Source organism: Stenotrophomonas sp. STM01, assembly GCF_014852135.1.
Classification (GTDB): Bacteria; Pseudomonadota; Gammaproteobacteria; order Xanthomonadales; family Xanthomonadaceae; genus Stenotrophomonas; species Stenotrophomonas capsici.
Window position 1 is genome coordinate 2104447 of record NZ_JACVBA010000001.1, and the last position, 57671, is coordinate 2162117.

The 57671-nt window shown below is 68.5% G+C and carries 43 protein-coding genes (2 of these 43 only partly in view); 22 read left to right on the forward strand and 21 right to left on the reverse strand.

What is annotated here, in order from left to right; genetic code table 11:
* Together IB227_RS09605 and IB227_RS09610 are read left to right on the forward strand one after the other, a co-directional pair.
* Positions 1–728 carry the 3' portion of an alpha/beta hydrolase gene (locus tag IB227_RS09605; protein WP_192287151.1) on the forward strand. The gene continues 136 nt to the left of window position 1, outside the view, so only the last 728 of its 864 coding nucleotides appear in the window; its start codon lies beyond the left edge, outside the window; it ends in the stop codon at positions 726–728.
* A 290-nt stretch (positions 729–1018) separates the two neighbouring features.
* A complete protein-coding gene (locus IB227_RS09610) occupies positions 1019–2827 on the forward strand; it encodes a methyl-accepting chemotaxis protein (RefSeq protein ID WP_192287152.1) in 1809 nt (602 codons plus the stop codon).
* Positions 2828–3043: 216 nt separating this feature from the next.
* Here the strand turns inward: IB227_RS09610 and IB227_RS09615 are convergent, their stop codons facing one another.
* The 3 genes from IB227_RS09615 to ttcA all read right to left on the reverse strand — a co-directional run bounded on the left by IB227_RS09615 (position 3044) and on the right by ttcA (position 5799).
* The gene (locus IB227_RS09615; protein WP_192287153.1) at positions 3044–3838 is read right to left on the reverse strand and encodes a SprT family zinc-dependent metalloprotease; all 795 of its coding nucleotides are present in this window, start codon (positions 3836–3838) and stop codon (positions 3044–3046) included.
* Positions 3839–3892: 54 nt separating this feature from the next.
* The gene (locus IB227_RS09620; RefSeq protein WP_192287154.1) at positions 3893–4801 is read right to left on the reverse strand and encodes a recombination-associated protein RdgC; all 909 of its coding nucleotides are present in this window, start codon (positions 4799–4801) and stop codon (positions 3893–3895) included.
* Between the two features lie 92 nt (positions 4802–4893).
* Positions 4894–5799, reverse strand: a complete 906-nt coding sequence (gene ttcA / locus IB227_RS09625) for a tRNA 2-thiocytidine(32) synthetase TtcA (protein WP_192287155.1) — start codon at positions 5797–5799, stop codon at positions 4894–4896.
* A 69-nt stretch (positions 5800–5868) separates the two neighbouring features.
* Here ttcA and IB227_RS09630 point away from each other — a divergent pair, with 69 nt between their 5' ends.
* Entirely contained in the window at positions 5869–6072 is a 204-nt protein-coding gene (locus IB227_RS09630; RefSeq protein ID WP_192287156.1) for a YdcH family protein, read from the forward strand.
* Positions 6073–6149: 77 nt separating this feature from the next.
* Here IB227_RS09630 and IB227_RS09635 read toward each other — a convergent pair whose 3' ends face one another.
* The 5 genes from IB227_RS09635 to IB227_RS09655 form a co-directional block, all read right to left on the reverse strand.
* Positions 6150–6530: a hypothetical protein gene (locus IB227_RS09635; RefSeq protein WP_192287157.1), complete on the reverse strand. Its 381-nt coding sequence runs from the start codon at positions 6528–6530 to the stop codon at positions 6150–6152.
* Positions 6527–9151 carry a glycerol-3-phosphate 1-O-acyltransferase PlsB gene (gene plsB / locus IB227_RS09640; RefSeq protein WP_192287158.1) on the reverse strand — a complete coding sequence of 875 codons (2625 nt, stop codon included), beginning with the start codon at positions 9149–9151 and terminating at the stop codon, positions 6527–6529. The genes IB227_RS09635 and plsB overlap by 4 nt, the downstream gene beginning before the upstream one ends.
* Before the next feature lie 8 nt (positions 9152–9159).
* The gene (locus tag IB227_RS09645) at positions 9160–10146 is read right to left on the reverse strand and encodes a hypothetical protein (protein ID WP_132864009.1); all 987 of its coding nucleotides are present in this window, start codon (positions 10144–10146) and stop codon (positions 9160–9162) included.
* 378 nt (positions 10147–10524) lie between these two features.
* Positions 10525–11244 carry an orotidine-5'-phosphate decarboxylase gene (gene pyrF / locus IB227_RS09650; protein WP_132864010.1) on the reverse strand — a complete coding sequence of 240 codons (720 nt, stop codon included), beginning with the start codon at positions 11242–11244 and terminating at the stop codon, positions 10525–10527.
* Positions 11241–12143 carry an HAD family acid phosphatase gene (locus IB227_RS09655; RefSeq protein ID WP_192287159.1) on the reverse strand — a complete coding sequence of 301 codons (903 nt, stop codon included), beginning with the start codon at positions 12141–12143 and terminating at the stop codon, positions 11241–11243. Before IB227_RS09655 ends, pyrF begins: the two co-directional genes overlap by 4 nt.
* A 145-nt stretch (positions 12144–12288) precedes the next feature.
* On the opposite strand from IB227_RS09655, the gene IB227_RS09660 reads away from it, so the two are divergent.
* Entirely contained in the window at positions 12289–12948 is a 660-nt protein-coding gene (locus tag IB227_RS09660) for a DUF480 domain-containing protein (protein WP_192287160.1), read from the forward strand.
* Between the two features lie 197 nt (positions 12949–13145).
* Here the strand turns inward: IB227_RS09660 and IB227_RS09665 are convergent, their stop codons facing one another.
* Positions 13146–13853, reverse strand: a complete 708-nt coding sequence (locus tag IB227_RS09665) for a PIN domain-containing protein (protein ID WP_192287161.1) — start codon at positions 13851–13853, stop codon at positions 13146–13148.
* 240 nt (positions 13854–14093) lie between these two features.
* On the reverse strand, positions 14094–14378 hold the full coding sequence (locus tag IB227_RS09670; protein WP_192287162.1) for a hypothetical protein: 285 nt from the start codon (positions 14376–14378) through the stop codon (positions 14094–14096).
* A gap of 122 nt (positions 14379–14500) precedes the next feature.
* Between IB227_RS09670 and IB227_RS09675 the strand changes: the two genes are divergently transcribed.
* On the forward strand, positions 14501–14944 hold the full coding sequence (locus IB227_RS09675) for a nuclear transport factor 2 family protein (protein WP_225591641.1): 444 nt from the start codon (positions 14501–14503) through the stop codon (positions 14942–14944).
* Between the two features lie 106 nt (positions 14945–15050).
* Positions 15051–16223: a DUF3667 domain-containing protein gene (locus tag IB227_RS09680; protein WP_192287163.1), complete on the forward strand. Its 1173-nt coding sequence runs from the start codon at positions 15051–15053 to the stop codon at positions 16221–16223.
* Here IB227_RS09680 and rlmF read toward each other — a convergent pair whose 3' ends face one another.
* Both rlmF and IB227_RS09690 read right to left on the reverse strand, forming a co-directional pair.
* Complete coding sequence (rlmF, locus tag IB227_RS09685; RefSeq protein WP_192287164.1) at positions 16224–17213, reverse strand: 23S rRNA (adenine(1618)-N(6))-methyltransferase RlmF; 990 nt, start codon at positions 17211–17213, stop codon at positions 16224–16226.
* Positions 17214–17277: 64 nt separating this feature from the next.
* A complete protein-coding gene (locus tag IB227_RS09690) occupies positions 17278–17748 on the reverse strand; it encodes a hypothetical protein (protein ID WP_192287333.1) in 471 nt (156 codons plus the stop codon).
* Between the two features lie 478 nt (positions 17749–18226).
* Between IB227_RS09690 and IB227_RS09695 the strand changes: the two genes are divergently transcribed.
* From IB227_RS09695 to IB227_RS09705, 3 genes are all read left to right on the forward strand, one after another.
* On the forward strand, positions 18227–20437 hold the full coding sequence (locus IB227_RS09695; protein ID WP_192287165.1) for an IgaA/UmoB family intracellular growth attenuator: 2211 nt from the start codon (positions 18227–18229) through the stop codon (positions 20435–20437).
* Positions 20438–20560: 123 nt separating this feature from the next.
* Entirely contained in the window at positions 20561–23053 is a 2493-nt protein-coding gene (locus IB227_RS09700; protein WP_192287166.1) for a DEAD/DEAH box helicase, read from the forward strand.
* Positions 23050–24117, forward strand: a complete 1068-nt coding sequence (locus tag IB227_RS09705) for a ribonuclease H-like domain-containing protein (protein WP_192287167.1) — start codon at positions 23050–23052, stop codon at positions 24115–24117. Before IB227_RS09700 ends, IB227_RS09705 begins: the two co-directional genes overlap by 4 nt.
* A gap of 128 nt (positions 24118–24245) precedes the next feature.
* On the opposite strand, the gene IB227_RS09710 is transcribed toward IB227_RS09705, so the two are convergent.
* From IB227_RS09710 to IB227_RS09720, 3 genes are all read right to left on the reverse strand, one after another.
* Positions 24246–26087, reverse strand: coding sequence for a M56 family metallopeptidase (locus IB227_RS09710; protein WP_192287168.1), 1842 nt, complete (start codon positions 26085–26087; stop codon positions 24246–24248).
* A 2-nt stretch (positions 26088–26089) separates the two neighbouring features.
* Entirely contained in the window at positions 26090–26476 is a 387-nt protein-coding gene (locus IB227_RS09715; RefSeq protein ID WP_132864026.1) for a BlaI/MecI/CopY family transcriptional regulator, read from the reverse strand.
* 133 nt (positions 26477–26609) lie between these two features.
* Entirely contained in the window at positions 26610–27722 is a 1113-nt protein-coding gene (locus IB227_RS09720; protein ID WP_192287169.1) for a saccharopine dehydrogenase NADP-binding domain-containing protein, read from the reverse strand.
* Between the two features lie 273 nt (positions 27723–27995).
* On the opposite strand from IB227_RS09720, the gene IB227_RS09725 reads away from it, so the two are divergent.
* The 5 genes from IB227_RS09725 (at position 27996) to IB227_RS09745 (ending at position 36167) form a co-directional block, all read left to right on the forward strand.
* A complete protein-coding gene (locus tag IB227_RS09725) occupies positions 27996–28319 on the forward strand; it encodes a hypothetical protein (RefSeq protein ID WP_192287170.1) in 324 nt (107 codons plus the stop codon).
* A gap of 76 nt (positions 28320–28395) precedes the next feature.
* Positions 28396–28785, forward strand: a complete 390-nt coding sequence (locus tag IB227_RS09730; protein WP_132864030.1) for an I78 family peptidase inhibitor — start codon at positions 28396–28398, stop codon at positions 28783–28785.
* A gap of 320 nt (positions 28786–29105) precedes the next feature.
* Complete coding sequence (gltB, locus tag IB227_RS09735) at positions 29106–33560, forward strand: glutamate synthase large subunit (protein ID WP_192287171.1); 4455 nt, start codon at positions 29106–29108, stop codon at positions 33558–33560.
* A gap of 221 nt (positions 33561–33781) precedes the next feature.
* On the forward strand, positions 33782–35227 hold the full coding sequence (locus tag IB227_RS09740) for an FAD-dependent oxidoreductase (RefSeq protein WP_192287172.1): 1446 nt from the start codon (positions 33782–33784) through the stop codon (positions 35225–35227).
* A gap of 64 nt (positions 35228–35291) precedes the next feature.
* Positions 35292–36167: a methylglyoxal synthase gene (locus tag IB227_RS09745; RefSeq protein ID WP_132864034.1), complete on the forward strand. Its 876-nt coding sequence runs from the start codon at positions 35292–35294 to the stop codon at positions 36165–36167.
* A gap of 189 nt (positions 36168–36356) precedes the next feature.
* On the opposite strand, the gene IB227_RS09750 is transcribed toward IB227_RS09745, so the two are convergent.
* On the reverse strand, positions 36357–40163 hold the full coding sequence (locus IB227_RS09750; protein WP_192287173.1) for a LamG-like jellyroll fold domain-containing protein: 3807 nt from the start codon (positions 40161–40163) through the stop codon (positions 36357–36359).
* A 139-nt stretch (positions 40164–40302) separates the two neighbouring features.
* A complete protein-coding gene (locus IB227_RS09755) occupies positions 40303–43050 on the reverse strand; it encodes a TonB-dependent receptor (RefSeq protein ID WP_192287174.1) in 2748 nt (915 codons plus the stop codon).
* Positions 43051–43324: 274 nt separating this feature from the next.
* Here IB227_RS09755 and IB227_RS09760 point away from each other — a divergent pair, with 274 nt between their 5' ends.
* Both IB227_RS09760 and eda read left to right on the forward strand, forming a co-directional pair.
* The gene (locus tag IB227_RS09760) at positions 43325–44347 is read left to right on the forward strand and encodes a sugar kinase (RefSeq protein ID WP_192287175.1); all 1023 of its coding nucleotides are present in this window, start codon (positions 43325–43327) and stop codon (positions 44345–44347) included.
* A complete protein-coding gene (eda, locus tag IB227_RS09765) occupies positions 44334–44972 on the forward strand; it encodes a bifunctional 4-hydroxy-2-oxoglutarate aldolase/2-dehydro-3-deoxy-phosphogluconate aldolase (protein WP_192287176.1) in 639 nt (212 codons plus the stop codon). Before IB227_RS09760 ends, eda begins: the two co-directional genes overlap by 14 nt.
* 159 nt (positions 44973–45131) lie before the next feature.
* Here the strand turns inward: eda and IB227_RS09770 are convergent, their stop codons facing one another.
* A complete protein-coding gene (locus IB227_RS09770) occupies positions 45132–46988 on the reverse strand; it encodes a sigma-54-dependent Fis family transcriptional regulator (protein ID WP_192287177.1) in 1857 nt (618 codons plus the stop codon).
* Positions 46989–47231: 243 nt separating this feature from the next.
* On the opposite strand from IB227_RS09770, the gene adh reads away from it, so the two are divergent.
* Positions 47232–48761: an aldehyde dehydrogenase gene (gene adh, locus IB227_RS09775; protein ID WP_192287178.1), complete on the forward strand. Its 1530-nt coding sequence runs from the start codon at positions 47232–47234 to the stop codon at positions 48759–48761.
* Between the two features lie 103 nt (positions 48762–48864).
* Positions 48865–49893 carry an alcohol dehydrogenase AdhP gene (gene adhP / locus IB227_RS09780; RefSeq protein WP_192287179.1) on the forward strand — a complete coding sequence of 343 codons (1029 nt, stop codon included), beginning with the start codon at positions 48865–48867 and terminating at the stop codon, positions 49891–49893.
* Between the two features lie 115 nt (positions 49894–50008).
* Here adhP and IB227_RS09785 read toward each other — a convergent pair whose 3' ends face one another.
* Both IB227_RS09785 and IB227_RS09790 read right to left on the reverse strand, forming a co-directional pair.
* Entirely contained in the window at positions 50009–50404 is a 396-nt protein-coding gene (locus IB227_RS09785; RefSeq protein WP_225591642.1) for a hypothetical protein, read from the reverse strand.
* Positions 50405–50547: 143 nt separating this feature from the next.
* Positions 50548–52674 (reverse strand): TonB-dependent receptor, encoded by a 2127-nt coding sequence (locus tag IB227_RS09790; protein ID WP_192287180.1) that lies wholly within the window; start codon positions 52672–52674, stop codon positions 50548–50550.
* Between the two features lie 174 nt (positions 52675–52848).
* On the opposite strand from IB227_RS09790, the gene IB227_RS09795 reads away from it, so the two are divergent.
* The gene (locus tag IB227_RS09795) at positions 52849–54051 is read left to right on the forward strand and encodes an amino acid aminotransferase (protein ID WP_132864043.1); all 1203 of its coding nucleotides are present in this window, start codon (positions 52849–52851) and stop codon (positions 54049–54051) included.
* A gap of 171 nt (positions 54052–54222) precedes the next feature.
* On the opposite strand, the gene IB227_RS09800 is transcribed toward IB227_RS09795, so the two are convergent.
* On the reverse strand, positions 54223–55455 hold the full coding sequence (locus IB227_RS09800) for a DUF4010 domain-containing protein (RefSeq protein WP_192287181.1): 1233 nt from the start codon (positions 55453–55455) through the stop codon (positions 54223–54225).
* Between the two features lie 166 nt (positions 55456–55621).
* Here IB227_RS09800 and IB227_RS09805 point away from each other — a divergent pair, with 166 nt between their 5' ends.
* From IB227_RS09805 to IB227_RS09815, 3 genes are all read left to right on the forward strand, one after another.
* The gene (locus IB227_RS09805; protein ID WP_192287182.1) at positions 55622–56632 is read left to right on the forward strand and encodes a class 1 fructose-bisphosphatase; all 1011 of its coding nucleotides are present in this window, start codon (positions 55622–55624) and stop codon (positions 56630–56632) included.
* A 129-nt stretch (positions 56633–56761) separates the two neighbouring features.
* Positions 56762–57463 carry a 2OG-Fe(II) oxygenase gene (locus IB227_RS09810; RefSeq protein WP_192287183.1) on the forward strand — a complete coding sequence of 234 codons (702 nt, stop codon included), beginning with the start codon at positions 56762–56764 and terminating at the stop codon, positions 57461–57463.
* Positions 57464–57542: 79 nt separating this feature from the next.
* Positions 57543–57671, forward strand: partial view of a hypothetical protein gene (locus IB227_RS09815; RefSeq protein WP_192287184.1) — the beginning only. The gene runs 195 nt beyond the window's last position; only the first 129 of its 324 coding nucleotides appear in the window; its start codon is at positions 57543–57545; the stop codon falls past the right edge of the window.

A 57671-nucleotide genomic window follows, 5' to 3' on the forward strand; every position in this document is an offset into this window, starting at 1 on the left:
CCCACCTGCCGACGCTGGACCTGGTGATGGTCGACCTGCCCGGCCACGGCTTCAGCGAGCACCTGCCGCTGACCACGCCGTACACCACGCCGCAGGCCATCGTGCACACCCTGGCCATCGCCGATGCGTTGGGCTGGGACCGTTGCGTGCTGCTCGGCCACTCGATGGGCGCGGCCATCGCCAGCCTGGTCGCGGCGGTGGCCGGTGAGCGCGTGCAGGCGCTGGTATCGATCGAGGCACTGGGCGGGTTGGCCGCGCCGGCCACCGAGACCGTGCAGCGCCTGCGCACCTTCGTCACCGCCGCGTCCAGGCTCGATGACAAGCAGCTGCGCGTGTTCCCCGACCTGGCCACGCCGGTGCGGGCGCGGATGATGGTCAACCAGCTCAGCGAGATCTCGGCGCGGCTGCTGGTCGAGCGCGGGGTCAAGCCGGTCGATGGCGGCTGGAGCTGGCGCAGCGACCCGCGCCTGATGCTGCCCACCGCCGTGCGCATGACCGAGGACCAGGTGCGGGACGTGGTCAGCACCATCGGCTGCCCGGTGCAGGTGATCTATGCCACGCCGGCGCAGGACTACTTCCCCGAACCGCAGCGCAGCCAGCGCGCCGCGCTGTTGCCCGACGGTCGCCTGCACACCCTGCCCGGCCACCACCACGTGCACATGGACCAGCCGGCCGCGGTGGCGGCGATCATCGAGCGCTTCATCGCCGGTTTGCCCGACGCCAGCTGAATCCCGGCACCGCAATACGGCCTTGGTCTGGTTCAGAGGCCCGTGGCGCCGCCGCTAACGGGGTTACGACCGTTACAGGGAATGAAGTAACGCAGGCCCGCGATGGGCCCTGCGCGTCCGATCGCAGCATGCTTTCCCGCCTTTCCCGCCGCGGCCCCCTGTTCCCGGGCCGGATCCTCCCGCACCGCTGCCGGCCACGCCGGCCGCGCGCCTGCGCGTGCGGGCCGGCAACGGCCGCTGTGATCGTCCTTCCCGTCGTCCTTCCCCCGATTGCCTGACCCGGAGTTGCCATGCATCCACGTCCCCACCCCGTCGCCCAGCCCCCCGATCCGTCCGCACTGCAGCTGGCCTGGGCAGGCCAGCGCGGCACGCTGTTGGCGGCGCTGGTCCTGTGCGTGGCCACCGTCGCGATCGCGGCGTGGTCGCGGCAATGGCTGCTGCTGGTGCTCTGCCTGTGCGGGTTGCCGTTGCTGACGGTCACGTTGCTGCGCCCGCTGCGGGCCCTGGGCGATACACCAGCCAGCCTGCGCGCGCAGCTGGATGCGGTTGCCGGCGACGGCACTGGCGTTGGCACCACACGCACGCTGGCCGCCAGCGTGGCGGCGCTGCAGGCACGCGTGCAGCAGCGCTGGCAGCAGGAGCAGGCCATGCACCAGGAGAACGCGCAGATCCGCGCGTCGCTGGACACCTCGCGCACCGGCATGATGATCGCCGACAACGACCACATCATCCGCTACGTGAACCGCTCGGTCGTGGCGCTGCTGCGCAACCAGCAGGACACCCTGCGCAAGGCCTTCCCGGATTTCGACGTGGACACGCTGATAGGCAGCAGCATCCACCGCTTCCACGCCAACCCGGCGCGCATCCGCGGCATCCTCGACCAGCTGCGCCAGCCCCACAACGGCCGCATCCAGATCGGCGGCGTGCACTTCAGCCAGGTGGTGACGCCGGTGTTCAACGCCGACGGCAGCCGCAGCGGCTTCGCGGTGGAGTGGCACGACCGCACCCAGGAGCTGCAGCTGGAGAACAGCGTGGCCGGCATCGTCGCCGCGGCCAATGCCGGCGACCTGGGCAAGCGCCTGCAGCCGGTGGCCGAGGCCGGCTTCATCCAGACCCTGACGCTGGGCATCAACCAGCTGCTGGACACGCTGGCCGGCACCACCGGCCAGGTCCGCGCGATGCTGGCCGCCCTGGCCGACGGCGACCTGGACCACCGCATCACCGGCGAGCATGCCGGTGACTTCGAGGCGATGAAGAACGATGCCAACCTGACCGCCGAGCGGCTGGCGGTGATCATCGACCAGATCAAGCACTGCTCGCAGGCCATCACCGTCGCCGCCGGCGAGATCGCCAGCGGCAACGACGACCTGTCCCGGCGCACCGAGCAACAGGCGGCCAGCCTGGAGGAAACCGCTGCCTCGATGGAGGAGCTGACCTCGACCGTGCGCGAGAACGCCGAATCCGCCCGCGATGCCAACCGGCTGGCGATCGGCGCGGCCGGCGTGGCCGAGCGCGGCGGCCAGGTGGTCGGCCAGGTGGTCAGCACCATGCAGGCCATCGAGCAGGCTTCGCACCGGATCGCCGAGATCATCTCGGTGATCGATGGCATCGCCTTCCAGACCAACATCCTGGCGCTGAACGCCGCGGTGGAAGCGGCGCGCGCCGGCGACCAGGGCCGTGGTTTCGCCGTGGTCGCTTCGGAGGTGCGCTCGCTGGCACAGCGCTCGGCCACCGCCGCGCGCGAGATCAAGGGTTTGATCGAGGATTCGATGGGCAAGGTGGACGACGGCGCCCGCCTGGTCACCCAGGCCGGCAGCACGATGGACGAGATCGTCACCGCGGTGAAGGAGGTCACCGACCTGATGGCGCGCATCGCCGCCGCATCGCAGGAGCAGAGCGTGGGCATCGAGCAGGTCAACCACACCGTGACCCAGATGGACGAGACCACCCAGCAGAACGCGGCGCTGGTGGAGGAAGCCAGCGCGGCGGCGCGTTCGATGGAGCAGCAGGCCGAGGCATTGGCCGGCGCGGTGTCGGTGTTCCGCTATGCGGGTACCGGCGAGGTGCGCGGGCGGTCATCGCGGCGGCGTATTGCCTGACCCACGCGCCGGTACGAAGCGTGGGAGCCGGGAGGGCGTACGGGCTCCCGGGGTTTATCGGGAAAGCCCCCAAAGCACCCCTCCCCAACCCTCCCCTGCTGCGCAAGGGAGGGGATAGAAGCAGCATGACTGCCATCTGTCACATCGCGTGGACCGCCCCCTCCCTTGCACAGCAGGGGAGGGTTGGGGAGGGGTAAGCCCTTCGCCCCTTCGCCCCTACGCCCGTACCTGCAACAACTGGTGCAGCGTGCCCTTCAAGCGCCGCCCTTCCAGCCGCAGGTAATCGCGCTCCTGCTCCCAGTGCGGGAAACGCGCCTGGACCTCGGCCCAGAACGCCGGCGAGTGGTTGGCCTGCAGCAGGTGGCAGAGCTCGTGCACCAGCACGTACTCGAAGGCCGAGGGCCGGCCCAGCACCAGCGCCAGGTCCAGCGCCATCGAACCGTCCGGCGCCAGCGAGCCCCATTGCGAGGACATCACCTTCAGCCGCAGCCGTGCCGGCGCGCGCGCCAGCCCCGGCAGGTACTTCGGCAGCCACTGGCCGACGTCGGCGCGGGTCTGGGCTTCGTAGAACTCGCGCAATGCACGACGCAAGGCCGCTTCCCCGGCACGCGCGGACAGCTGGATATGCGCCCCGGCCTCGTCCACTTCGATGCGGGTGAAGCGCCCGTCTTCCCAATGCACCTGCAGCAATGCACCACGCAGCGGCAGCACGCCGGGCTCGCGCAGCAACAGCGGCGGCGCCAGCAGGCCATCGTCGCTGAAACGCGCCAACTGCTGCTGCAGCCATTGCCGGTTGGCCTGCAGGAAACGCTCGCCGGAGACTAGGCTCGCGCGCGTGGGCAAGGTCAAGCGCGCGCCACGTTCATCCACGCTGAGCTTGAGCCGGCGCGCACGCGGGTCGCGCACGCGCAGCACCTCGATCTCGGCCGCGTCATCCAGGCGCAGGCGCACCGTGTCGCGCTGGATACCCGGCGCGGTGGGGGCGATCAGACGGCGAAGCAGGCGGGCCATGGCCACAGCATAGACCCGGCCGGGTTACCGCGCCGGGACGACGCTGGTTCCGGTTCAGCTGTCGGCCTTGCTCAGCTTGAACGCCTTTTCCAGCAGCAGGAACAGGCGGCGGATTTCACCGCTCTGCAGCGCGAAGCGCGCATCCAGCTCGGCACGGCGGCCGTCCTCGTCGATGTGCTCGAGCTGGTCCAGCGCACCGTCCAGGAACTTGAGCTTGCGCACGATCAGGTCGTCGCCGAGCACGAAGGACAGGTTGTCCTCGAACACCAGCGCCAGCTTGGTGACCTGCTTGCCGGCGTCCAGGTGCTTGTCGATCTCGTCGCAGCGCAGTTCCTGGTGCTGGCACTTGACCACCGCGCCCCCCTCCACCGGGTCCTTCATCTCGCACTCTTCGCCCAGGCTCAGGCCCTCGGGCAGCGGCTCGCCGGCGATCCACGCGGTCAGGATCGAACGCGGCGCCACTTCGGCGTTCAGCGGCATCGCCGGAAAGCTGCCGAGCATGCCGCGGATGTCGCTCATCACGTTCTCGCCGGTCTTGCGGCTGGAACTGTCCACCGCGACGTAGCCGTGCTCCAGGTCCAGGAAGGCATCGGTGCGCGAGCTCTTGACGAAGGCACGCGGCAGCAGCTCGTGCAGCAGGTCGTCCTTCATGCGCTTGCGCTCGCGGCCACCGGGCTTGCGGCCTTCCTTCTCCTCGATTTCCTCCAGCTTGCGGGCCAGCAGGTCGTTGACCACCACGCTCGGCAGGATCTTCTCCTCGCCGCCGACGGTCAGCCACAGCGCGTCGCCGATGCGGTGCGAGAACACGTTCTTCTCGTCGCGGCCGAACGGCGAGATGAAGCCGCGCGAGGTCATTTCCAGCGCGCCGACCGGCTTGAGCACCACGTGCGGCAACAGCGTGTCGACTTCGGAGAAATCAATGGAAGTGGGGAAGCGGAACAGCGTCAGGTTCTTGAAAAACATGAATTGGAAGCCGGAAAAGGAAAGAGGGAAAACGGGAATGCAACAGACGGCGGCGGGGCCGGACCAGGCCCGACCTGCGGGGCATCAGGGGATCAGGGGTCCGCGGGCTCCGTACCCTGCTCGCCGCCGGCAAGCCACGCATGCGCGTCCGGCAGCGGGGCTTCGTCGCGGCGCCCCAGCGCCATGAAGTCGAACAGCCGCGGGTCGGCCAGCTGCGAGGGCCGGACATCGCCCAGCGCGCGCGCGATCTGCTCGATGCGGCCGGGGTGGTCCTTCTCCCATTGTTTCATCATCAGCCCGACCTGCTTGCGCTGCAGGTTCTCCTGGCTGCCGCACAGGTTGCACGGGATGATCGGGAACTGCCGTGCCACGGCGTAGTCGATGATGTCGCTTTCGCGCACGTAAGCCAGCGGCCGGATCACCACGTGCTTGCCGTCATCGCTGAGCAGCTTGGGCGGCATGCCGGCGGCCTTGGCATGGTGGAACAGGTTCATGAAGAACGTGGCCACGATGTCGTCGCGGTGGTGGCCCAGCGCGATCTTGGTGAAGCCGTTCGCCTCGGCGTAGTTGTACAGCGCGCCACGACGCATGCGCGAGCACAGCGAACACATGGTCTTGCCTTCCGGGATCACCCGGCTGACCACCGAATAGGTGTCCTGCTCGATGATGTGGTACGCCACGCCGAGGCCGGCCAGGTACTTCGGCAGTATGTGCTCGGGAAAGCCCGGCTGCTTCTGGTCCAGGTTCACCGCGACCAGCTCGAACGGCACCGGCGCCTTCTTCTGCAGCTGCAGCAGGATGTCCAGCAGGGTGTAGCTGTCCTTGCCGCCGGACAGGCAGACCATCACCTTGTCGCCGGCCTCGATCATGCCGAAATCGGCGATGGCCTGGCCCACCTGGCGGCGCAGGCGCTTGGCCAGCTTGTGGTGTTCACGTTCGGCCAGGCGCGGATCGCGGGCACGCGGGGCGGGATCGGGCAGGGGGATGACGGCACTCATTGCCGGCATTCTACCGGCTCGGCGGCGCCCCTCCTCACCGGACACGGCAACCGGTTATGCTCAGCCCCCGTGGAGACCATGACGCCCGCCGAGATCAGCCAGCGCATCGCCGTACTGCGGAGTGAACACCGCGGCCTGGACGATCGCATCACCCGCCTTGCCGCCAACCCGGACGACGAGCTGGAGGCCAAACGGCTGAAGCGGCGCAAGCTGCAGCTCAAGGACTGCATCACCAAGCTGGAAAGCATGCTGATCCCGGACGAGCCGGCGTAGGCCTGCCCCCCGTCACTCCGCGCCACCCAAGCATATGCATCACCGGCGATGATGTCGGCGCTCCCGCACGGCCCGCGTCAATCGGCGACCGGCACTCCGGGGTGCTCCGGCAGCTGTCCTTTCCAGGCATCGCGCTCGTCCACGCGGATCTCGCAGGTCAGGCCGTCTTCGCTGCACTGCAGGCCCAGCGCGTGCCCGGCCCAGTCGGCGACCGCGCCGCTGCGCACGCTGGCGATGTCCGCCTGCAGGCGCTCGACGCCGGCGATGGACAACACGTAATGGCGCTGTTCGCCCTCGCCGGCCACGCACAACCGCAGCGGCGCACCGGTGAAGCGGCCGGGCAGCTCGTCCTCAGCGCAGCGCCCCGCCTGCGTTGCCGCCTGCAGCGCAGGCGACAACGGCAACAGCGCCGCGAAAAGCGGCACACCCACGAACGCGTGGATGCACCGGCGGCTCATTTGCCGACCGGGGCTTCCGGCTTCACCGCTTCCGGGCTGACCCGTTCGATGGTGTGGCGCAGCTCGCGGCCGAGGATGAACTTGGCGTCCTTGGCCCAGGCGTCCAGGCGCTCGTCGAACAACAACTTGCTGTTTTCGTCCGGCCACACCAGGCGCAGTTCGCGCATCTTCTGGATGAAGCCACGGAACAGCGACTTGTCGAAGAACTCCGGTGCGGCCGGTGCGTACAACAGGCTCAGGCGCTGCGCGGCCTGCTGGCACAGGCTCTCCAGCTCGGCGGCGCCGAGCGTGCCGGGGCCGTTCTTCACCAGCACCGCGATGGCGATGTAGTAACGCTCGAACGCCTGTTGCAGCGAATGGCCGATCGCACGCAGGCGGAACACCTCGTCGGTCTGGCCGGTGCTGCGCGCCAGCATGCCGCCGTCGTCCTCGCCCACGTGCTGCAGCAGGCCCTCGCGCACGAACACGCTGATGGTCTGGTCGATGCGCGCGGCGAACTCGTCCTCGCTCCACGGCAGGAACAGCTCGGCCTGCAGGAACGGATACAGCCCGCGGCCCAACCGCAGCAGGCCGCCACGGCTCATGCGGCGGTTGTTCTGGAAGCAGCAGGCCACCCACGAGGAGGCGGTGAACAGGTGCAGCACGTTGTTGCGGAAGTAGCTCAGCAGCACCGCGGTGTCGCCGCTCACGCTCAGCACGTCGCCCAGCGGGTGCTTGATGCGGGTGAGGACGTTGATGTCCTCGGCGTGGGCGATGATGCGCTCGGGCGAGTGCGGGGTGACCGTGACGCGGTCGGAGTACGGCATCTCGACCAGCAGCTTCTTGCTCAGCTCGATCTGCGCGATCAGGTCGGCCTCGCCCATCGCGTGCTTGGGCGTGGACAGCAGCGCCAGCGCCAGCAGGTTGATCGGGTTGACGTCGGCGGCGCCGTTGATGCGCACCTGGATCTGCTCGGCCAAGGTATCGACCGCGCTGGACAGCCAGCTCGGCTTCTCGTCCTCGCCGACCGGCTGGCCGTTCCAGTCCGGTGCCTTCTGCGCCAGCACGTCGTTCAGCGCGATCGGCTCGCCGAAGTTCACCACCACCTGGCCGAAGTTCTGCTTGAGCACCTTGGGGATGCCCCACAGCAGCGCCCAGATCGATTCCTTCTCCTTCGGCCGGCCGGACAGCTCGTCCAGGTAGCTGCCGCCCTCCATCAGCTTTTCATAGCCGATGTAGATGGGCTGGAACAGCACCGGCTTGCGCGGCTGGCGCAGGAAGGCACGCAGCGTCATCGAGATCATGCCGCCCTTGGGCTGCAGCAGGCGGCCGGTACGCGAGCGCCCGCCCTCGACGAAGTACTCGATCGAATAGCCGCCGGCCACCAGCTGGGCGACGTATTCGCTGAGCACGGCCGAGTACAGCGCGTTGCCCTTGATCGAGCGGCGGATGAAGAACGCGCCGCCCTTGCGCAGCAGCGTGCCGACCACCGGCAGGTTGAGGTTGATGCCGGCCACGATGTGCGGCGGCACGATGCCGCGGTCGTACAGCAGGTAGCTCAGCAGCAGGTAGTCCATGTGGCTGCGGTGGCTGGGCACGTAGACGATCTCGTGCCCGGGCGCGGCTTCCTTGAACTTGTCCAGGTGGTGCACCAGCACGCCGGCGTAGATGCGGTTCCACACGTGGCTGAGCATGAAGCTGGCCGAACGCACCACCGGGGTGGAGTAGTCGGCGGCGATCTCCCAGGCGTAGCCCTGCGCCTTCTTCCAGGCGTCGGTGGTCTTGGAGTTGTCGCGCTTGGCCTGGGCGGCGATGGCCTCGCGCACCGGGTCGGCGGCCAGCACCTTGTCCACCAGCAGCCGGCGGGTGGACAGGTCCGGGCCGATGATCGATTCACGGATGCGGCGGAAGTGCGTGCGCAGCACGCGCTGCAGCTTGCGCACGGTGCGCTCGGGCTCCAGCCCTTCGTCCACGGTTTCGCGCAGCGATACCGGCGGGGCGAAGCGGACGATGGTGTCGCGGCCGTTCAGCAGCACCGCCAGCAGGCGGCGGAAGCGGCCGACCAGCGCCCAGTTTTCCGAGAACAGCACCGCGAACCAGCCGCTCTGCTTGTCCGGCGCGCGGCCGACGAAGATCGACACCGGCACCAGGTGCACGTCCAGCGCCGGGTTGGCGCGGTGCGCCTGCAGCAGCTTGGCCAGCGAATCGGAGTGGGTCTTGGCACCGCGCTGCTCGGGGATCAGCGCGTTGTTGCTGGAACGCCGCGACAGCGCCACATAGGCACGCTTGCGGCCGAGCAGGTCACCGGCCAGCGGCACCAGCGGCGAAGGCAGGCCGGCGTCGCGGCAGGCCTTGTCCAGGATCAGCGCGTTGGACAGGCCGTAGTCCTCCAGCACGTAGACCACCGGGCGGCCGTCGTCGTACTCGCCGGCCTGTTCGGGCTCGATCTTCAGGCCCAGCCAGGGCTCGACCAGCTTGCCCAGCAGGCGCGCCCAGAGCGGACGACGGCCGGCGGGCCGGGCGGGCACGGCACGGCTGGGGGTGCCCGGCACGATGGCGGCAGGCGGGGCGGGCGGCGCCGCGTGGGCATCGTCCGGCGGAAGCAGGTCGCCCTGTTCGGGTTGGGATTTCTGTTTCGACATCTGGACCATTATGGCTTAGCCGCCGTTTTGGCGGTGTCTGGCCGATCGCTGCCCGGCGCCGTGGCCGGGTCCGTTGCGGTCGCGGCGGCCTGTGCGGCTTCCACCCGGGCCTGTTCGGCGGCCTGGGCCGCGGCGATCACCTGGTCGGCTTCGGCCACGGTACGGGCCAGGTACCAATGCCCGTCGCGGCGCACCAGCGCGACCTGCAGGTCCACGTCCTTGCCGGCCAGCGGGTACTGCACGCGGACCAGCGCGTTGTCGCCGTCCTGCGAGACCAGGCCGGTGCGCATCTGCGCCACGCTTTCGTCCAGGGCCAGGCCGTAGCTGGCCAGCACCTGCTTGAGCGCCGCCGCGAACGGCACCAGCCGCTGCAGGCTGCCGCTCATGCCGGCGTCCTGGAAGGCCTGTGCGCTGCCCAGCCCGGTGGCGCGCGCGGCGGTGGTCAGCGTGCCGATGTTGGTCCGCGCCAGTTTGGCATCGGACAGCGGTGCCGATTGCGCCCAGCCGCTGAGCACGTTGACCAGCTGCACGTAGTGATCCCGCTCGGCCGGGGTGTAGTCGCCCTGGTGGGTGATGTACTGCACCCCGAACAGGCCCAGTGAATGCGCGGCCTGGCGGACGCTGGCGGCCTGGCCCTCGAACTGCGCGCGGAAGGCGCGCTGCAGCTTCTGCTCGGCACCAGGTTCGGACAGCGCCCCCAGCAGGTCGGGCAGCTTCTCGTCCAGCGGCAGGTCGGTCAGTGGCCAACGGCTGTGCCCCTGCGCCCAGGCGGTTTCCAGCGCGGCGTACTGGGCCGGGGTGACCGAGGCCCTGGCATAGCCGGGCAGGTCGTTGTCATGCAGGTACTGGGCGAGCTGGCGCACGGTGGCCGCCGGCTCGGTGGCCGCACCGGGCAGCGGCGCGCTGTCGCGCTTGCAGGCAGCCCCCAGCAGCGCCACCGCGCAGACGGACAGGAACGCGAGCTGCTGGCAGGTACGTAAAGAACGGCGTTGCATGGCGTCGTTGGTCCTCTCCCCCGTGAGCGGGCTGATCTTGAAGCCTGCCCGGTGACAGCGGCAAGCACGGCCGTCACGGCTGGGCGGATGGGGCTGGAGCGGAGGCAGGGTGCCGCTGATGGCAGAAGCCTCCCCTCCCCGGCTCTCCCCGTGCCTTCGGCAAAGGCGGGGGCGAAGCGGCGCCCTTGCACGGTGCATCGCCGCTGGAAAACGTACATAAAAAAAGAGGCCGCCCCGTTGCCGGTGGCGAACCTCCTCAAGCCGGCGTGAGCCGGTAGACATGTTTGACACATCGACCGGCAGGGCCGGACGACGCGTAGCCTACGCGCCCACTTCAGTTAAAGCAATACTTTATTAATCATCAAATAAGTTATTGATTTATTTGAATACATCTGCGATTTCGCGCTGCATCGCCAAGGCCGCGGCACGCGGATCGGCGGCCAGCCGGATGGGGCGGCCGACCACGATGGCATCGGCGCCGTCGGCAAAGGCCTGGGCCACGCCCACGGTGCGCTGCTGGTCATCGCCCACCGGGCCACCGGGACGGATGCCCGGGCAGACGATGGAGAAACCGGCGCCGGTGGCCGCGCGGATCGGCGCAGCTTCCTGGCCGGAGGCGATCACCCCGTCGATGCCGGCGCGCTGGGCGGCCAGCGCGCGCTCGACCACCACGTCCACCGGCTCGCGGTCGATGCCCATCTGGGCCAGGTCCGGGCGCCCCATCGAGGTCAGCACGGTCACCGCCAGCAGGCGCATGTCCGAACGGTTGGCGGCTGCGGCGGCGGCCATCATCTCCGGGTGCCAGCCATGGATGGTGCAGTAGCTGACCGGCCACTGTGACAGGCGGCCAATGACACCGGCGATGGTGGCCGGGATGTCGAAGAACTTCAGGTCGACGAACACGCGCTTGTCGCGCGCGGCCAGTGCATCAAGCACGTCGAAGTACTCGCCCGAGGCCAGCAGTTCCATGCCGATCTTGTAGAAGGACACCGCATCACCCAGCCGCTCCACCCACTCCAGCGCCTGCACCTTGCCCGGTACGTCCAGCGCGAAGATCAGCCGTTCATCGGTGCGCAGCGGCAGCGGGGCACGGCTCATCGGGCCACCTCCAGCGCGGCGCGCTTGGCGGCGTTGCGCTGCTCGGCCGGCAGCGACCAGGCGTTGTTGAACGAGGCGCTTTCCCAGCCGCCGTAGGTCGGGTTGGGCAGGATCCACCAGCGCGAGCCGATCCAGCCCTGGTACTTGTCCAGCAGCGCGTCGCGCGCGGCCAGGGTGTTGTCCTGGACCTGCAGGAAATCGGTGAACTGGTCGCCGACCTGCATCAGCACCCGGTACTGCTGCGCCACCAGCAGGCGCCGGCAGCCCTTCTCGCTGCCCACCTGGCGGCAGCCCGGCACCTCGGTGCCCAGGCCCAGGTAGACGCTGTCGTCGGCCACCGGGAAGCCCACCTTGCGCAGGTTGGCCAGGGTGGCGTCCTTCATCGCCGAGGTGCGGTTGCTGATGTAGATCATGGTCACGCCCTTGGACGCGGCCAGCTGTGCGAACCGCACCGCGCCCGGCACCGGCTCGGCCTTCTGCTCGTCGACCCAGGCCGCCCAGCCAGCGTCGCTGTAGCTGCCTTCGTCGTGCACCAGGCGCGCCTGGAACGGCGAGTTGTCCAGCACGGTCTCGTCCACGTCCACCACCACGGCCGGCTTCAGCCGGGCCGACTGGTGGGTGCCCCCTTCCTCCGGCAGCAGCGCGGTCCAGGTCGGGTCGGCCAGGGCGCGGTCCAGCTGTTCACCAGCCAGCTTCCAGGTCTGCAGGGCGCTGGCGCGGTACTCCTGCGAGCGCTGCACCCACAACACGGCGTTGAGGTTGTCATTGGCCACCGGGGCCGGGACCACCGCGGCCGGGGCGACCGGCGCCGACGGGCGCTGCAGGCGATCAGGGGCGGTGCAGGCGGCCAGCGACAACGCGGTGCCGGCCAGCAGGACGAGGGCGGGGAATCGGGACATGGAAACTACCGGGATCAGCGAAAACCGGCCAAGTTTACCGACTCCCCGGTTTGCCCGCCCCGGCGGCAGCCGCGCCGGACCGGGCCTGACCCCGGTTTTCCCGCCTCGGCTATCCTTGCGCCCCCGCGTGACCGGAACACCCACCATGACCGACGACAGCCCGCAGACCCCCAGCTTCCCGATCCTCGACCCCGTGCAGGCCCGCACCCTGGGCTGCCTGATCGAAAAGGAAGCCACCACCCCGGACGCCTACCCGCTGACCGTCAACGCCACCCAGGTGGCGGCCAACCAGAAGACCGCGCGCGAGCCGGTGATGAACCTGGACGCGGGCAAGGTGCAGCACGCGCTGCGCCAGCTCGAGGGGCTGGGCCTGGCCCGCCAGCATTTCTCCTCGCGTGCCGAGCGCTACGAGCACCTGGCCGGCACCAAGCTGGACCTGCCGCGCCAGCAGGTTGCCCTGCTCGGCCTGTTGCTGCTGCGTGGCCCGCAGACCGTTGGTGAACTGAGCACCCGCAGCGAGCGCATGGCCCGGTTCGCCGACGCCACCGACCTGCGCCACCAGCTCGACCGCCTGCAGCAGCGCGGCCTGGTCGTGCAGTTGCCGCGCGTCGGTGGCCAGCGCGAGGACCGCTTCATGCACCTGATGGGCGGCCCGCTGGACCTGGACGCCCTGGCCGAGACCTACAAGGCTGCACCGGCGGCGGTCAGCGACAGCGCGCTGGAAGCCCGCGTGCAGCAGCTGGAAGCCACCGTGGCCGAGCTGCAGGAGCAGCTGGCCGAACTGAAGGCCGCCATCGGCGGCTGACCCGTCGCCCTCGGTAGGAACGGCCCTGGCCGCGAAGCTCATGGCCGTTCAGCGGTACCGGCTTCGCGCCCAAGGCCGCTCCAACGGGGGCCACTGCTTGTGAGGGTGCCTTGCTGCGTATGTGCCGCAGTGTTCCCCGGCATTCCCAGCATTGCATGAGCACCGTACGCCTCACATCACGAAGAAAACCTTGCGCTTCATCTGTAGTGCACCTTCGTACCTTGGAGTTTGAGCGCACCTGCTTTCTCCAGGCTAGCAATGAGGGCGTCCAAATCATCGGCCTTCAGTTTGTTCTGAAACTGGGCAGACACGTGCTTTTTCAGCGCGGTCAATGTGGCCGGTTTGCTTCCGTCCATTTTTTTCAGCAACTGCTTCATCCGAGCCAACCGTTGCGCGGCGGTTGTCAGTGTGGAGGCTGTCGCCTGCCCATCGCCTTTTGCCTTCTCAGGTCCCTTTGCCACGGTTGGAATAGCGGCTGGCTTGGCGGCGGCCGGCACCTCCGCCGTTCTGAACAACGGCATCAGGCTGATGGATGCTGACCGACAAGCAAACACCTTCCTCGTTTTCAGATGCTCCACCAGCGGATCAAACCCAGTGTCCCTGGAGATGATGTGGAAGAATCCCCGCGCGTCATCCTTCACCAATTGCCCGATATAAAAAGCAACGTGGAAATCCAGCGCATTGCTGCCATTTCCTGAAATACGCACGTAGGCAGCGCGCTCATGCATTGCCTGCATCTGGATGGCGAGTTCGGAGGAGATTCTCACCTGTCCGGCACCGACGAAAACCCAGAGGCGCACATCCTCTCGGTCAAGCAAGGCCAGATCGGTTGGCTGGACATTCTCATGGTCAATGAGAACGTAGTTGATACGCCGATTTTCCAGCGGGGCTACCTTCGATTCCATCGCGGTAAACGCTTCCTGCGCTTCCTGTTCGAGCCGATCATCACCCAGTAGCAGGGGTGTGCCAAGTGGAGAAATGCTTGGATTCGCTCTTACGATGCCAATGTCGATGACCCGGCACGCAGGGGCATGGGATCCCCTGGATTCCATCCCAGCCTATGGCGCGGATCTCAACCGGTAGGAGCGGCCTTGGCCGCGAAACACGCAGGCTTCCAGCCCTACCGACCGCGGCCAAGGCCGCTCCTACAGCGAGGCCACCAGCAGCCCCAGCAGCGGCAGGCCGTTGAAGAACAGCGCGGTAAAGCCCAACCAGGCGTTGGATTCGCGGCGCCAGCGCGAGACCAGGGCCAGCAGGCACCCGATCACGCAACCACCGATGCCGACGATCAACATGGCAGCCAGTTCCTCCAGCCCCCCATGGATCACCGCCACCGCGATGCTGCCGACCAGCAGGCTGACCAGCGGCATCAGCAGCGCGGCCAGGCCGAAACGATAGGACGGGTTGGCGGAGCGGGGGGCGGCTTCCATCGGCAGTGATCTCCCTGCAGGCATTGGCCACACGGTAAGGCATGGCCTCCGGGGTGACCACCGGCCCATGGCACCGGCCACGACCACTGGCAGGCTGGGCCACCAACCATCGGGAGTGGGCCATGCGAACGGGTGCGATGCGGGTAGTGCTGCTGGGCATGCTGTGGGTGACCGGCGCGGCATCGGCGGCGCCGGATGCGGCGACCCTGCAGGCCATCGAGGCCACTGCCCACGACTACATGGACGGCCAGCTGGAAGGCGACGTGGCGCGGGTGACACGCGCCCTGCACCCGGACCTGGCCAAGCGCAACGTGGTGGCCAACCCGAACGAAGCATTGGGGCTGGGGCGGATGAGCTCGGACGAGCTGATCCGCTACACCCGCGAAGGCGCGTTGAAGACACCACGCGACCAATGGCAGCGCAGCATCACCGTGCTGGCGGTGGATGAGGACATCGCCACCGTGCGGCTGGAAAGCCCCTGGTTCATCGACCATCTGCAGCTGGGGCGGTTCGACGGGCGCTGGGTGATCGTCAACGCGCTGTGGCACCGCAAGAAACGCGGCTGACGCGGTACCGGCGACCGGCGCGCGGCTGATTTCGATGACTGGCAACTGAACAGAAAAGGCAAACCCCGCTATCGTATGCAGCTTCTGTTCGCTGCCTGCCGCACCCATGAACCCACCCGACGCCCTGCCAGACGCCCCGCACGCCCACGGTGCCTGCGAGAACTGCGACACCTCGCTGCAGGGGCACTATTGCCACACCTGCGGGCAATCCGCGCACAACCCGCTCAAGCACGTCGGGCATGCGATCGAGGAAGTGTTCGAGTCGTTCTGGCACCTGGACGGGCGCATCTTCCGCACCCTGCGCGACCTGCTGGTCCCGGGCCGGGTGGCGCTCAACTACCTCCGCGGCAAGCGGGTGGGTTACGTGCAGCCCCTGCGGTTGTTCGTGATCCTCACCCTGTTCACCTTCTTCGTCGGCAAGTTGACCCTGCATGCCGATGACTTTGGCGGGCACGTCAAGGGCACCACGCTGTTCGATACGGCGCAGACCGCCGACGAGGTGGAGGCGCGGCGCGATGCCGAGCTGACCCGGCTGGGCCAGCAGTTCAACGACGGTGCCACCGGTGGCCCTGCGCTGGGCATCGGCATCGGTGCGATCAACGCGGCCGCCGAGCAACGCCTGGCCGAACTGGCGAAGACTGCGCCGCAGGGCGCGGCGGGCAACGCCGTGCAGCGTGCCACGGCGGTGGCCGGGCGCACCGCCCAGGGCAGGGGCGGCAGCTTCTTCAACCACCAGGTCGGCGGCAAGCCATGGGATCCGGAGACCAACCCGATCGTGATCGACAGTTGGCCGGGGTTCGCCAACAAGTGGCTCAACCATCGCCTGGACAACGCCAACGCCAACGTCGCGCGCATGGGCGGCAAGACCGACCTGTACGTGCAGGCCGTGCTCACCGCCCTGCCCGGCGCGCTGTTCTTCCTGATGCCGGTGTTCGCGCTGGTGCTGCGCGTGGCCTACCTGGGCCGCGGCATCGGCTACCTGGAGCACCTGGTGGTGGCGCTGTACAGCCATGCCTGGCTGATGCTGGTGCTGCTGGCCACCTTCCTGGTCGCCGGGCTGGGCAACGCGCTGGCCGGCCCGGTCGTCAACGCCACCACCGACGTGGTGTACGTGCTGTTGTGGCTGTCGGTGCCGGTGTACCTGATCTGGATGCAGCAGCGGGTGTACGGTGGCAACGTCGTGCTGACGCTGCTGCGCTACCTGTTCATCGGCGGCATCTACACCGTGCTGGTGTCGCTGGTGGTCACCTATGCGGTGCTGGCCGGCATCTCGTCCTGATCAATCGCCCCGCAACGCGGCCCGGCGCGGCCCGGCCGCGTGGAAGCTCCATGCCAGGAAGCGGCTCTGCTTGTTGCCCTGGGCCATGCCGACCTCGCGCACCTCGACCGCGCCGGCCCTGGCCAGCTGCCGGTGCAGGTCGGCCAGGTGCTCGCGCTTGGCCACCAGCGAGCTGAACCACAGCACCTGCGCCTGCACATCGACGCTTTCGCGCACCATCCGGCGCAGGAACGAAGCCTCGCCGCCGGTGCACCACAACTCGTTGGCCTGGCCCCCGAAGTTCAGCGCCGGCGCCTTGCCACGGGGGCTAGCCGCCCCGCCCAGGTTGCGCACCTTGCGCTGGCTGCCCTGCGCGGCTTCCTTGGCCGAGGTGTGGAAGGGCGGGTTGCACAGGGTCAGGTGGAAGTGGTCGTCCGGACGCAGCACGCCCTCGAACAGCTGGCCACGCGCGTGCTGCTGACGCAGTTCGATCACGCCCTGCAGGCCATTGGCGCGCACATTGGCGCCGGCCGACTGCAGCGCGCCGGCATCGATGTCGCTGCCGACGAACGACCAACCGTATTCGGCCTGGCCCAGCAGCGGGTAGATGCAGTTCGCGCCCACCCCGACATCCAGCACGCGCAGCGCCGGACCGCGCGGGACGCTGCCACCGGCATCGGCAGCCAGCAGGTCGGCCAACCCGTGCAGGTAGTCCACGCGACCGGGCACCGGCGGGCACAGGTAACCCTCGGGGATATCCCAGTGCGCGATGCCGTAGTCGCTGGCCAACAGTGCGCGGTTGAGCTCACGCACCGCGACGGGGTTGCTGAAGTCGATGCTCTGGCTGCCGGCCGGCGTGTGGACCAGGTGGGGGCGCAATGCCGGGTTGGCGGCCACCAGCCGCGCCAGGTCATAACGGCCCTGGTGACGATTGCGCGAGTGCAGGGGGCTGGCGGGCGCCGACTTGGCAGCCGCCTGCCGCTGCGGCGGACGTTGGTGCGGGGGATTCATGCGCGTATTAGACGCCAGGAAGACAGCGATGCGTACCGCGAACGTGCCAGGCCGGCATCCTGCGTCAGCGGCCCTCGGCCGGCTGCACGCAATCCTGCTGCGCGCAGAAGGTGGCCGCACGCCGTTGCTGCTCCGGCGTCAGCTCCGGCGGGGGACGGGCGATGGCCGACTGGATCTGCGCCGGTGCATGGGTCAGCTTGTTGAAGCCCTGTGCCGCCTTGGCCAGGCCGTAGTAGATGCCCATCATCACGTAGCCGCCGCCCAGGCTGACCTCCTCCACCGTGGGCGGCTCGCTCCAGTTCTTGCTGAAGCGGTTGGGCTCGGCCTGCACGGGGTTCTTGAACCGGTACAGGTCCAGCGGCTGGTCGTCCTCGGGCTTGATCGCGCGGACCTCGCCCAGCGTGGTGACATTGCCACCGGCGGTAGCCGGCGGCGGCGATGACAACGCCGTTCCATCCACGGGCGGCTGGCTGAGCGCCGGCGGGACCGCTTGCGGGGCCGCCTGCTGCGCCGATGCCACGCCGGCCAGCATCATGCCGACCACCACGGTTGCTCCCTGCCATCCACCTGTTGCCACCACAGCATCCTCATGCGCGCTACCGGTCATGCGCAGGATACGGATGCGAGCTTCAGAATTCGTTGCGACGGGCCAGCCGACACCGTCATCGATGCAGAAGGAGCGGCCCGCGGGACACCCGCAGACCGGCGGCCCACGCTCCCGGTGGATCTCCTGCCAGGGACGCCATTCACCCGGACACATCGCCATCGCCTCCCGCGCTGCGCCGTGCCAATCGCAAAAATCTGTGCTTAAAATCCGGCATTCCCTACCCACATCACCCGTAGATCACGATTTACGGATTGAGACTTATCGGTTGTAGCCACGGGGCTATCCGCCCTCTCCGGGCAGGGACCTGACAACGGATGTTCATTCGACAGTTCCAGGGAGGAACGATGGCCGGCATGGCGAAGGATCACGGGCAAGCAGGTCTGGCAGCGCACCCAGGGTGGCGGCCATGAGCTGGTATGTATGGGCCAAGCTTGCCTTCCTGGCGTGGGCGCTGATCAGCCTCATCATCTACGCGATACGGCGCGCCGATGACCGCAATGCGCTCAAAACCCTGCGCACGCAGCCGGTCCTGCGGACGCTGAGCGAGGAGGAACTGGCCGCGCTGGCACCCCTGCAGCAGGCACAAAAGCTCCACTTCAAGCCCGATGTCCGACGCATCCGCGGTCGGTATCGCCAGCATGGGCTTTCCGCCAACGGGAGCAGCACCACGCACGACACCATCGATGACGTGACGGTGCTGCTGCCCTATGACGCCGAGGCGTTCCTGGCCGAGGACAACGAGGCCGAAGTGGTGATCTCCGGCAATGTCGCCGTCGTGGTGAAGCTCAATGGCTTCGAGGTGGTGGACGGCTACCGTCGCGCGCTGCGGGCGACGCCTCCCACCGGGACAGAGACCACGCCGGAGGAAGCCCCCGTAGTCCTCACCACCACGGCGTCGGACGCGCCGGTCACGCCGGCAACGACCGTTGCGGCGGCGACGGAACCGGAATGGCTGGGACAACGGGATGAAACCACTGCCGAGGCGCAGCTGCGCCTTCCCCGGCAGTGGCGCTCGGCCACCGTGTGGTGCTGCGTGCTGGCGGTCTTCCTGTTGTGGCTGGCCACCTGTGCGTTCGGCAGGCCGGTCCAGCTGCTGTTCCTGGTCGCCGGCCTGGCCTGCATCACGGTGGCCATCGTGCGCGCGGTGCGCCGCACGCCACCGGTGGTGCCCGCGGTACGACGCATCGATCGCGCCAGGGGACGCTTGGCCGAATTCGCGATGAAGGCGGCCAACAATGCGTCCCTCACCCAGCGCCACACGTTCCTGGGCAGTAACCTGCAGGTCCAGTTGCCCAGGCATTGGCAGAAGAGCAACCGGGTGCCCTACGGCGAGGACATGCACATCGAGGTCGACCGCCTCAACGGCCGGGTCCTCGGGCTGGGCGAAGGCTGGTCGCTGGCCGAGGAACACCAGCGCTTTCCCGCGCCGCGCTGGGGCGTACCGCTGCTGTTGACCCTGCTCGGGCTGTTCGGCCTGCTGCTGGCACTGCCGGACGAGGGATCCATGCGCAACATGCTCACCACCGGCATGGCGTCGATCATCCCCGGCACGGTGCGCGAGGATGCCACGCCGCAGGGGCTGCTGCAGGATCGCCCCTCCCCGGGAGATGTCCTGAAGGTCTCCGGGGAGGGCACCTGTGCCCTGGTGAGCGACCGCACCCCGGGGCAGGAGGACATCGCCATTGCCGATTGCAGCCAGGTGCTCTGGGGCGGCACCCCGGCGCACATGCCGTTCCCGCAGGTCGAACCCGCACTGCTGGCGCTGTATGGCGGGGAGTACCTGCGGACCCGCCCCTCCAGCCGTCACGCCGCACTGGCGTCCATGCTGGGCGCGATGGACACGCTCTCGCTCAGCGCGCTGCGGGAAGTGTGGGAAGTCCGCGGCCTGGAGGATCTCGTCGCGCTGGTGGAAGACGCCTGCACCACCGACGCCCCGGCCTGCACCGACCTGAAGACCTCGCTGGTGCGGACACTGGACCTGCAGTTCAACGGACCGGACGGTGACACGGCCCTGGACGACTGGCCTTCGCTCGCCGCGCAGTTGCGCAAGCAGGCCGCCGAGATACCGGCAGCATTCAACAGCATCGAGATGAGCCCTGGTGACGTGGAGGCCATCCGCACCCTCACCCGGGACTTCGCCAGCACGCCGCTCAAGCAGGCGCTGGTCGGCCAGAGCACGCCACTGCTCGAACAGCAGCGCGGCGGGGTGATCCTCGCGCTGGACGACCCTGTCCTGCCCACCGAGCAGATCGACCAGCGCATCACCGAAGCCTACGCCGTGCAGGGCCGCGCGGTGCCCGACAACCTGCTCGTGCAATGGGCGCGGTCCGAGCAGTTGTCCCTCCAACCGAGCCCGTTCAGCCTGCAGGCACGGGTCATGGCGGCCTACCAGGACAATGGCAGCCTGCACCTGGACCTGATGGCGATGGACGCCGACGGCGCGAGCAGGGGCGTGGCGGCCATCGCCGGCAGCCTGCTGCTGATGCTCAGCCTTGGCCTGCTCCTGGGCCAGGGCTACCTGCTGGTACAAGGCCTGCGGCAGGCCCTTGCCCGCCGCACCGCCCTGGCCCAGGACATCGCCAGGCGGCCCCCGCCCGGGCAACCCTGGCGCTTCTGACGCCACTCATCGGCGCGGCAACCTGAAGTCACGCCGTGCATCGCCAGGCCAACGCATGGCGGCGTCTCACAACATGAGACGCCGCTGTGCTTTGATGCCGTCCTTTGATCGGCAGTTGCGTGCATGGCGTTCTCCCTCGCTCCCCGCACCGAAGCCAGCGAACGGGCGCTGGCAACCACCGATGGCCTGCCCTCGCGTGATGGCTCGCTGCTCGGCAAGCGGTTGGCCAAGCGCTACAGCGACCGGGTCACCGGCAGTTTCACGATCCCGGGCCGCGAAGGCAGTTACGCGCCGATCCCCGACGACGTCCCCGAGGCGCTGAAGGCCGCGCTCCGGGCGCGTGGCATCGAGCAGCTGTACTCGCACCAGGCCGAGGCCTGGGACGCCAGCCAGCGCGGCGAGCATGTCGCCATCGTCACCCCCACCGCGTCGGGCAAGTCGCTGTGCTACACGCTGCCGGTGGTCAGTGCGGCGATGCAGGGCAATGCCAAGGCCCTGTACCTGTTCCCGACCAAGGCGTTGGCACAGGACCAGGTGGCCGAGCTGCTGGAGCTCAACCGCGCCGGCGACCTCGGCGTAAAGGCCTTCACCTTCGACGGCGATACCCCCGGTGACGCGCGCCAGGCGATCCGCCTGCACGGCGACATCGTGGTCAGCAACCCGGACATGCTGCACCAGGCGATCCTGCCGCATCACACCAAGTGGGCGCAGTTCTTCGAGAACCTGCGCTACGTGGTGATCGACGAGATCCACACCTACCGCGGCGTGTTCGGCAGCCACGTCACCAACGTGATCCGCCGGCTCAAGCGCATCTGCGCGTTCTACGGCGTGCAACCGCAGTTCATCCTGTGCTCGGCCACCATCGGCAACCCGCATGCGCATGCCGAAGCACTGGTGGAGGAACAGGTGCATGCGATCACCGAGAGCGGCGCACCGGCCGGGCCTAAGCACGTGCTGCTGTGGAACCCGCCGGTGATCAACCCGGACCTGGGCCTGCGTGCTTCGGCACGTTCGCAGGCCAACCGCATCGCGCGCATCGCGATCAAGAGCGGTTTGAAGACGCTGGTGTTCGCGCAGACGCGGTTGATGGTGGAAGTGCTGACCAAGTACCTGAAGGACATCTTCGACAACGACCCGCGCAAGCCGGCGCGCATCCGCGCCTACCGCGGCGGCTACCTGCCCACCGAGCGCCGCGAGGTGGAGCGCGCGATGCGCGCCGGCGACATCGACGGCATCGTCAGTACCTCGGCGCTGGAGCTGGGCGTGGACATCGGCGCGCTGGACGTGGTGGTGCTCAACGGTTACCCCGGCAGCGTGGCGGCGACCTGGCAGCGCTTCGGCCGCGCCGGCCGTCGCCAGCAGGCGGCGCTGGGCGTGATGGTGGCCAGCAGCCAACCCCTGGACCAGTACGTGGTGCGGCACCCGGACTTCTTCGCCAACGCCACGCCCGAGCACGCGCGGATCGCGCCGGACCAACCGCTGATCCTGTTCGACCACATCCGCTGCGCGGCATTCGAACTGCCGTTCCTGGCCGGTGAGCCGTTCGGGCCGATCGACCCGCTGGTGTTCCTGCAGGCGCTGGCCGAAACCGAGGTGATCCACCAGGAAGGCGACCGCTGGGAGTGGATCGCCGACAGCTACCCGGCCAACGCGGTGAGCCTGCGCGCGGTGGCCGACGGCAACTTCGTGGTGGTGGACCGCAGCGACGGCAAGCAGCAGATCATCGCCGAGGTGGACTACTCCGCCGCCGCGCTGACCCTGTACGAAGGCGCGATCCACATGGTGCAGAGCACGCCCTACCAGGTCGAGCGGCTGGACTGGGATGGGCGCAAGGCCTACGTCACCCGCACGCACGTGGACTACTACACCGACAGCATCGACTACACCAAGCTCAAGGTGCTGGACCGTTTCGACGGCAACGTGGCCGGGCGCGGTGACTCGCATCACGGTGAGGTGCACGTGGTGCGGCGCGTGGCCGGCTACAAGAAGATCCGCTACTACACGCACGAGAACATCGGCTACGGCCCGGTCAACCTGCCCGACCAGGAGCTGCACACCACCTCGGTGTGGTGGCAGTTGCCGCAGGCCACGCTGCTGCGCAGCTTCGCGCAGAAGCAGGACGCGCTCGATGGCTTCCTCGGCGCGGCCTACGCGCTGCACATCGTCGCCACCGTGGCGGTGATGGCCGATGCGCGCGACCTGCAGAAGGCGGTGGGCAACGGCGACGGTGCGTGGTTCGCGGTGGCCGACCAGACCGGTCGCGGCCAGCTGCGTGGCGTGGAAGGGGGCGAAGGCGCGGTGGAGCTGATGCAGAGCTTCGTGCCGACCGTGTACCTGTACGACAACTTTCCCGGCGGCGTCGGCCTGAGCGAGCCGCTGTGGCTGCGCCAGGGCGAGCTGGTGCAGCGCGCGCTGGAACTGGTCGAGCGTTGCGACTGCACCGCCGGCTGCCCGGCCTGCGTGGGCCCGGTGCTGGCCGCGCAGGAAGAAGGCAACGGCGTCACCCCGCGCGCGCTGGCGTTGCGGGTCCTGTCACTGCTGTCGGCCGAACGCTGCGAGCAGGTGCAGCCGGTCATGGCCGATGAGGCCGACGAGGCACTCGAGCTGCTGCCATGAGCATCAGCCTGGAGAAGCTGAAGGCGCTGCGCACGCAGGCCGGCCATGCCCCGCAAACTCCCGCGGCAGGAGCGCCCTTGGGCGCGAAGCCGGCGCCGGTGGAGGCCGCGGCCGCACCTGCGGTTGCAGCAAGCGCTTCGTCGGCTGCGGATGCATCTTCCCTTTCGCGGCCAGGGCCGCGCCCGCGACAGGCAGGCCAAGGCGGTTCGGTGTTCGACTGGGTCGATGCCATCCAGCACAAGCCCACTGCGCCGCGCGCACAGGACGGTGATGCGCTGCGCCGGTTGCTGGCCTCGCGCAACCGCGCGATCACGCCCACCCCACGCGCCGAGCGCAACGGGCCGGTCGACCGCAGCCTGCCCGGCACCGAGGTCGCGCCCGGCCTGCACCTGATCGAAGCCTTCATTCCGCAGGCGATTCCCGCCCAGCCGTTGTCACTGGCCTTCAGCAAGCGGCCGGATGAAACGGTCGCCGCGCAGGACCTGTTGTTCTTCGATACCGAGACCACCGGCCTGGCCGGTGGCACCGGCACCCGCGCCTTCATGATCGGTGCCGCCGACTGGTACCGCGACGCGATGCGCGGCGAAGGCCTGCGCGTGCGCCAGTTGTTGATGTCCACGATGGCGGCCGAAGGCGCGATGCTGGAGCGGTTCGCCAGCTGGTTGTCGCCGTCCACCGTGTTGTCCAGCTACAACGGCCGCAGCTACGACGCCCCGTTGTTGAAGACCCGCTACCGCCTGGCGCGGCGCGGGGACCCGATCTCGGCGCTCGACCACGTGGACCTGCTCTACCCGACGCGGCGTCGCTATCGCGGCACCTGGGAGAACTGCCGGCTGGCAACCATCGAACGCCAGCTGTTGCGCATCGCCCGCGAGGACGACCTGCCCGGTTCCGAGGCACCGGCGGCGTGGCTCAACTACCTGCGCGGCGGCAGCGCGCGCAACCTGCGTCGCGTCGGCGAGCACAACCACCAGGACGTGGTGACGCTGGCGCAGCTGTTCCTGCGGCTCGTGCAGGCCGAGGCCGACGAGCGCGCGGCGCTGGCGTTGACCGGGCAAGGCTGACCCGCAGGCATCGGCAGGCGGCGTTACCGCGTGCTGCCGTCCTGCCGGTGGACGGGATGGATGCCGCGCATGCGGCGGCGGCACGCCGCAATGGGCCGGCACCGCAGCGCGGGCCGGCCCATGCCCCCTCAACCGTTGATCGGCCGCGCGATGCCGTTGCGGATGACCTGGTCGATCAGGCGCTCGACTTCCTGGCGGGCGCGCTGGCTCGCCGCAGCCTGCTGCCGGCCGAGTTCACTCTGCTGGCGGCCCAGCTCAGCTTGTTGGCGCGCCAGCGATCGCATCTCCTCGCGCATCGCCGGGTTGTCCATTTCCGCACGCGCCTTTTCCGCTTCGCGGCGCGCGTCTTCCATCGCCCGGCGCGCCGATGCGTCGTCCCGGCGCGCCAGTGCGAGCTCGGCCTGGCGCGCGGCGATCTCACCGATGCGCTCGCCGATTTCCCCCATGCGCTCGCCGATTTCACCTTGACGGTCACCCAACGCGCCCTGGCGGTCACCCAGCTTGCCCTGTTCGTCGGCGATGCGCTGCGTCTCCTGGTGGATCTGCTGGAAGCGCGACAGCGTGTCGGCATCGTGCACCACGTAACGCTTGCCGTCGCGGCGCAGCAGGATCACGCCATTGCCATCGTTGAGCCGCTGCGCCTGGTGCAGGTCGGCGAGCGTGCCGTTCATGATGCTTTGGTTGCCTTTGACCAGCACGTAGCTGTTGCGGCCGCCGTCATCACTGAGGTGGATCACGCCTTGCGTGCCCAGCGATCGCGCCGGTGCAGCCGGCGCTGCAGGAGCGGCCGGTGGCTTGGCCGCGCGGGGTGCAGGCGGAGCGGGCGGTGCCGGGGGCACCGGCAGGTCATCCAGGTCACCATTGGTACGGATCACGGTGTGCTCCACCGACGCGCCGGCTGCCGGTGCAGGCGGTGGCGGCGGTGGCGGCGGTGCCAGCGGGGCTGCAGGCGGCGCCGGGGGTGCGGGCGGGCCCGGCATGGCGACCAGGCGCATCGGCAGCACCCCCGCCAGCGCGACCGCGGCCAGGATGAGGCCCGCGCCGACGCGCGGGAACGAAGAGGTGTTCTGCAGCATGAGCAATCTCCGCTTGAGGCTGAGGAAGGTCGGCGAAGCACTGGCAAGGCCAGCACCGGGCCGGGGTGCGACGCCCAGCTGCAGCAGCAGGCGCCCGTAGTGCTGGCGGCAATGGCGGTCGCCGGCGACCACCGCTGCATCCACCGCGGCTTCGCGGGCGATGGCGTATTCGCGCGCCGCCAGATGCACCAGCGGGTGGAAGAAGAACAGGTGTTGGGCCAGGGCCGGCATCAAGCCCAGCCACAGGTCGTGGCGCTGCAGGTGCACCAGCTCATGGGTCAACGCCATGTCCAGGTCGTCGTCACGCATGCGCGGCAGGCCACGCGCCGGCAACAGCAGCACCGGCCGCCAGGGGCCGATCAACTGCGGCGAGTCGATGGCACTGCTGAGCATCAGCCGCGGTGCACGCGACAGGCCATGGGCCTCGGCGGCCAGCTTCAGGGCCGCGTTGAGCTTGTGGTCCTGGCACGGCTGGGCGTGGCGCAGCAGCGCGCGGCTGGCACGCCAGGCCACCCAGGTGCGCAGCGCCATCACCAGCACGCCGGCCAACCACACCGCCATCACCACCTGCAGCCAGGACCAGCCGCTCTCCAACGGCAGTGGCTGCATCACGATCACCGGTGCGGCGTTGGCCTGCGGCGGCACCGCAGCGGCGGCCTGTTGCACCACGTTGACGGTGCTGTCCATCGCCGGCAGCACCGGCAGCTGCAGCGGTGCGCTCCAGACCAGGCCGACCACCGCCTGCAGCGCGACCAGCCACCACAGCGCGCATTGGGTGCTGGCCGGCAGGCGCCGCACGAAGCGGCACAACGCCCAGACCAGCGCGGTGAGCACGACGGTCTGCACGCTGGTGGCGAGCAGGCGGTTGCCCAGCAGTTCGAACAGGCTGTCCATGATCAATCCTCCCGGCGCTGCGACTGCAGCTTGCTGACCAGCGCTTCCAGTTCGGCCAGCTCGTTGTCGCTGACGGCGGCCTTTTCCGACATCCACGCCACGAACGGCGAGATCGACCCCTGCAGGGTCTTCTCCACGAAGCTGCCGACCGCGCTGTTGACCACGTCCTGCTGCTCGGCGGTGGTGTGGTAGCGGTACACGCCGTCCTGCTGGGCGCGCTGCAGGTACCCCTTGGTGCGCAGCCGCTCCATCATGGTCAGCACGGTCGAGCGGGCCAACCCGCGCGCCTCGCCGAACGCCGTGGCGACCTCACCGACACTGGTGGGTTCGTTCTCTCCGATGTACTGCAGCAGGGCCAGTTCCTGGTCCCCGATGGTCTTGCGGCGCATGGCCCGCTCCGGTGACTACACGTGTCGTCACGGTAGGCCTGACTACAAATGTAGTCAATAGCCCGGTCGGCACCCTGCCACACGGCCACATGAACGCTTCAGCCAAACCGTGGGCGGCATAAGCTCCGCCGGTTCAGGAGGCTGCGCTTTCGATCTGCCAGCGCACGAACTCGCTTTCGAATTCGGCCAGGGTGAGCAGGCCGACGCAGGCGTGGGCGCCGGTTGGCAGAGGCTCGCCGCGGGCGAAGCGGCGCGCCAGCAGCACCGCGGCGAAGGTCGGGATCTCCGGGCCGTGCAGCATCGGTGCGGTCAGGTCCCAATGCGCGGTGTGGGTAACACCGCCGCGCAGCCCGCGCAGGGTCACGCGCATGCCGCCCAGGTCGGTGCCGAAGCGGTCGAACCAGCGTCCTGCACGGGCGAAGACGCCGGCCATGGCCTCCATCGGCAGTGGCAACCCGCAACGACGCAGCCAGGCGATGCCGGCCAGGCAGCGCGACAGGAACGGCAACTCCAGCGCGGCGCGGAAGCGCACCGTCAGCACGCCCGGATAGCGCTGCACCAGCAGGTCGTGGTCGGGCACGTCGCAGGCCGCGGCCAGGCGCGGTGCGATATGGGCGAAGCGCACCGGCTGCGGGTCGGCCCAACCGATCACCGGCTGCCAGCGGCCATCGATCCAGCAATCGAACGGCTTGCCGCAGTACGACAGCACCGCGCGCACGGTGGCCATGCCCAACGGCGTGGCCTGGGCGGGCGCAATGACCATGTCGATGCCCTGCAGCCGCTCGAACTGCGGTGCCAGCGCATCGACCACCGCACTGGACAGCGCCGGCAGCGTGCTGGCGCCGCTGATCGCACTACGGCCGGCGGCGCGTGCCGGCGCATCCACCTTCAAGGCGAAATCACGGACGAATTCCCGCCCGTCGGCAAGATCGATGTAGTGCATGCCGGCCTGCAGGCACGCGAGCGCAACGTCATAGCCCTGTCCCTGGAATGGCCCGGCGGTGTGGATCACCAGCTGCGCGCCGGTGGCGGCCAGTTGGTCGGCAAATGCAGGATCGACGGTATCCAACCGGCACAGCTCGATACGCGACAGATCCACCCCCGGCAGGTTGGCCGGGGCCTGCGCGGGATTGCGGCCAGCGGCGATGACGGTGATGCCCGGCGTGGTGGCCAGCGCACGCACGATGCGTGCACCGAAGTGGCCGTACCCGCCGAGGACCAGAACACGACAGCTTTCCTGCTGCATCAAGACGTCCTGCGAGGTTGGATGCGGGGATTATCCGGGAAGTGGACGTTGGGTTTGTCGCCGAAGGCACCCCTCCCCGGCCCTCCCCTTGCCGCTGGCAAAGGGAGGGAGCCAATGCGTCGGCTTGCGGATACGGACCGGGAGCCATGATCCGCTCCCTGCCATTGCCATAGGCTGGGCAGGGGGCGCTCCTGCCCGGGAACCGCCCCCTTTCACCCGCTGCTTACCCCCGCCATCGCAGGCTGGACCTCCCCCATCGAAGCCGAGCGCGCCATGCACCGCATTGTTCTTCTGGCTGGTCTCTCCTTGGCCTGCGCCGCCTGCAGCACCGCACAGGTCACCCAGGTGCAACCCATCGACGGCGTCATCTCGGGCCAATGCCACACCGACAGGGTGCGCGGCGCGGTTGGCCTGGCCGCCGGCCCCGGCACGGTGGAGCGCGCGCGGGTGGACAGCGACAGCCTGCACGTCAGCGTGGTGCGGGGTTCCGATGGCACCACCACCGCCTCCGAACCGGCACCGGCCAGCAGCGGCGGCGACCACCTGACCATCGAAGTCGGCCGCACCAACAACATCACCGCACTGCGCTGCGGCTGAATCCGTTCACCGGAAGCGGCACAGGTACGGATGCAAGCGATATGCTTGCTCCGTCTTCACATGCTCTGGAGTACCGATGCAATTCCCGTCGACGCCGCGCGCCCTGCGCCGCCCCGCCGCCCTGATTGCCACCACCGCACTCGTGTTGCTGCTGGGCGCCTGCAAGGGCCCACCCCCGGAGGAGCAGGACCAGGTCCTGGACCAGGCCCAGCAGGCCGCCCAGGCCGCTGCCGCCGATGCCGATCCCACCCCGCCGCCGCCGGGCAGCTGCGACGCCAGCCAGGTGCAGGGTCTGGTCGGCCAGACCTATTCCGACGCCATGCAGGCGCAGGCCAAGGAAGACGCCGGCGCCAACGATGTCCGCCTGCTCAAGCCCAACCAGCCCATCACCATGGAGTTCATCGGCGAACGCCTGAACATCGAAGTGGATGACAAGGGCGTCATCAGCGGCGTCCGTTGCGGCTGAACAGGAAACCGCCAAAGCCTTGTCCTGCAAGGCTTTGGTTGCGCAAGCAACGATGTATTGCGGCGTCGCAACATGTGTGATCTAGTCGATCGCATCCGGTGACCTTCAGGTGCGCTCCAGGAAGAGCACATCGTGTGCACTGGGTGAGCGCGAGGGCGCCTGCGCTGGTAACGACCGCCGTGACGGCGACCACCTCCAGCCTTTCCCCAGACAAGCCGAGCGATTGCAGTACGTGCGGCGCGCCTCACCCCCGTGTGCATGGCGTGCTTGGCGAGCGGGCGGAAGTGTCGCCGCTCACCTGACATCGCTACGAGGCACAGATGGCCGCCGGTACCCCGCAAGGGCTTTACGACCCGCAAGACGAACGCGACGCCTGTGGTTTCGGCATGGTCGCCCAGCTCGATGACCAGCCGTCCCGCCTGTTGGTCGACACCGCCATCGCCGCGCTCTCGCGCATGACCCACCGCGGCGGCGTAGCCGCCGACGGGCTCACCGGCGACGGCTGCGGCCTGCTGCTGCGCAAGCCCACCGTGTTCCTGCGCCAGCTGGCCGAGGAAGCCGGCATCCGCATCGGCCCGAACTTCGCCGCCGGCGTGGTGTTCCTGCCGCACGACGCCGACGCCGCGCAGCGCTGTCGCGACGAACTGGATGCCCAACTGCGCAGCGCCGGCTGCCACCCGCGCGGCTGGCGCGAGGTACCCACCGATGCCAGCGTCTGCGGTGAACTGGCCCGCGATACGCTGCCGAAGATCGAGCAGGTATTCGTCGACGCCGACGCCAGCCAGGGCGCCGAGCAGTTCGCGCTCGCGCTGTTCCTGGCGCGCCGCCGCAGCGAGCAGCAGCTGCGCGAGGTGGCCGACTACTACGTCACCACGCTCAGCGCCGATGCCATCAGTTACAAGGGCATGGTGCTGCCGGACAAGCTGAGCAGCTTCTACCCGGACCTGCAGCGCCACGAACTGGCCGCCAGCGTGGTGGTGTTCCACCAGCGCTTCTCCACCAACACGATGCCGCGCTGGCCGCTGGCGCACCCGTTCCGCATGCTCGCCCACAATGGCGAGATCAACACCATCGAAGGCAACCGCCACTGGGCGCAGGCGCGCAGCAAGGTGTGGAAGACCCCGAAGTTCGACATCGCCCAGTTCGACCCGGTGATCTCGATGCACGGCTCGGACTCGCAGAGCATGGACAACATGCTCGAGCTGATGGTCGCCGGTGGCATGGAGCTGATCCAGGCGCTACGCATCCTGGTGCCGCCGGCGACCCAGTCGCTGGAGTTCAAGGACCCCGACCTGGCCGCGTTCTACGAGTTCTACGGGCTCAACACCGAACCGTGGGACGGCCCGGCCGGCATCGTCGCCTGCGATGGCCGCTATGCCGCCTGCACGCTGGACCGCAATGGCCTGCGCCCGGCGCGCTGGATGCTGACCTCCGACCGCCACTTCCTGGTCGCCTCCGAAGCCGGCGTGTGGGAAGTGCCCACCGAGCGCGTGGTGCGCAAGGGCAAGCTGGGCCCAGGCCAGATGATGGCCATCGACCTCAAGCGCGGTGACCTGCTCGACTCGGACGCGATCGACCGCATCAACCGCGCGCGCGCGCCGTACAAGCAGTGGCTGCATCAGGGCGTGACCTACCTGCAGACCGAGCTGATCGACCCGTCGCTGGCCGAGGAGCCGTTCGACGAGCCGACCCTGCGCAGCTACCACAAGCTGTTCCAGCTGACCTCCGAAGAGGTGGAACAGGTGCTGCGGCCGCTGGCCGAGACCGGCCAGGAAGCCACCGGCTCGATGGGCGACGACACGCCCATCGCCGTGCTCAGCCGCAATACGCGCCCGTTGTACGACTACTTCCGCCAGGCCTTCGCGCAGGTCACCAATCCGCCCATCGACCCGCTGCGCGAAGAATGCGCGATGTCGTTGAGCACCCAGCTCGGCAAGGAGACCAACATCTTCCATGCCGGCCCGGAGACGGTGAACCATGTCATCCTCAACTCGCCGGTGCTCAGCCAGCGCAAGCTGCGCCAGCTGGTGAAGATGGCGCAGTACGTCGACCGCAATCGCCTGATCGACCTGTCCTACAGCGTCGAGGAAGGCATCAAGGCCGGCATCGAGCGGATCTGCGCGCAGTGCGAGCAGGCCGCGCGCGAGGGCATCGTGGTGCTGCTGCTGTCCGACCGCTACCCGGTGCCGGAGCGCCCGATGGTGCATGCGTTGCTGGCCACCAGCGCGGTGCACCACCACCTGTCCAAGGTGGGCCTGCGCTGCGACGTCAACCTGATCGTGGAGACCGGTACCGCACGCGACGCGCACCACATGGCCTGCCTGCTCGGCTACGGTGCCACCGCGGTGTACCCGTACCTGGCCTACCAGACGCTGTTCGACATGGGCCGGCGCGGCATCCTGCAGTTGAAGAAGGGCGGTGAGGTCTCGCAGATCGGCCGCAGCTACCGCAAGGGCATCTACAAGGGCCTGAGCAAGATCATCTCCAAGATGGGCATCTGCACCGTGGCCAGCTACCGCGGCGCGCAGCTGTTCGAGATCATCGGCCTTGATCCGGACGTGGTGCAGCTGTGCTTCCCGGATGCCACCGCACGCATCGGCGGCGTCAACCTGGCGCGGCTGGATACCGAAGCGCGTGAACTCACCGCGCGTGCGTGGAACGAGCTGGCGCCGGCCGAAGTGGGCGGCCTGCTCAAGTATGTGCATGGCGGCGAATACCACATGTACAACCCGGATGTGGTGCTGACCCTGCAGCGCGCCGCGCGCACCGGCAAGGCCGAGGACTGGCGCAAGTACATGGACGCGGTGCATTCGCGCCCGACCTCGGCGCTGCGCGATCTGCTGCAGCTCAAGCCGGGGGCCACGCCGGTGCCGCTGGATGAAGTGGAACCGGCCGAAGCGCTGTTCAAGCGCTTCGACACCGCCGCCATTTCGCTGGGTGCATTGTCGCCGGAAGCGCATGAGGCGTTGGCGATTGCGATGAACCGCCTCGGTGGCCGTTCCAACTCCGGCGAAGGCGGCGAGGACCCGGTGCGCTACGGCACCGAGAAGCGTTCCAAGATCAAGCAGGTGGCCTCGGGCCGCTTCGGCGTCACCGCCGAGTACCTGGTCAACGCCGAAGTGCTGCAGATCAAGGTCGCCCAGGGCGCCAAGCCCGGCGAAGGCGGCCAGCTGCCCGGCCACAAGGTCAACGAACTGATCGCGCGGCTGCGGTACGCCAAGCCGGGCATCGGCCTGATCTCGCCGCCGCCGCACCACGACATCTATTCCATCGAGGACCTGGCGCAGCTGATCTATGACCTCAAGCAGGTCAACCCGGATGCGCTGGTATCGGTGAAGCTGGTCAGCCATGCCGGCGTTGGCACGATTGCCGCCGGCGTGGTCAAGGCCGGCGCCGACCTGATCACCGTGTCCGGCCATGATGGCGGCACCGGTGCCTCGCCGATCAGCTCGATCCGCTATGCCGGCGTGCCGTGGGAACTGGGCCTGGCCGAGTCGCACCAGGCATTGATCGGCAACGACCTGCGCGGGCGCACCATCCTGCAGACCGATGGCGGCCTGAAGACCGGCCTGGACGTGATCAAGGCCGCGCTGCTCGGTGCCGACAGCTTCGGTTTCGGCACCGGCCCGATGATCGTGCTGGGCTGCAAGTACCTGCGCATTTGCCACCTCAACAACTGCGCCACCGGCGTGGCCACGCAGGACGAGCGCCTGCGCGAGGGTTACTTCACCGGCCTGCCCGAGCGCGTGGAGAACTTCTTCCGGCTGCTGGCCGAGGAAGTGCGCGAGTGGCTGGCGCTGCTGGGCGCGCGTTCGCTGGATGAGATCGTCGGCCGCACCGACCTGCTGGAGCAGTTGGAAGTCTCGCCGCGCGAAGGCGTCAAGGTCGACCTGTCGCGCCTGCTCGCACCAGCGCAGTACCAGGGGTCGCATTGCGCCGCACAGCGCCTGTACCAGTCACCGGACAGCCTGGCCACGCAGATGGACGACCTGCTGGCCGATGCCATCGCGCACAAGCGCGGCGGCGAGCATCGCTTCCTGATCCACAACACCGACCGCTCGGTGGGCACGCGTCTGGCCGGCGCCATCGCCCGCGCGCACGGCAACCACGGCATGGCCGAGGCACCGCTGAACCTACGCTTCCGCGGCACCGCCGGGCAGAGCCTGGGGGCGTTCAACGTCGATGGCCTGAACCTGGAAGTGGAAGGCGAGGCCAACGACTACGTCGGCAAGGGCATGGCCGGCGGTCGGCTGGTGGTACGCCCGCCGCGCGGTGCGCGCTTCGAGGCTCGCAACACGGCGATCATCGGCAACACCTGCCTGTACGGCGCCACCGGCGGCGAGTTGTTTGCCGCCGGCCGCGCCGGCGAGCGCTTCGGTGTGCGCAACTCCGGCGCGCTGGCGGTGATCGAAGGCGCCGGCGACCACTGCTGCGAGTACATGACCGACGGCATCGTCGCGGTGCTCGGCAAGGTCGGCCTGAACTTCGGTGCCGGCTTCACCGGTGGCCTGGCCTACGTGCTGGATATCGACCGCGATTTCGTGGACCGCTACAACCACGAGCTGATCGACATCCACCGCATCTCGGCCGAGGGCTTCGAAAGCTACCGCCAGCACCTGCACACCTTGATCGGCCGTCATCGCGAGATGACCGGCAGCATCTGGGCGCAGCAGATCCTGGATGAGTTCCGCGACTACGTCGGCAAGTTCTGGCTGGTGAAGCCCAAGGCGGCCAGCATCGAATCGCTGGCTGCCGCGCTGCGCAACGCTGCATGACGCCAGAAGCCCCTCTCCCGCTAGCGGGAGAGGGGTTGGGGTGAGGGCGCTTCGAAAGCAGAGCCCCTCATCCGCCCCTTTCGGGGCACCTCGCTCCGCGCCCCTGCCCAGCGCAGCGCGCTGGGCGTTCGGTCTTGTACGAGCCAGTGGCTCGTAGGCAACAAGCCCTCACCCCGCATGCGGGAGAAGGGCTCCTTCCCAGACATCACGAGTTCCCCACCATGAGCCGCAAGCAAGCCTTCCAGTTCCTCGACCTCCCCCGCACCATGCCGCAGCGCATCCCGGTGGAACTGCGCACGTCCGGCGATTGGGGCGAGTTGTACGGCAAGTTCGACAAGGCCGACGCGCAGTACCAGGCCGGCCGTTGCCTGGACTGTGGCAACCCGTACTGCAGCTGGAAGTGCCCGGTGCACAACGCCATCCCGCAGTGGCTGCAGCTGGTGCAGGAAGACCGCATCCACGAAGCCGCGACACTGTGCCACTCGACCAATCCGCTGCCCGAAGTCTGCGGCCGCGTCTGCCCGCAGGACCGCCTGTGCGAAGGCAGCTGCACGCTGGAGGAGTTCGGTGCGGTCACCATCGGCGCGGTGGAGAAGTACATCGTCGATACCGCACTGGCCACCGGCTGGAAGCCGGACCTGCACGCGGTGCAGTCCACCGGCAAGCGCGTGGCCATCGTCGGCGCCGGCCCGGCCGGACTGGCCTGTGCCGACCGCCTGGCGCGTGCCGGCATCCAGGCGGTGGTGTTCGACCGCTATGAGCAGATCGGCGGCCTGCTGCAGTTCGGCATCCCCAGCTTCAAGCTCGACAAGAGCGTGATCGGCCGCCGCCGCGAGATCCTCGAAGGCATGGGCGTGGAATTCCGGCTGGGCGTGGAAATCGGCCGCGACATCACCGTCGATCAACTGCAGGCCGACTATGACGCGGTGTTCCTCGGCACCGGTGCGTACCGCTACACCGACGGCGGGCTGATCGGCCAGGACCTGAAGAACGTGCTGCCGGCGTTGCCGTTCCTGGTGCAGAACAGCCGCATCGTCGGCGGCAACGATCCGCATGGCCGACCGATTGCCGGCTGGGAGGACCAGATCGCCCTGCCCGACCTCAACGGCAAGCGCGTGGTGGTGCTCGGCGGTGGCGACACCGGCATGGACTGCGTGCGCAGCGCGATCCGCCTGGGCGCGGCGCGCGTCACCTGTGCCTACCGCCGCGACGAGGCCAACATGCCGGGCTCGGCGCGCGAAGTGGCCAACGCCCGCGAGGAAGGCGTGCGCTTCCTGTTCAACCGCCAGCCGCTGGCGATCGAGGCCGGTGCCGACGACGAAGTGATCGGCGTGACCGTGGTCGAGACGCAACTGGGCGCGCCCGATGCCAATGGCCGCCGCAACGCCGAGCCGATCGAGGGCAGTGAATCGCTGCTGGAGGCGGACGTGGTGATCATTGCGTTCGGCTTCTCGCCGACCTTGCCCGAGTGGCTGGGTTCGCAGGGCGTGGAAGCCACCGGCAATGGCCGCATCATCGCCGGAGGTGCCGGCCGCCTGCCCTACCAGACCCACAACCCCAAGCTGTTCGCCGGCGGCGATGCGGTACGCGGTGCGGACCTGGTGGTGACCGCGGTGGCCGAAGGCCGCGACGCCGCCGAAAGCATCGTCACGCTGCTGCAGGCCTGAGCCGCTTTGCGGTAACGGAGCACGCCGTACACTAGCGGCGTCTCCCTTCCGGATGTTTCCCGTCATGCGTATCGGCCTGGCCGCCAACCGACTGCACCATGAAAGCACCGACGCGGCGCTGTTCCGTTGGCTGCGTGCCTGCGAGGGCGGCATCCGCGAACTGGGCCTGGAACTGCATGCGGTGGGCCGCACCCATGACGCCATCGTCGGCGCCGGCCCGCTGGCCGACTACCCTGCCCTGCACCGCTACCCGTATGGCCGCGAGGGCGGGTTGATGAAGCTGGTCGCCGAAGTCGTTGGCATGGGCTCGCCGGAGCGCACGCTCGATGGCGCGATCTACTTCATTGATCCGGTGGACCCGTCCTCGATCTTTCCCGAGGCCATCGCGCTCAAGCGCCAGTGCGTGATCCACGGCAAGCCCTTCATCTCGACGGTGGCCACCGCGCGTGACTGGATCGAGATGGAGCGCATCCACGCCGGTCTGGCGCCGGACCCCGGTGCGGACGACCTCAATGACTTCGGCAACCAGTGCCTGGCGTTGATCGCGCACGACGCGCGCAAGCCGCAGATGCTGGCCTTCGCCGCCGAGCACTTCGACGTGCTCTCGCAGTTCGCCGAACGCGTGGGTACCGGCACCACTGGCCAGCGCTTGAACGAGATGGCGTGGAGCCGCGGCTGGCCGCGCGAGAAGGAATGGGTGCAGCGTTTCCAGAGCGGTCCGCTCGGCGGCGATGCACAGATCGCCGACCGCGTGCTGGAGCACCGCTGCCAACGCGCGATCTTCTTCGAGGACCCGCACGTGGCGCGCCAGCATGAGGCCGACATCCAGTTGCTGGAGCGTGCGGTGACCACCGTGACCGATGAAGCGGTGTGCATCACCGCGCCGAACATCGCCGCGCGTTGGGCGCAGGCCGCGGTGCTGCGTCGCTGGCGGGGGTGAGCGTCCCGACGGGCCGGGTTTCTCGCTGAAGCCCCTTCAAGCGCCCCCTCCCCAGCCCTCCCCTTGCCTGCGGCAAAGGGAGGGGCGGTTCTGCTTAGTGCTGTCAGTTCGCGATGAAGCCTGCTCTTGCCCCCTCCCTTTGCCATCGGCAAGGGGAGGGCTGGGGAGGGGTGCTCTTCGCGATTCTCCTCAGTTCAGCAGCAAACTGTTGTTACGCAGCGTCACTTCGCTACCCTGCCCGTCCTGCATCACCCGCACCCGCGCGCCGCTACGGTTGAAACCGGCCGGCAACGGCAACGCCACCTCCACGGTGCGCGGCACCAGGTCCCGCGGTGCCTCCAAGGCCGGAATCGCCACCCGTGCCACTTCACGCCCGCGCGCATCCTCGAGCAGCGCATGCCCGGCACGCGTGGCCACGTGGCCCAGGCTGTGCACGGTCAACAGCACGCGCTCGCCTTCCACGCGCAGGTCGCCGCGGCCGATGCCCAGGTCCGCACGCGTCTCCACCGGTTCGCCCGGCGTGACCAGGGTGAATTCGAACACCTGGGTCTGCTTCGGCAGGAAGCGCAGGCCAGTGCCGACGCTCTTCTCCAGCAGCACCTCGCGCACCTGTGCGGTGCCATCGATGACACCGTCTCCATCACGATCCACGCCACTGCGGACCCGCCAGGTGCCCGGCGCGATGTTCCAACCGGTCAACGTCGCATCCTGCGGCGTGGCGCTCACGTTGTAGGCAATCACCTTGAACGCCTCACGCGACGGCGCATGCACCGCCAGCGCCACCTGCTCCGCGCCGTCGGGCTGCGCGAACGACCAGCTCAGGGTGTGGCCCGGCCAGCTCTGGTTGCGCTTGAGCGCAATGCCGCCCAGGCGCACGCGCTGCAGGAACTCGCTGGGTGCTTCCACGCGATCACTCCACCAGTGGCCTTCGGTGTTCATGTACTCGCGCTGCGCCTTGGCCTGGATGCCATCGGCGTGCAGTTGCTGCAGGTACTTCATGTCGCCGGTCAGCTGCCAGGCGCTGATGTTGGCAAAGCCGCCGGCCCCCTTGTCGGCCTCGGCCAGCAGTTGCTTGCCCCAGTCCTGCTGGCGGCCGAGCACGTCGATGTAGTTCTCGCCGAGGTTGGACAGCACGCCCGGGCCGCCACGCGCCACGCGGTAGTCCAGCCCCTTGAGGTAGCGGTCATCGCCGCTCCAGCGCCAGGCCGCCCAGAACAGGTGCATGACATCGCCACTGCCCGAGCCCTGGTTCAACTCGCCGCCGCGGGTCTTGCCGGTCGCCCAGTGGATTTCGTTGGGCAAGGCCCAGCGTCCCTTGTCGTCGGTGTAGGCATGGGCCAGGTAGCTGTCGGCCAGGCCGGTGACCAGCTTGCGACCGGTCGGGTCGGCGTTGTACTCGCCGACCAGGAACGCCGGGTGCAGCGCCGGGAACGAGTACGGCTTCTGCCACTGCCAGTTCGGCTCGCGGTAGACCTTGTTGCCGCCGTACCAGTTGCTGGAGAACAGCAGGTGGCCCTGCGGATTGGGCAGGATGATGCGTTCATCGAAGGCCTTCACCGTCTCCATCAGGCGCTCGACGGTGAGCGGGTCGCCCCAGTTGAGGTACAGCATCGCGCTGTTGGTGTTGATGCCCTCCTCGTAGGCATGCAACTCGTCGGTCTCGATCGTGCTCAGGCCATGGGAGAACATGCCGTTGCGGTACACCGCGTCGGACAACGCGGTCAGCGAGGCGTTGAGCTTGTCCGGCTGCACGCCCATCAGGGCCAGCCCTGGCCACTGCTGGGTCAGGTCGGAATCGTCGGAGATGCCACCGCCGAAATCGCCGTACGCCACCTGCCGTTCGTCGATCCACCAGTCAACGAAGCGGCGCACGTGCTTGAGGTCCTCGAGCTGGTTGAACGCCCACGCCGGCACGTCCTTCGGCGCTTGCGGCGCGGTGAACGGTGGCCTGCCCTGGCTGTTGTAGCTGATGTAGTTCCAGTACAAGCGGCCGAGCGCGTGGTCCGGGTCCACCCGCAGCAGGTCACTGAGGTCGGCGTAGACGCGCGCGTACAGGCGCTGTCGCTTGGAGGTGGTGTGCTCCTCGACCAGGAAGCCCCAGTTGTCGCGCGCCTGGTTGAAGCGGTCGGCGACGTGCTCCTTGATCGCCTCCTTGCGGTCCTTGAAGACCAGGCGCACTTCGGCCCCGTCCAGCGAGGTGGCGTTGAAGCCCGGTGCGGCCGAGGCGATCGACAGCCACAGGCTGTCGGCGGTCAGGATGCGGTCGCGCAGGTCCAGCCACAGCGTGCGTACCTGGCCCGGCTTCACCGACACCGAGACGTCGATCATGTCGCGCGCCGGCCAGATCGGGTCCTTGATGCGGATGTTGAGCGGGATGACCTTCCCGTCCGGGCCATCATGCGTGGCCGGCAGGTCGAGTGCGGGGATGTCGATGGCCACGCCATCCAGGCCGTCGTGCATGTTCTCCCAGCTGTAGGCCCAGCTGCGGATCAGCGGCTGCGCCGCCGGCGCATCGCCCACCCCGGAGGGGATCAGCACGTGCACGATCGGTGCCGGCGCGGATGGCAACGTGTCCGCGCCACGCTTGCGCGCGCCCGCCCCTTTGGGCAGCGCCATCACCGTGCTGCGCTCATCGGCGGCGAAGCGGCCGTCGATGTAGTCGCGCAGGGGGGCGATGTTGGTGTAGTCCGGCAGCACGCTGCTGTCGATCAGGTAGCGCTGCTTGACCGTTCCTTCCGGCTCGGCTGCGTCACTGACGTGGTAGCCCCAGAGTTCCTGGATCGGCGTCTCCTGCTCCACGTTGCTGAAGTGCAGCACCCCGCCGCGCTGCTCGGTGAAGCCGTCCACGCTGCGCACCACGCCCCTGGGGCGGGTGAACAGGGTGCCTGCGGTGCCGGCCAGCGTGCCGAACGCCGCGCCGCGGATCTCCACGCGGTTGATGCGTTCGCCGTCGGGCACGGTCAGGTCCAGCCGCTGCCCGCCTTCGACGTAGGTGTTCCAGTCCGGCAGCTGGAAGTAGTCATTGCGCCCGGGCAGGCGCGAGCGGTTGTAGACGCCGGGCCAGGTCGTCTCGGCGATGCCGTCGGTGCCCTTCCACATCCACTGCTGCTTGTCCTTGACGTCGGCGAACTCGATCTTGCGGACCGTGGTCACCGGCGTGGACAGCAACGGCGGCGGCGCGCCATCCCAGCCGTGGCGGTGCCACCACGCGCGTTGCGAACCGGTCCCCTCCCCGGCGATGCGCGGCTCGGCATTGCGCGCCAATGCAGCGACGGCAGTGGCATCGAGCAGGCGGTCGTAGACGCGGATCTCGTCGACGTCGCTGCCGCGCAGGAAGTTGTAGCGACTCTGTACCTGGTAGGGCGCCATCACCCGCCCGGCCAGGCCGAACTGGTCCAGCGCCGCGTCATAGTCACCGGTGGTTTCGGCGCGCGCCACTTCGCGGCCATCCACGAACAGCCGCACGCCGTGGTCCTCGTCCCAGCCGAAGGCAATGTGCTGCCACTGCTCGGGACGGGGGATGTGGTCGAGCTTGAACGAGACGCGGGTACGCGCCAGGTTGGCGTCGGTGACGAAGGCGTCGAAGCCCTGCCCGTTCCAGTCGATGCGCAGCCAGGCCATGTCCCAGCTGCTGTGGTCGGCGTAGCCGACGCGGAAGATCACGAACGGCGCCTCACCCACCGCGTAGCGTGCGCGCCAGAAGAACGACAGGGTGCCGCGCGCGGCCTGGATGTTGCCCGGCGCGTTCCAGGACAGCACGCCGTCGTCCTGCCATTGGATGGCGCGTCCGTGCGCGCCGTCATCGACCAGGCTCACCTTGTCCTGGAAGTTCGGTACCGGGTCGCCCTGGGCGCTGTCGGCGACGAAACCGTTGTCGGCCGATACGCGGAACAGCATGCCCGGCGAAGAAGCCCGCGCTGCCGCCGGGAGAGCAGCCAGCAGCGCGGAAGCCAGAAGCAACGGGGGCAGTGCGGAAACAATGGAGCGTGGGGACATCGGGCGTCTCTTGGAAGCATGCAGCGGCGGAACGGTTCCGCATGCGAGGGGCCAAGTTAGCGACGCCAACGCGTCTTCACATCCTGCGTCGCACCATCATTGCCCCGCCCCGGCCTTGCACCGGGGCGGGTTTGCAGCATCAGAACTTGTAGCGCAGGCCCAGCGTGTACTGGCGCCCGGTCTCGCTGTATTCCAGCGGCAGCGACACCGACGGGTTGGACACCCACGACTCCTGTGCTTCGTTGGTCAGGTTGGCGCCTTCCAGGCTGATCTCCAGCTGGTCGCTGATGCGGTAGCGGATCGAGGCATCGAGGAAGGTGGTGCCGCTCTGGCCGTGCACGCCCTGCGCGTCGCTGTTGAAGCCGGCCTCGGTACCCGGTACCTGGATCAGGTAGTCGTCACGGTTGGTGGCCGAGACACGCCCGGACCAGCGCTCGCCTTCGTAGAACAGCGTGGCATTCCACGCGTTCTTCGACAGTCCGGTGAGGTCGGTCTTCTGCGCCGCGGCGCCGGAGCTGGTCAGGTACTGGATCTTGGATTCGACGTAGGTGTAGTTGAGCTGCATGCCCAGGTTCGACCACTTGCCCGGCAGGAAGGTGAACGGCTGGGTGTAGTTGAACTCCACGCCGGTCAGGTCACCGCCCGGGGTGTTGATCGGCACGGTGAACACGAACTCGTCGGTGACGCTGGCGGTGGTGCCATCGAGCAGGTTGGCCGGCAGGCCGCTCTGCGAATAGATGCGGCTTTCGCGGGTGTTCTGGATGAAGCTCTCGATGTCCTTGTAGAACACCGCCACGCCCAGCATCGCACCGGCGTTGAAGTACCACTCGAAGCCCAGGTCGGCGGTCTTGGCACGGATCGGGTCGAGCATCGGGTTACCGCCGCTCACCGTGCGGGCACTGCCGCTGACATTGACCGTCACGCCGGGGGTCAGGCTGCCCAGGCCCGGACGCGACATCACCTTGGCCGCGCCGAAGCGGACCAGGAAGTCCGGGGTGATCTCGGCCACCAGGTTCAGCGACGGCAGGAAATCGTTGTACTCGCGGCCAACCGTGGTGCTGATCGGCGTGCCGCTCGCGGTGGCCACGCCGGTGGAGCTCTGCTTGGTCTTCACGTAACGGGCACCGATGTTGCCCGATACCGGCACCGAGCCGATGTCGAAGCCGAACGTGCCCATCAACCAGGCGCCGCGGTCCTGCTCGGTGACGCTGCGCATGCTGGCCGCGTAATCGACCAGGGCGTAGTCGCCGGTGCCGTTGAGGATGCCGTAGGCATTGACGATGGCGTCGAAGTTGGGGACCACCCACTTGCCCGGCGAGCCGCTCATGCCCTGCAGGCTGGCCTGCTCGGTCATGTCCGCCGGCACGATCTTGCTGCCGTTGAAGGTCGGCACGTTGGTCTCGGTGCCGGCACGGCGGCGTTCGATCGAATCGAAGCGGAAATTCTTGGCCTGGATGCCGCCTTCCAGCGTGAACGACGGCGCGATGGCCCAGGAGAATTCCAGCTGGCCGTTGTCGAAGTCGTTGGAAACGTAGTTCTGGCGCAGGCGCACGGTGGACAGCGTCCAGCCGTTCGGGTCGGTCGGATCGATGCCGTAGTTGAACACCGGCTTGTTGGCGTTGCCACGGTAGTCGTAGCTGTAGCCCTGGACGTTGAGCTTGTCCATCATGATCGTGGCCTGGATCGGGTTCTCGTGCTTGGAACGCGAGGTGCCGACCTTGCCGGTGATCGTGAAGTTGTCGCTCAGGCGGTGCTCGCCGTCGAGGCTGACCTGGTAGAACTCGGTGCTCCACTCGTCGTGGCGGTTCTCGGCGCGGATGTCGACGTTGTCCATCTGCGCGTAGACCAGCGCGCCGTTGCGCACTTCGCCGTCGTTGACCAGGATTTCCTTCTTGCCATCGGCACTGGACTTGCTCAGGCCATTGGCTTCGATGTACTTCTCGTCGCGCTTGGCGTCGATCTTGGAGTACAGCGCATCCAGGCTGAAGGTGGTGCGGTCGGACGGCTTGAACTGCAGCGCGCCGGTCACGCCCAGGCGCTTCTGGTCATGCTCCATCAGCGTGTAGCGCGGGAAGCGCGGCGAGTATACGTCCGAGCGCAGCGCATCCTTGAAGGTCGAGGCCGGGTTGAAGCCACCATTGGTGGTGCCACCGGCCCAACGCACGGTGCCGGTGCCCTCTTCCACCGTCTCGCGCTCGGAGTACGCCACCGACAGCAGCGCACCGAACTTGCCGTCGGCCCAGCTGTTGGCGATCAGCCCGGCGAAGCGCGGCATTGCCGACTGCGAGGCATCGTTGTAGCCGGCCTGCACGTTGCCGACGATGGTCAGGCCGTCATAGTCGAACGGACGCGCGGTGCGCAGGTCCACGGTGGCGCCCAGCGAGCCCTCTTCCACGTCGGCCGAGGCGGTCTTGCGCGCGATCAGCTGCGAGAACAGGTCCGAGGCGAACACGTTGAAGTCGAAGCCGCGGCCGCGGTTGGTGCCGCCCTGGCCATCGCTGCTGCCGACCGTGCTCAGCGCTTCCAGGCCGTTGATGCGCACGCGGGTGAAGTCCGGGCCCAGGCCGCGCACCGAGATGTTGCGGCCTTCGCCGCCGTCACGGGTGATCACCACGCCGGGGATGCGCTGCAGCGATTCGGCCAGGTTGCTGTCCGGGAACTTGCCGATGTCCTCGGCGACGATGGCATCGACCATGCCGGTTTCGCCGCGCTTGATGTCCAGGGCCTTCTCGACGCTGGCGCGGTAGCCGGTGACGGTCACCGCATCCAGTTCGGTCGCCGCGGTACCCGCGTCCTGGGCGGCGGCGGTGCCGGCCTGCAGGGCCAGGCCGATGCCCAGCGCGAGCAAGGTAACCGGTGTCTTTTTTGATGCGTTACGTGGATCCATGTGCTTCCCCTCTCCAAGGTCTACATGCGAATCGGCTGATCGTTATGTACTGCTGAGCGCGGATGACACCGCTAGTCAAAACGGAAAGTAGCAGCTGCGTGAAGGTGGGGCATCTTGCACTGCAACAGGCCGCAAGACCCTTGCAATACCTTGTCCCAAGGACATTCCCGCCCATTGCGGCGACGGGACAGGAGGACAGAAACGGTGAAATGACACCGATAGTCAATTTCCCGTGCCATGATGCGCGCCGGTTCGACGATGAGCAGGAGTCCCGATGAATTCCCCCCGCGTTGTCTGTTTCGGTGAGCTGCTGCTGCGGCTGGGCGCCCCCGGCCACCAGCTGCTGCTGCAAAGCCCTTCCCTGGATGTGCACTGCGGTGGCGCCGAAGCCAATGTCGGCGTGTCGCTGGCCCACTTCGGCCATGACGTGGCCATGGTCAGCGTGGTCGCCGACAACCCGCTCGGTGCGGCGGTCACCGGTGAGCTGCGCCGCCACGGCGTGGACACCGGCCGGGTGCGCCGCGCCGAAGGCCGCATGGGCCTGTACTTCCTGACCACCGGTGCCGGCCACCGTCCCAGTGAAGTGGTGTACGACCGCGCCGATTCGGCCTTCGCCAGCGCGCGCGCCGACAGCTACGACTGGCCGGCGCTGCTGCAGGGCGCGCAGTGGCTGCACCTGTCCGGGGTGAGCCCGGCACTGGGGCCGGAGGCGGCGCAGGCCACGCTGGACGCCGCGCGCGCGGCCTGCGCACTGGGCATCAAGGTCTCCTTCGACGGCAACTTCCGGCCCAAGCTGTGGGAACGTTGGGGCGGGGACGCCAAGGCGATCCTGCGCGACCTGTTCGACTGCGCACACATCGTGTTCGCCGACTACCGTGACATCGGCGTGGTGCTGGGCGGCGAGTTCGCGCAGGCCGATGCGCAGGCGCGCGTGGACGCGGCCGCGGGGATGGCCTTCGCCGCCTTCCCGCGCCTGCAGTACATGGCCTGCACGCAGCGCACCGCGCACAGCGTGGGCCACCATTCGATCGGCGCGATGCTGCTCGGCCGCGATGGCACGCGCACGGTCGCACCGGTCCAGGAGCTGACCGATATCATTGACCGCATCGGCGGTGGCGACGCGTTCGCTGCCGGCGTGCTGCACGGGTTGATCGAGGGCCTGGACGCCGACACCACCCTTCGCTTCGGCCTGGCGGCCGGTTGCCTGAAGCACTCGATCCCCGGTGATTTCAACCCGGTCGGCGTGGCCGACGTGATGGCCCTGATGGGCGAAGGAAAATTCGATGTCCGGCGCTGATCCGCGCGTACGCGCAGTGCTCAAACTGGCCCCGGTGATCCCGGTGTTCACCCCCGAGGACGTGGACGATGCGGTGCAGGTGACACATGCCTTGTTCCGTGGCGGGCTGCCGGTGATCGAGGTGACACTGCGCACGTCCATCGCGCTGGACGCGATCAAGGCGATGGTCGAGGCGGTGCCCGATGCGGTGGTGGGCGCCGGCACGGTGCTGACCGCGGCGCAGATGGAACAGGTCAAGGCGGTTGGCGGGCGCTTCGCGGTATCGCCGGGCGCCACCGACCGGCTGTATGCCGCCGCGCGCGACACCGACCTGCCGTTGCTGCCGGGCGTGGCCACCTCCTCGGAACTGATGCGCGGGCTGGAGCAGGGCCTGGATACGTTCAAGTTCTTCCCGGCGGTGCAGGCCGGTGGTGCGGCCATGCTCTCGGCCTGGAACGGCCCGTTCGGCGACGTGCGCTTCTGCCCGACCGGCGGCATCAGCGCGCAGACCGCCGCGCAGTTCCTGCACCTGCCCAACGTGTTGTGCGTGGGCGGCAGCTGGCTGACCACCCGCGAGCTGTTGCAGGCACGTGATTGGGCCGGCATCGAGCAGTTGGCGCGACAGGCGTCGGTGTTGCCGGGTTGATGGAATGACGGGGCAGGGCGCTTACCCCTCCCCAACCCTCCCCTTGGCTGCGCCAAAGGGAGGGGGCGGTCATGCGAGGTCTTTCAGATAGCAGCGATTGACGCTTTTGCTCCCTCCCTTTGGCGCAGCCAAGGGGAGGGTTGGGGAGGGGTCTGGCTCCTAAAGCTTCAACCGCCGATACAACGTACTGCGATTCACCCCCAGCCGCTTCGCCGCCTGGCTGACATTGCCATTGCACGCCGCCAGCGCCTGGCGCATCACCTCCAGCGTCATCTCCTGCAGGCTGCCATCGCCGGCCGGGACGACGGCAGGCGGGTACGCCACAAGCAGATATTCCGGCAAGCCCTCCGCCGCGATCACCGCGGTCGGCTCGCTCAACGCCACCAGCGTGCGCAGGCAGGCCACCAGCTGCCGCAGGTTGCCCGGCCAGGGGTAGGCCGCCAGCTTCTGCAGGGCCTGGTCCGACAACGTGCGCTGTTGCGCCAACGGCGCCCATAGCGCCTGCACCAGCGCGGTACGGTCCGCTTCCTCGCGCAACGCCGGCAAGCGCATCACGTGGTCGGCGATGCGGTAGTACAGGTCCGAACGGAAACGACCTTCATCCATCGCCTGCTGCAGATCGCAATGCGTTGCGCAGACCAGCATGAAATCCAGCTTGACCGGCTTGCCGCCCCCCAGCGGTGACAGTTCGCGGTCCTGCAGCACCCGCAGCAGGCGTGGCTGCAGGGCCAGCGGCATGTCACCGATCTCGTCCAGGAACAACACGCCGCCCTGTGCCTGGCGCAACAGGCCCGGGCTGCCCTGGCGACGCGCGCCGGTGAAGGCGCCTTCCTCGTAGCCGAACAGCTCGGCCTCGATCAATCCTTCCGGCAGCGCCGCGCAGTTCACCGCGACGAACGGCTTGCCGGCACGGCTGCCACGCGCATGCAGCGCGCGCGCCGCAACCTCCTTGCCGGTGCCGGTCTCGCCTTGCAGCAACACCGGCAGACCGGCCTCCAGCACGCGGCCGGCGCGCGCCAGCTGCAGTTCCTGCGCCGCACTGAATACCGTGCCGGCCGCCGGCAAGGGCAGGGCGGGGCGCGCCTGCGGCACCGGCACGGATACCACCTGCGCACGCGCCACGCGCGCCGCCGACGCCTCCAGTTGGCCGTGCAGGATGCGGCCACTACGGTCCTGCAGCATGCCGTCATCGCGCATGCGCGACAGCGGTGCATCGAACAATGCCTCATACGAGGCGCGGCCGATGTCACCACGCTCCAGCCCGAACAGGCGCAAGCCCACGCCGTTGGCCGCCACCAACCGTCCATTGCGGAAACCGAGCACCCCTTCACCGGCGGTCCCCAGCAGCGCGCGGTCGTGGTGCAGGCGCAGCAGCTCGCAGCTGTCCATGCCGTTCTCGAAGAAGCGGTGCTCGATGCGATTGGCCGCCAACCGCGCCAGGCCCAGCGCATGCATCTGCTGCACGCTGGCCGGTCCGGTGAAATCCAGCACGCCGACCAGTTGCCCATGCGGGTCATGGATGGGCGTGGCCGCGCAGCTGAGGATGCCGTGCGGCGCGAAGAAGTGCTCGCCGCCGCGCACCTCGATGGCCCGTCCTTCGACGATGGCGGTGCCGATGGCATTGGTGCCCACCGCCGCTTCGCTCCAGCACACGCCGGGCATCAACGCGACGCGGCCGGCCCTGTCCAGGAAGCCGGCATTGCCCTCGGCATTGAGGATCCAACCGGATTCGTCGGTGAGCAGCACGATGCTGTCGGTGCTGGCGGCATGCGCGGCCAGGCCATCGAGCTCGGCCCGCGCCAGGTGCCACAGGCGCTCGTGGCGCTCGCGCAGTTCACGCAGGTTGGCACCGGGCAGCGGTTCCAGCTGCGGCTGCGCATCGACCGCCAGGCCGCTGCGCTGGCAACGTCGCCACGATTGCAGGATGGCATCGGGCACGGTGCCGACGGGCAGGGTGCCCCGCTCGAAGAACGAACGCCGGGCGTTGCCCACGCGGTGTTGCGGTAGCTGTGCCATGGAAACTCCTGTGTCGCAGATTGCGACAGGTGTCCGTTTGCCTGTTCCGATTAACAGCACAGTGCCGTGGCCACTGCAACGTCCGCGGCTGATGCGGCGCAACACCGGCCGCCCCGCGGCGCCGTCCCGGCGGCATTTGCCGCGTGCGGCAACGCAGCACGGCGAAGTTGGCACTGCTCTTGCGCCTTGCAGGGACCACCGCCGCGCGCGGTCCATCCCATTGCTGATCCCGGAGATGCACGCATGAACGCAGTCCTGTCCACCAAGCCCATGGCCACCGACCCGCAGTCGCTGTTCAAGCCCCGCTATGGCAACTACATCGGCGGCCAATGGGTGGCGCCGCGCAGCGGCCAGTACTTCGACAACATCACCCCGGTCACCGGCAAGGTGTTCACCCAGGTGGCGCGCTCCAACGCCGAGGACATCGAACTGGCACTGGACGCCGCGCATGCCGCCAAGGACGCCTGGGGCAAGACCTCCAGCACCGAGCGCGCCAACCTGCTCAACCGCATCGCCGACCGCATCGAGCAGAACCTGGAGCTGATCGCCCACGCCGAGACCTGGGACAACGGCAAGCCGATCCGTGAAACGCTCAACGCCGACGTGCCGCTGATGGCCGACCACTTCCGCTACTTCGCCGGTGCCCTGCGCGCGCAGGAAGGCAGCCTGTCGCAGCTGGACGAGGACACCGTGGCCTACCACTTCCACGAGCCGCTCGGCGTGGTCGGGCAGATCATCCCGTGGAACTTCCCGCTGTTGATGGCGGCATGGAAGCTGGCCCCGGCGCTGGCCGCCGGCAACTGCGTGGTGCTCAAGCCGGCCGAACAGACCCCAGCCTCGATCCTGGTGCTGATGGAAGTGATCGGCGACCTGCTGCCGCCGGGCGTGCTCAACATCGTCAACGGCTTCGGCCTGGAGGCCGGCAAGCCGCTGGCCAGCAGCCCGCGCATCGCCAAGATCGCCTTCACCGGCGAAACCGGCACCGGCCGGCTGATCATGCAGTACGCCAGCCAGAACCTGATCCCGGTGACGCTGGAGCTGGGCGGCAAGTCGCCCAACATCTTCTTCGCCGACGTGATGGCCGAGGACGATGATTTCCTGGACAAGGCGGTGGAAGGCTTCGTGATGTTCGCCTTCAACCAGGGCGAGGTGTGCACCTGCCCGTCGCGTGCGCTGATCCAGGAGTCGATCTACGAGGCGTTCATGGAGCGCGCCTTGGCGCGCGTGGCGGCGATCGTCCAGGGCAACCCGCTGGACCCCAACACCATGGTCGGCGCGCAGGCCTCGAAGGAGCAGCTGGACAAGATCCTGTCCTACATCGAGATCGGCAAGGCCGAGGGCGCGCAGGTGCTGATCGGCGGCGAGCGCAACACGCTGCACGGCGACCTGGAAGACGGCTTCTACGTCAGGCCGACCGTATTCAAGGGCCGCAACGACATGCGCATCTTCCAGGAGGAGATCTTCGGGCCGGTGGTCTCGGTGACCACCTTCAGGACCGAGGAAGAAGCCCTGCAGATCGCCAACGACACCGCCTACGGCCTGGGTGCCGGGCTGTGGAGCCGCGACGCCTCGCGCCTGTACCGGATGGGCCGCGCCATCCAGGCCGGGCGGGTGTGGACCAACTGCTACCACGCCTATCCGGCGCATGCCGCGTTCGGAGGCTACAAGCAGTCGGGCATCGGCCGCGAGAACCACAAGATGATGCTCGACCACTATCAGCAGACCAAGAACCTGCTGGTCAGCTATTCACCGAAGAAGCTGGGCTTCTTCTGACCCCGCATGCCCGGCACGCCAACGTGCCGGGCGTGATCACGATCAATGCGCCGGACATGGGCCGGCGTCAGAGTAGGGCTATCCCCCAGTAAGGAGATCGACGATGGACAAGACGATGAAAGCTGCGGTGGTTCGTGAATTCGGCAAGCCGCTGACCATCGAGGAAGTACCGGTGCCGCGCCCGGCCGCCGGTGACATCCTGGTCAAGATCGAAGCCTGTGGCGTCTGCCACACCGACCTGCACGCCGCCGAAGGCGACTGGCCGGTCAAGCCCAACCCGCCCTTCATCCCCGGCCATGAAGGCGTTGGCCACGTGGTGGCGGTGGGTGCCGGCGTCACCCACGTGAAGGAAGGCGACCGCGTCGGCGTGCCGTGGCTGTACTCGGCCTGTGGCTACTGCGAGCACTGCCTGGGCGGCTGGGAAACCCTGTGCGAGAGCCAGCAGAACACCGGCTACTCGGTCAACGGTGGCTTCGCCGAGTACGCGCTGGCCAACGCCGGCTATGTCGGCCACCTGCCGGCCAACGTCGGCTTCGTCGAGATCGCCCCGGTGCTGTGCGCGGGTGTCACCGTGTACAAGGGCCTGAAGATGACCGACACCAAGCCCGGCGACTGGGTGGTGATTTCCGGGGTCGGCGGGTTGGGCCACATGGCGGTGCAGTACGCCAAGGCGATGGGCCTGAACGTGGCCGCGGTGGACGTGGACGAGGCCAAGCTGACCCTGGCCAAGCGCCTGGGTGCCACCGTCACCGTCAACGCCCGCACCACCGACCCGGCCGCGTTCCTGAAGAAGGAGATCGGCGGCGCCCACGGTGCGCTGGTCACGGCGGTCTCGCCGAAGGCCTTCGAGCAGGCGCTGGGCATGGTGCGGCGTGGCGGCACGGTATCGCTCAACGGCCTGCCGCCGGGTGATTTCCCGCTCAACATCTTCGGCATGGTGCTCAACGGCGTGACCGTGCGCGGCTCCATCGTCGGCACCCGCCTGGACCTGCAGGAATCGCTGCAGTTCGCCGCCGACGGCAAGGTCGCCGCGACGGTGAGCACCGACACGCTGGAAAACATCAACGACGTGTTCGCGCGCATGCACGCCGGTGCCATCGAAGGCCGCGTGGTGCTGGATTTCAGCGCCTGATGCATTGCCCCCCGCCTGCGCCGAAGGTGCAGGGGAGGGTGGAAGCCATGAACACACCCTCCCTTGGGCGCAGCCCAGGGGAGGGCCGGGGAGGGGTCGCTTTGGGCTTTCTCCCTCAGCCCGCCCGCACGTGCACCGCGGCAGTCGGCATCCGATCCAGCGCCAGCCACGCATCCTCGATCACCCCGCGCACCTTCTCCCAGCCCAGCCGCGATTCACCACGGCTCTGCTCCCAGTGCGCGGCCAGCTCGGCTTCGGTGTCGGCACTGCCGCGCGGCCAATCCGCCGCGTGCGTGACCAGCGCGAAGGCATAGGCCGGTTGCAGGTCACGCCAGCGCAGTGCGCCACGACGGCGACGCGCGTAGTCATCCAGGCTGTACTGCACGAAGTCCTGCGCCACCTCGTCGGCGGCATGCGCGTTGCGCTGCAGTCGCCCGCGCCGGATCACGCTCGGATCAGCCCGGAACAACGTCGGGGCGGGGCGGTGTTCGACACGGTCAGGGCGGTACATGGCACGACCCTCCTCCTGCGGGGCAGCCACAATTACGCCCCTTCCCGTCAGTTCGCCGTGAGCTGCCTGTTAGCGAACAGTGAGAGACGGTCGGTGAATGGGGCAGGGCAGAGCGGGGCCCTGGACGGCTGCCCGCCGCAGGCTCAGGAGCCCCGGTCCCACAACCATTGCAGCCCCAGCGTGACACCGCGGTCCGGTCCCGGCTCGTAGTAGCGCTGGTTGCCGTCGTTGACGATGACCGAGCCGATGTAGCGCTGGTCCAGCACGTTGTCCACGCGCGCGAACACCCGCAGCGGACCGCGCGTGGTCGGCCATTCCCGTGCCGCCTCCAGGTTCAGCAGGGCGTAGCCCGGTGCGCGCGCATCGGCCAGGTCGTTGACCACCATGTCGCTGGCAGCGACCACTTCGGCAGCCCACTGCCATGCCCCCGGCTGCCACTGCCAACGCGCGGACAGCTGCTGGCGCGGCACGCCCGGCAGGCGGCTGCCGGGCGCCACCCGGTTGGTCGGTACCCGGCACGGCGCGGGCAGGCCGGTGCAGGTCAGGTAGCCGTCACGCACGCTGGCCTGCAGCCAGGTCCAGGCCAGCTGCAGGTGCTGGCTTTCGCCGATCGGCTGCTGCCATCCCAGCTCCACGCCTTGGCGACGGGTGGCGCCGATGTTGCGGTAGCTGCTGCGTCCACCGCTGTTGGTCGCCACCGCCAGCTCGTCATCGGTATCGGCGCGGAACAGCGCCAATTCCAGGCGCGCCCCGCTCTGTGCACGCCACTTGGCGCCCAGTTCGTAGTTGCGGCTGGTCGAGGAGGACAGGTCCAGCGCCATCCCCGCACCGCCATCGGCGCGGTAACCCAGCTCATTGAAGGTGGGGCTCTCAAAGCCGCGGCCCGCCGAGGCGTACAGGCGCAGGCCGTCGTTGGCGCGGAACACCAGTCCACCGACCGGCGTGGTCGCCGAATAGTCGCGGCGGCCGCTGTCATCCGGGTTGCCGGCGGTGAGGTAGTGGTCCTGCGAGCGGAACCGCACCTGCGTGTGCCGCGCACCGACCAGCGCCGACCAGCGCGGGCTGAACTGCCACCATGCCTGCGCGAACTGGTCCACGTTCTGCACCTGGTCGCGCTGGTCACGGCGCAACCGGCCCTTGATGCCGTAGGTGGTGCCGATGAAGTTCTCGTAGCCGGTGCGGTGCTGGCGCTGGCGGTCGGCATTGGCGCCGAGCACCAGCTCCAATGGCCGGCCGACAAGCGCGCCATGCCAGGCCCAGCGCGCGTCCACGCCGCCGTAGTTGCCGTCCAGGTCGATCACGCCGCCGGAATGCAGCGGGTTGCCCTGGGTCGCCGGCGGGATCGCCAGGAACTGTTCGACCGCACGCTGCCCGGCATAGCCCATCAGGCGCCAGGTCTGGTGCTCCCGGTCCAGCGTGTAGACCAGCCCGGCCTGGTTCTGCCGCACCGACTTGCGGGTGTCGTACTGGGCGGCGACCGCCGTGGCCTGGCGTGGATCGGCCTGCACCTGCGCGCGGGTCAGGCCCAGCGGGTCCTGCGCATGCGGGGCATCGAAGCCGTTGAGCAGCAGGTCCAGGCGCTGCCCCGGGGCCAGCGCGAACCCCAACCGCGCCGCGAGCGACTCCCGTCGCGCCGCACTGTGGTCACGCCAGCCATCGGTGCGGAAGTGGTTGGCGGCCACGTTGTAATGCATCGCCCCCGTCTTGCCCTTGAGCTGCACGCCGGTGCTGGCGTTGCCATTGCTGCCGGCGCTGCTGCGCAGCCGCCACGGGTCACCGGCCTGGCCATCGGCGCTCCACAGCTGCAGCACGCCACCGGAAGAGTTGCCATGCAACGCCGAGAACGGACCGCGCAGCACCTCGATGCGGTCCGCGCCGAGCAAGCTGAAATGCGACAGTTGGCCTTGCCCATCGGGCATCGTCGCCGGCACCCCATCGACCAGCAGGCGCACGCCGCGCACGCCGAAGGTGGAGCGCGCGCCAAAGCCACGGATCGACAGCTGGGTGTCCTGGGCAAGGTTCTGGCGTTCGCGCGCCGACAGGCCCGGCACGCCACCCAGCGCTTCGCCCACCAGCGCGCCGCGGCCATTGCCAGCGGTGCCCACGTCCACCGTGGTGCTGGAGGCGGGCAATTCGAAGTCATCCACCGCATGCACCTTGGCCGCCTGTACCTGCACGGCACGCAGGGTTTCCGGCGCCGGTTCTGCGGCGTGGACGGGATCGGCAAGAAACAGGCCGGAAACGATCAGGAACGGGGCAGGGGGGCGCATCCGTTCATGATCGCGCAGGCGGTGCCTGCGACGCGTGCATGACTGCCGCTGTAGTTCCAACTGAAATCCTCCGGCCATCGCCGCCCCACCCTGCTACGATGTGGCGGTTCTGGCCGCCGTGCGTGATCCGCGCCGGACACCCCCACTCCCCGCCACTCTGAAACGAGTACCGCCGTGTCCTTCTTTGCAAATGTGGAACAGGTTCCTGGCGACCCGATCCTGGGTCTGACCGAGGCATACAACGCTGACAGCCGCCCGACCAAGGTCAACCTTGGCGTCGGCATCTACTACGACGAGAACGGCCGCATCCCGCTGCTGCGTGCCGTCAAGCAGTACGAGCAGCAGTTGGTGGCCGAGGCCAAACCGCGTGGCTACCTGCCCATCGACGGTCTGCCGGCCTACACCCTGGCCACGCAGAAGCTGGTGTTCGGCGAAGGTTCGGACCTGCTGGCCGCCGGCCGCGTGGCCACCTCGCAGACCATCGGCGGCAGCGGCGCGCTGCGCGTCGGCGCGGACCTGCTGCGTACGCTGCTGCCCCACGCCACCGTGGCCATCAGCAACCCGAGCTGGGAAAACCACCGCGCCGTGTTCGGCGCCGCCGGTTTCGACGTGGTCGATTACACCTACTTCGACAACGCCACCCACGGCCTGGATTTCGCCGGCATGGTCGCCGACCTGCAGAAGCTGCAGCCGGGCACCGTGGTGCTGCTGCACGCCTGCTGCCACAACCCGACCGGCGCGGACCTGAGCACCGAGCAGTGGAAGCAGGTTGCCGCGCTGCTGAAGGACCGCCAGCTGTTCCCCTTCATCGACATGGCCTACCAGGGCTTCGACAAGGGCATCGAGCCGGACGGCCAGGCCGTGCGCATCATCGCCGAGGCCGGCATCGACAGCTTCATCGTCGCCAACTCGTACTCCAAGTCGTTCTCGCTGTACGGCGAGCGCGTCGGCGCGTTGTCGGTGGTGGGCCCGGATGCGGCCTCGACCAAGGCCGTGCAGTCGCAGGTCAAGCGCATCATCCGCACCATCTACTCCAGCCCGTCCACCCACGGCGCCGCCCTGGTGGCCGGCGTGCTGGGCAGCGCCGAGCTGCGTGGCCTGTGGGACGCCGAACTGACCGAGATGCGCGAGCGCATCCACGCCCTGCGGGCCGGCATGGTGCAGAAGCTGGCCGCCCTGGGCGCGCCGGAGTTCAGCTTCATCGAGAAGCAGGCCGGCATGTTCTCGTACTCGGGCCTGAGCAAGGCGCAGGTGGACCGGCTGCGTGACGACTACGGCATCTATGCCGTGGGCACCGGCCGCATCTGCGTGGCCGCGCTGAGCCAGAAGAACCTGGACTACGTGGCCAAGGCCGTCTACGAGGTCAGCCGCGGCTGATCGGCCGTCGCTGTCCTGTTGAAAAGCCCGGGGAAACCCGGGCTTTTTTAGTGCCGTACGAAGAGCTTTACCTCTCTCCAGCGCGTCCTCGGCGAACCGAAAGCCAGCGGCCAAATGCCTGATGCGTGGGGGTCCGCAGGATCGCAAAGCCCTTCCGCTCCCCGACGTTCCTCATCCGACCAGCCAGGCCACCACTGCAGCGCCAACCACCATTGCGCCCAGCCCCACGCTGACGATGCCGCCATAGCGTGCACCGCCACTGAGGAAAGCCAGCACCGACTTGGCCAACGACGCCGACGCCAGCAGGGCGATCACGCCCCAACGCGCCTGGCCCAGCTCCAGCCCGCCGGACGTGGTCAGGCTGGCGATGCTTGCCGCCGCCGCATGCAGTTCACCCAGCGCCGCCACCGTCGCGCCCACCAGCGCCCCGGCCTGGCCGAACAGCTGGCGTAGCCCTTCCGATACCAGCAGCACCGCCGCAATCGCCACCGCGATCATCAGCGCATGCTGCAGCTGGAATGCCTTGGCCGTCGAAGTCTCGGGCACCGCTTCATCCGGCACATGGCGCAGGCCCAGCGCCGCGAACCCCAGCAATACCAGCGCGCCGGCCAGCAACGGCCACGCACTGGCGCGCAACAGGGCCGGCGAGGTGGTGCCGATCACCGCCGCGAACAGCAACAACGAGGCCAGGTTGGCCAGCAAGGCGGCCGATGCCGAAGGCGGGACCAGCGCTGGTGCCGCCCGGCTGCTGCGCCCGAACCCCGCCACCGAAGCGGTGGAGGAGGCAAAACCGGAAAAGAAGCCGGCCACCGGCAGGCCCCAGCGCGCGCCCACCGCACGCAGCGCGACATGCCCAAGCATGCCGGTGCCCATCACCAGCACCACGATCTGCCAGAGCTTGTACGGCACCAGCACGCCCCAGGGATCCACCGCCTCGGACGGCAGCAGCGGCAGCACCACCAGCGCGCACGCCGCCAGCAGCAACGCATCGCGCACCTCCTGGTCGGTGATGACTTCGCGGCTCAACCGCGCCAACGGCGCCTTGGCCCACAGCAGGATCGCCACCACCACGCCCAATGCGGCGGCCAGCGCCGGTTGCTCCAGTGCCAGCCCGCCGAGCAGCACCGTGGTCAGCATGGTGATCTCGCCGGTCAGGCCCGGGTCGTCGGCCGCGCTGATGCGGTAGCTGGTCCAGGCCAGGGCCGCGGCGGCCAGCAGTGCCACCAGGAACGCCGGCAAGCCCAGCAGCATCGCCACCGCGCCCATCAGCGCCAGCAGGGCGTGCGTACGCACGCCGGCCTGCAGCGTGCGGGTCGTGCCGTGCTGGCGCTCGCGCACCGCACCGATCAGCAGCCCGATACCCAGGGCTGCCAACAAGCCATGTGTCACCTGATTCCAATCCATGCCACTCCCCTCCGTGCCTCCATGGTACGGACCCTGTGGATAAAGCCAACGGCAGCGCCGCATGGCTGCTTTTGTCCGCAAAAGGACACGGCATGGCCATCAGCTCGAAAAAAGCAGGACAACCCGCGACAATAGCGCTCCTTTTGTCTGAAGGTAGCTCCCGTCCATGTCCCGTACGTCGCTGACCCGCTTCCTGATCGAGGAAGAACAGAACAAGCGCATCAACGCCGACCTGCGCCAGCTGGTCGCGGTGGTCGCCCGCGCCTGCACCTCGATCGCCATCGCCGTCAGCAAGGGCGCCCTGGGGGGCGTGCTGGGCGATGCCGGCACCGGCAACGTGCAGGGCGAGGCACAGAAGAAGCTGGACGTGATCTCCAACGAGATCCTGCTCGAAGCCAACGCCTGGGGTGGCCACCTGGCGGCCTGCGCCTCGGAGGAGATGGACCACAGCCAGCCGGTGCCGTCGGAATACCCACAGGGTGACTTCCTGCTGCTGTTCGATCCGCTCGATGGCAGCTCCAACATCGACGTCAACGTCTCGGTCGGCACCATCTTCTCGGTGCTGCGTGCCCCGGCCGGCGTGAAGCAGCCCGGCGACGAACACTTCCTGCAGCCGGGCATGCAGCAGGTGGCCGCCGGCTACTGCATCTACGGGCCGAGCACGATGCTGGTGCTGACCGTCGGCCATGGCACCCACGCCTTCACCCTGGACCGCGAGACCGGCGCCTTCATCCTGACCCAGCGCAACATGCAGGTCCCGGCGGACACCAAGGAGTTCGCGATCAACATGTCCAACCAGCGCCACTGGGAAGCGCCGATGCAGGGCTACGTGGCCGACCTGCTGGCCGGCAAGGAAGGCAGCCGCGGCAAGGACTTCAACATGCGCTGGATCGCCTCGATGGTGGCCGACGTGCACCGCATCCTGACCCGCGGCGGCATCTTCATCTATCCGTGGGACAAGAAGGACCCGGGCAAGGCCGGCAAGCTGCGCCTGATGTACGAAGCCAACCCGATGGCGCTGCTGGTCGAGCAGGCCGGCGGCGCGGCCACCAACGGCCGCGAGCGCATCCTCGACCTCCAGCCGACCCAGCTGCACCAGCGCGTGCCGGTGTTCCTCGGTTCGAAGAACGAGGTGGCGCAAGCCACCCGTTACCACACCGACCACGACGCCAACTGATCACCGCTCGTTGCAGCGGGACCACGCTCCGCTGCAGCCCTCCCGGCAATGCACCGCCGGGAGGGCCTGGCACTACCCAAAGCAGGTGTTCCACGCCACCATCGGCCTCAGTTCTCCTGGGAACCACCGATGAGCGACGTGGATTTCATCGAGGTTTACGACGACGCGCTGTCCGCCCAGGACTGCGCGGCGATCGTGCAGCGCATGCAGCACAGCAACCAGCTGCAACCCGGCCGCGTGGGCGGCGGCGTGCATCCGGACCTCAAGCACAGCCGCGACCTGCGCATCAGCGGTAGCGAGGATTGGCGCGATGTCGACCAGCGCCTGCAGGTCGCCGTCTTCAATGGCCTGCTGCGTTATCTACGACGTTATCCACAGGCCCTGATCTCGCCGCTGATGTTGCAGGTCCCCGGCAGCGACGGCCAACCGCGCCGCCTCACCGCCGATGATTTCCCCGCCATGGACGAGCGCGCGCTGTCCGACCTGGCCCGCACCTGCCTGCGCCCGGGCGCGATCAACCTGCAGTGGTACACCGCGGGCGAGGGCGGCTACCCGTACTGGCATTGCGAGCTGTTCCCGCGCGACGCCAGCGGCGAAACCCTGCACCGCCACCTGCTGTGGACGCTCTACCTCAACGACGGTTTCGACGAAGGCCAGACCGAGTTCCTGTTCCAGCAACGCAAGGTTGCCCCGCGCACCGGCAGCCTGCTGATCGCACCGACCGCCTTCACCCACACCCATCGCGGCAACCGCCCGCAGGGCGGCGACAAGTTCATCGCCACCAGCTGGATCCTGTTCCAGTCCGCCCAGCGGCTGTACGGGCAGCCTTAGGCGCCACGTCCCCCTTCACGCGGCAGGCATTACGCTGCTCGGCACCCGGCCCGCATCACGCGAACACTGGAGCTCACCGATGAACTGGATCGCGCTTGCCGCGCTGTTGCTCGTCCTGGTCAATCTCGTCGCCACTGGCGCGGTGTTCCGTGTGCCGGACCTGTCCGCCTCGCAGCGCGTGCTGCAGATCGCCACGATCTGGCTGCTG

What these genes read in the sequence shown, in the direction of transcription:
- IB227_RS09720 (WP_192287169.1), bottom strand. Translation starts at nt 27,722, where the DNA reads ATGCAGCAGGAAAGCTGTCGTGTTCTGGTCCTCGGCGGGTACGGCCAC.
- IB227_RS09705 (WP_192287167.1), top strand. Translation starts at nt 23,050, where the DNA reads ATGAGCATCAGCCTGGAGAAGCTGAAGGCGCTGCGCACGCAGGCCGGC.
- pyrF (WP_132864010.1), bottom strand. Translation starts at nt 11,244, where the DNA reads ATGAGCCGTGCCCCGCTGCCGCTGCGCACCGATGAACGGCTGATCTTC.
- IB227_RS09785 (WP_225591642.1), bottom strand. Translation starts at nt 50,404, where the DNA reads ATGTACCGCCCTGACCGTGTCGAACACCGCCCCGCCCCGACGTTGTTC.
- IB227_RS09750 (WP_192287173.1), bottom strand. Translation starts at nt 40,163, where the DNA reads ATGTCCCCACGCTCCATTGTTTCCGCACTGCCCCCGTTGCTTCTGGCT.
- IB227_RS09660 (WP_192287160.1), top strand. Translation starts at nt 12,289, where the DNA reads ATGACCGACGACAGCCCGCAGACCCCCAGCTTCCCGATCCTCGACCCC.
- IB227_RS09790 (WP_192287180.1), bottom strand. Translation starts at nt 52,674, where the DNA reads ATGCGCCCCCCTGCCCCGTTCCTGATCGTTTCCGGCCTGTTTCTTGCC.
- gltB (WP_192287171.1), top strand. Translation starts at nt 29,106, where the DNA reads ATGGCCGCCGGTACCCCGCAAGGGCTTTACGACCCGCAAGACGAACGC.
- plsB (WP_192287158.1), bottom strand. Translation starts at nt 9,151, where the DNA reads ATGTCGAAACAGAAATCCCAACCCGAACAGGGCGACCTGCTTCCGCCG.
- IB227_RS09725 (WP_192287170.1), top strand. Translation starts at nt 27,996, where the DNA reads ATGCACCGCATTGTTCTTCTGGCTGGTCTCTCCTTGGCCTGCGCCGCC.
- IB227_RS09805 (WP_192287182.1), top strand. Translation starts at nt 55,622, where the DNA reads ATGTCCCGTACGTCGCTGACCCGCTTCCTGATCGAGGAAGAACAGAAC.
- IB227_RS09675 (WP_225591641.1), top strand. Translation starts at nt 14,501, where the DNA reads ATGCGAACGGGTGCGATGCGGGTAGTGCTGCTGGGCATGCTGTGGGTG.
- IB227_RS09615 (WP_192287153.1), bottom strand. Translation starts at nt 3,838, where the DNA reads ATGGCCCGCCTGCTTCGCCGTCTGATCGCCCCCACCGCGCCGGGTATC.
- IB227_RS09740 (WP_192287172.1), top strand. Translation starts at nt 33,782, where the DNA reads ATGAGCCGCAAGCAAGCCTTCCAGTTCCTCGACCTCCCCCGCACCATG.
- IB227_RS09745 (WP_132864034.1), top strand. Translation starts at nt 35,292, where the DNA reads ATGCGTATCGGCCTGGCCGCCAACCGACTGCACCATGAAAGCACCGAC.
- eda (WP_192287176.1), top strand. Translation starts at nt 44,334, where the DNA reads ATGTCCGGCGCTGATCCGCGCGTACGCGCAGTGCTCAAACTGGCCCCG.
- IB227_RS09655 (WP_192287159.1), bottom strand. Translation starts at nt 12,143, where the DNA reads ATGTCCCGATTCCCCGCCCTCGTCCTGCTGGCCGGCACCGCGTTGTCG.
- IB227_RS09680 (WP_192287163.1), top strand. Translation starts at nt 15,051, where the DNA reads ATGAACCCACCCGACGCCCTGCCAGACGCCCCGCACGCCCACGGTGCC.
- IB227_RS09800 (WP_192287181.1), bottom strand. Translation starts at nt 55,455, where the DNA reads ATGGATTGGAATCAGGTGACACATGGCTTGTTGGCAGCCCTGGGTATC.
- IB227_RS09770 (WP_192287177.1), bottom strand. Translation starts at nt 46,988, where the DNA reads ATGGCACAGCTACCGCAACACCGCGTGGGCAACGCCCGGCGTTCGTTC.
- IB227_RS09715 (WP_132864026.1), bottom strand. Translation starts at nt 26,476, where the DNA reads ATGCGCCGCAAGACCATCGGGGACCAGGAACTGGCCCTGCTGCAGTAC.
- ttcA (WP_192287155.1), bottom strand. Translation starts at nt 5,799, where the DNA reads ATGAGTGCCGTCATCCCCCTGCCCGATCCCGCCCCGCGTGCCCGCGAT.
- IB227_RS09810 (WP_192287183.1), top strand. Translation starts at nt 56,762, where the DNA reads ATGAGCGACGTGGATTTCATCGAGGTTTACGACGACGCGCTGTCCGCC.
- IB227_RS09635 (WP_192287157.1), bottom strand. Translation starts at nt 6,530, where the DNA reads ATGAGCCGCCGGTGCATCCACGCGTTCGTGGGTGTGCCGCTTTTCGCG.
- IB227_RS09665 (WP_192287161.1), bottom strand. Translation starts at nt 13,853, where the DNA reads ATGGAATCGAAGGTAGCCCCGCTGGAAAATCGGCGTATCAACTACGTT.
- IB227_RS09610 (WP_192287152.1), top strand. Translation starts at nt 1,019, where the DNA reads ATGCATCCACGTCCCCACCCCGTCGCCCAGCCCCCCGATCCGTCCGCA.
- IB227_RS09645 (WP_132864009.1), bottom strand. Translation starts at nt 10,146, where the DNA reads ATGCAACGCCGTTCTTTACGTACCTGCCAGCAGCTCGCGTTCCTGTCC.
- IB227_RS09690 (WP_192287333.1), bottom strand. Translation starts at nt 17,748, where the DNA reads ATGATGCTGGCCGGCGTGGCATCGGCGCAGCAGGCGGCCCCGCAAGCG.
- IB227_RS09755 (WP_192287174.1), bottom strand. Translation starts at nt 43,050, where the DNA reads ATGGATCCACGTAACGCATCAAAAAAGACACCGGTTACCTTGCTCGCG.
- rlmF (WP_192287164.1), bottom strand. Translation starts at nt 17,213, where the DNA reads ATGAATCCCCCGCACCAACGTCCGCCGCAGCGGCAGGCGGCTGCCAAG.
- IB227_RS09710 (WP_192287168.1), bottom strand. Translation starts at nt 26,087, where the DNA reads ATGGACAGCCTGTTCGAACTGCTGGGCAACCGCCTGCTCGCCACCAGC.
- adhP (WP_192287179.1), top strand. Translation starts at nt 48,865, where the DNA reads ATGGACAAGACGATGAAAGCTGCGGTGGTTCGTGAATTCGGCAAGCCG.
- IB227_RS09700 (WP_192287166.1), top strand. Translation starts at nt 20,561, where the DNA reads ATGGCGTTCTCCCTCGCTCCCCGCACCGAAGCCAGCGAACGGGCGCTG.
- IB227_RS09730 (WP_132864030.1), top strand. Translation starts at nt 28,396, where the DNA reads ATGCAATTCCCGTCGACGCCGCGCGCCCTGCGCCGCCCCGCCGCCCTG.
- IB227_RS09620 (WP_192287154.1), bottom strand. Translation starts at nt 4,801, where the DNA reads ATGTTTTTCAAGAACCTGACGCTGTTCCGCTTCCCCACTTCCATTGAT.
- IB227_RS09670 (WP_192287162.1), bottom strand. Translation starts at nt 14,378, where the DNA reads ATGGAAGCCGCCCCCCGCTCCGCCAACCCGTCCTATCGTTTCGGCCTG.
- IB227_RS09695 (WP_192287165.1), top strand. Translation starts at nt 18,227, where the DNA reads ATGAGCTGGTATGTATGGGCCAAGCTTGCCTTCCTGGCGTGGGCGCTG.
- IB227_RS09760 (WP_192287175.1), top strand. Translation starts at nt 43,325, where the DNA reads ATGAATTCCCCCCGCGTTGTCTGTTTCGGTGAGCTGCTGCTGCGGCTG.
- adh (WP_192287178.1), top strand. Translation starts at nt 47,232, where the DNA reads ATGAACGCAGTCCTGTCCACCAAGCCCATGGCCACCGACCCGCAGTCG.